Genomic DNA, 52,815 nt, shown 5'->3' on the forward strand with positions numbered 1-52,815 from the left:
CCAGGACAGCTATCGCGCCATCTGCCGTGCCATCGGCGAGGAGCTCGACCGGCTCAATGGCGAGATCACCCGCCTGCGCCGCTTCGAGCGGATGTCGGCCGTGGTCGAGGAGGCGCGCAGCCGCATCGCCGCCGGCCCGGTGCTGACGCCGCGCGCGCCCTCGCCGACGGTATCCCGGCCCTCCGGCTTCATCGGCCCCCGTCTTCCCTCGGCCAGCCGTGCGGCGGCGGGCACGCCGTCCGGCGCCGCCTCCGGCACGACGACGACCGCCGCGACGGCAGCGCGCATCGCCCGGCCGTCGGCGCCTCCCGCGCGCCCGGCCGCGACCGAGGTCCCCGGCCCCGCCGAGTAAATCGCCGCCGACAAGTCCGGGCGCGGGCCGCCATGGGCCTCAGGCGTCGCCGCCCTCCCACTCCGCCGCCGGCAGTTCGTCGAGCAGCGCCTCGCGTTCCCCGGAGGTCAGCAGCCCGTCATAGGCTGCCTGGCTGAGGCTGAGCCCGGCCTCGCCGGGCGTTGCGGGGATGCACAGCGCCGCACGCCCGTCGGGATGGTTGACCAGCGGCCAGAGCGCCTCGGTGAGCGGCCCGTCCGGCTCGCCCGACTGGCGCAGCGGCGCAAAGGCGGCGCGCGAGCGTGCCCGCGCTTCCTCCGTCGTCGGCAGGATCAGATAGCGGCTCATGCGGCGATCCTCGCAAGGGCGCCGTCGAGCGCGGCGATGTCGAGCGGCTGGCGGGACAGGACGAGCGCCTGCAGGCTTCCCTGAAAGCGGTTGCTGCCGCCCGAGGTCGGCGCCCCGATCCGCGCCAGCGACCCCCCGTCCGCATCGGCGGTCGGCAGCGCGGCGTTGAGCGGCCCGGTGGTGATCGCGCCGTCGGTCGCCACGTCGATCTGCCCGGCGGAGAGCCGGGCGCGGCCGATCAGCCGCCGCGCGGTGCCGCGCGAGCGCGAGATGGAGATGGGCGAAGCGCCGGAATCGGCCGGGCGGGCGTAGTAATAGGTGCCGCCGGGCGGCACGAGCTGGAGAGCGATACGCGCCACCGAAACGCTCGTCGTCGGCGCGTAAAACAGTTGCTGGATGCTGCCGGGCCCGATGGTCGCGACGCCCAGCACGGCGGCGGCGGTAAAGGCGCCGGCATTGCGCGCCAGCCCCGTGCTGCCTCCGATCTCCAGATAGTCGTCTCCGCCGTCGAAGGCGAGCGCCGCGCCGCCATTCGCGCCGAGCTCGGGCACGCCGGCCTCGACGAGGCGCGGCTGCGCGGCGGCGCTGGTCTGCACCGCGTGCCGCCCGTTTCCGGTCTGGTCGTACCAGGCGACGACATAGGCCGAGGCGCCGCCGACGAAGGCGAGCAGCGCGGCGGCGTCGAGGCTTTCGCCGGCGAAGCCGATGTCGAGCTGCCCGTTGTCGGAGGCGCGGCGCACCCGCAGGCACGGCCCGGCATAGGTAGAGGCGAGGCGCTTCACGCCGAACGCGGCCTCGATCCGCCCGGCGAAGGCGTCGAGCGGGGCGGGCGGCGCCGCCAGATGCCGGCCGGCAAGGTCCAGCCGTAATGCGAAGGACGCCGCCATCTCAGTCGATCCGGTGGATGACGAGGCCGGCCGTGGTGCCGGTTGCCAGCACCCGCCGCACCAGGAATTCGAGCACGCTCGCCTGGCCGGGCGGCACCGGCAGGGTCAGCGGCGCGTCATCCGCCGCGTCGACGGGCAGGATGCGCACCTCGGCGCTGGCCAGCGTCGCCGGGGCGAAGACCCGCAGGCGCGCGTAGCGCGGCAGGTCGGCGGCATCGTCCGGCACCACCGGCGCGCCCGCGCGGCCGAGCGCGGCGGGCGAGAGGGCGCGGCCGCGCCAGGGGTCCTTGGCGGGATCGTAGGGCATCGTGTGTCTCCGGGGTTGGGATCAGATGTCGAAGGCGAGGTAGGAGAGGACGAGGCGCACGCGTCCGCCGGTGAAGGCGCCGCCCAGCGCGGTAACGCGCAGCGGCGTGTCGGCATAGAAGGCCTGCGGGCCGATGACGCCGATATTGGTGGCGCCCGGCACGACGCTCAGCAGCCCGCCGAATTTCGAGGTCTCGCCGGCGATGCCGACCTCATAGGCGGTGGCGCCCGTCACTGCCGCCAGCGTCCGGCTCGCCACGGCGAGGCCGATGGCGCGGTTCGGGATGACGAGCTCCGTCTCGACGAAGGCGCCGGCGAGGTCGAGTTCCTCCTCCTCGGCAGCCAGCCGCACGCCGCCGCCCGGCGTCGCCGCCAGCAGGTCGCGCCAGTTCGTGCCGTCATGGATCAGCGTGCGCCCCTCGGCCGCGACATGGGCGCGCCAGCCGGCGCCGGGCGCGAGGAAACGCCAGCCGGCGTCGAACAGCGCCACCTCGCCCGCGTGTCCGGCCCAGTCGCCGGTCGCGCCCGCCGCCACGATGTGCCGGTCGCCCGGCACGGGATCGGCCGGCGGCGCCGTGCGGGTGCGGTCATGGACGCCAAGCTGCGCCAGCGCGTCGAGCCGCAGCAGCGCCTCGTTATGGGTCACGTGCTTCTGCGCCTGCGCCGCCGCGATCAGCGGCAGCGCCAGCAGGGGGGTCGTCTCGCTCATGGCATTTCCTGTCTGTGGACGGGGGTCAGACCGCCAGCCGGGTCTCCAGCGCCGCCCCGGCGCCGACCTCGGCCGAGAGCTGGACGACGCGGATATCGAGGAAGGACTGCGGGGCGCCGAAATCGGCGATCTCGTCGGTCGCCGCATAGAGGACGGAGGGGGCGGACGTCGCGAGGCGGCGCACCACCGCCTCCCCGTCGAGGATGGCGACCTCGTAGGCCTCGACGGTCTCGCCGAGCGGCACCTCGAAAAGGTCCCAGGAATCCCCGCCCCCGCGTGTGCGCCGTGTCCAGCCCAGCACTACCCCTTCCGGCGTGCGGCGGGCGCGGGCATGGACGGGGGCGAGCGGGCGCAGCGCCTGCGGGCCGGCCATGGCGGCGATCTCGGTGACGGCGGGGTCGCCATGGTCGCGATCCGCCCGGCCGACGCGCAGCAGCAGCGCGCGGCCGAGCATGTCGAGCCCGCCCGCGACCGGGAGGAGATTGGCGTCGAGACGGATCAGCCGCGTGCCGGCAGGCCAGGGCGCGGCGGCGCGCGCCTCGGTGCCGAGCTGGCCGCGCAGCAGGCCGGAAAGCCGCCAGCGCCGTTCGCCGATCAGCTCGGCCTCGGCGAACTGGATCGCCTCCACCTCGCCGGAAGGCGCGACCAGCGCGAGCGCATTGGCCCCGCCCAGCACCGCCTCCTCGCTGGCGGCGGCGATCAGCCCGCCATCGAGCTCGATCTCGAGCCTCGTCCGGCTCCAGCGCCAGCACGGGCCGGGCGGCAGATCGGCGAGCGTCGCGCCCGTCACCGCCGGAGCGGGGATGGTCGCGACGCGCTCGAAGCTCGCCCCGTCCACCGCCCGCCACACGGCCAGGCTCCCCGGCCACGGCGCGAGGAACGCACCGAGCCAGGCCAGCACCGGCCCCGCCTCCCCGCCCGGCAGCGGCAAGGCGACAAGCTGCACCTGCGGCGGCCCGTCTCCGGCCGGCATGTCGAGCGTGACCGGCCGGGCCGCCTGCACGGCGAGGTCGAACACGGCGGGGTCGATGCTGCGCGCGCTGACGAGCCGCGCCTCGCGGTCCTCGATCGCGGTGATCTCCATGAGCCGCGCGCGTCCGTCGCGCTCGATGCGCAGCAGGTCGCCCGGCTCCAGCGCCAGATGCGAGGGCGGCAGCGTCAGGCTCAGCGTGTCGCGCCCGGCCCAGATGTCCTGTAGGAAGCGGTCGGCAAGTCCCGCCGCAAATCCGGGATCCGTCACCATGGCGACGTCGAGCCCGGTGGCCGCCCGTGCCGCGCCGGCAAGCCGGCGGGAGGAGGCGGTCGCGCGCCGGTAGTCGCCATTGCCGTCGATGAAGCCGAGCGTCGCGCTCGCCGGCAACTCGCCCTCGGCGGCGCGCACGAAGCGCGGCGGCGCGATGTCCTCGCCGGCGGCGATGTCCTCGTCGGTGATGAGTGCGCGCACCCGCCCGCCGCGCCGGCGCAGCGCCAGCCCCTCGCCGCGCTCGACGAGATCGAAGGCGAAGGCCCGCGCCAGAGGTTCCAGCGCCGCCCGCGCCGTCATCGGCCGGTCCACGACATAGCCGTCGACGACGCCGGAAAGCGCCGCCGCGTCGATAGCCTCCACGCCGAAATCGGCGGCCAGCGCGGCCGCCAGCTCCGCGAGCGGAGCGGCGCCGAGCCGGCCGCTCAGCCAGTGGCCGGTCTCCCAGTTCGCCCCGTCCGCCCACACGTCGCGGGCGAGCGGGAACACCGGGAAGGGCCGCGCGTCCCAGCTCCAGGCGAAGATGCCCGCCGGCTCGATCATCCGCCCGCCGGGCAGCGCGGGCGCCGCCGGGTTGAGCGCGGCCGAGGTCGCAAAGCCCGTCAGCGTCGCCTCGATCAGCCGGCGCTGCATCAGGTCGTCGCGCCGTCCGCTGGAGAAGGGCGGCAGGCCGCCATCGGCCGATTTGGCGTCGGGGAAGACGCTTGGCCGGTTGGCTCCCTTGTCGACCGCCGGGCAGCCGATCTCGGTGAGGCGCACCGGCTTGGAACCCGGCAGCCAGGCGGTCGGCGCCGCCTGCCGCACGCCGCCGACGCGCTCGTGATGGGCCTGGCTCCACCAGCCGGCAATGTCCTTCTGGCGGAACACCCAGGGCTCGCCATAGGCGCCGTCAGTGATGGGAAACCGCGCCTGCGCGGCGCGGGCGGCCTCGTCGGCGTAGTACCAGTCGAAGGCCTCGCCCGCGTTGAGGTTGCCCGCGAGATAGGCCGGATCGTGCAGGCTCTCATGGTCCTGCGCGTCGAGATGGGCGTCGCCGTCGCGCCAGTCCGCGAGCGGGGGATACCAGTCGATGCCGACGAAATCGAGCGCGGGCGCGGCCCAGAGCGGGTCGAGCGGGAAGCGCACCTCCGCCCCGCCGTCACGCACATCGGCGCCGTATTCGGCCCAGTCGGCGGCGTAGCCGACCTTGGTTCCCGCCCCGACGATGGTCTTCACCTCGCCCGCCAGCGCGGCGAAGGCGGCGGCGGCGGGATAGGTTCCCGGCGCCGAGCGCACGCGGGTCAGCGCCGTCATTTCGGAGCCGACGAGGATCGCCTCCACCCCGCCGGCCAGCACGGAAAGCCGGGCATAGTGCAGCGCCATGCGGCGCAGGGACCATTCCTCCGGCCCGGAATAGACGACGCGTCCGCCGAGAACGCTGAAATGCGCCGCGCTCGCCGTGCCGAACAACGCCGCGACCTGCGTGCCCGCCGCCGCCGTGCCGTCCGGCGAGCCGGGCCGGCCGGGCGCGGGGTGGCAGGTGATGCGCCCGCGCCAGGGATAGGCCGGCTGGCTCGCCTCCCCGCTCCACGGGTCGGGGCGCGCATTGCCGGCGGGAATGTCCATCATCACGAAGGGATAGAGCGTCACCGCCAGCCCGCGCGCCTTCAGCGCCCGGATCGCCTCGACCACGCTGTCGTCGGAGGGCGTGCCGCCATAGGCCGGGCGTCCCTCATGCTGGCTGACGAGGGTGGCAGTCTCGCGCAGCTGCCCCGCCACCCGCCAGGCGACGTTGAACGGAAAGATCTGCGTCGGCTTCACGCGTCGCTCGACGCCGGGGCGCACCCGGCAGGTGCCGGCCCGCAGGTCGTCGCCGAACCAGCTCACCACCAGCGCCACCCGCTCCAGATTGGGACAAGTCGCGAGAAGCTGGTCGAGCGCGGCGGAAAAGTCGCTGGCATGGGTGGCGACGTGCCGGTTCTCCGGCTGGTAGACGCCGGGCCGGTCGACCCGGACCACCTCGCGCGGATCGTAGCCGAATTCGGTGGCGCCGGGGATCAGCGTCACCGCGCGCAGGTCGCGCTCCAGCGTGCCGACCGCCCGCTCCACCTCGACCGATATCTGCGGCAGCCGGTTGCCGAAGGAGGCGAGCGCCAACCGCTCGAAAACGAGATAGGCGAGGCCGCGATAGGCCGGCGCGCCCGGCACGCGCGCCTCGATCAGCGGGTCGGGAAGCTGGTCCTCGCCGCCCAGATGCCGACGCACCACACGCCAGCGCGTATCGAGCAGCCGCCCGTCGGCCCAGATGCGGCCGATCCGCGTCACCGGCCCCTCGCACAGGCCGACGGCGAAGCTGCCGAAATAGCTGTAGCTGGTGGTGGAGACGCCGCCCGCCCCCGCGCCGATGCTGCCGCCCTTGCCGCCGCCCGATTGCGTCTGGGTGGAGACCACCTCCTCCACCGGCGCCGCCCAGATCACCTGGCCGGAGAGCCGGGCGCGGCCGTAGAGGCGCGGCATCGCCGCCCCTTCGGTGGACGTCATGGTGCCGAATTCGGCGAGGCGCGGCCCCTCGACCCGGCGGCCGGGGTTCAGCACCAGGCTGTCGACCGCCGAACCGCCGAGCGCGCCGAGCGCCCGCCCGGCCAGCGCACCGACCGGCCCGAACAGCGCCCCGCCGACCGCCCCGCCAAGGGCGCCGAGAATGAGTGTGGCCATGAGGGCTCCGATTCAGGGAAGGGTCGTCGTCCGGGATCGCGGCATCGACAAAGAAGCTCGTCATGGCCGGGCTTGACCCGGCCATCCACGTCTTTGGCGCAAAGGAGCCGTGGATCCCCCGTCAAGCCCGGGGGTGACGGTGTGCGGGAGGATACCGGGCAGGAATAACAATAGCCGGGGGCCCCACTGAACGCCTCACGTCCCCGGAAAGGCGAAGGCGAAGGCCAGCCGCCGGCGCCACCAGGGGGCGAGGCACACCTCGGCCGCCGCCGCCCCGTCATGGGCGTGCACCATGCGGTCCGGCGCGACGAGGATGGCCGCATGCTTGGCCGGGAAGCCCGCGCGCCAGCGGAACAGCAGCACGTCGCCCGGCACGATGGCCTCCGGCGCCACCGCGCGCATGTGGCGGCCGGCGGCCTCCGCCATCTGCTCGGCCTTCGTCGCCTCCGCCCAGTCGGGCGCGTAGGGCGGCAGGTCCTGCGGCTCGGCGCCGATCACCGCCCGCCACACGCCGCGTACCAGCCCGAGGCAGTCCGCCCCCTGTCCCTTGCAGGACGCGCGGTGCAGATAGGGCGTGCCGATCCAGCCGCGTGCCTCGGCGACGATCGCCGCGCGCGCCTTGTCCGCGTCCATCACTGGCCCCCCGGCATGGCGACGCGCAGCACCGCGTCATTGCCCGGCATGTCGGGAAAGCCGCGAAAGTTCGACGTGTTGGCGAAGCGGTCGCGGCAGGTCTCGAAGCGCCGGTCGCAGCCGGCGGTCACGGTGAAAGCGTCGCCGGACGCGAGCGGCTCGGGCGGACGCTGCCACAGCTCCAGCCGCGTGCCGGCGTCGCGCCCATGCGCCTTCACCTCGGTGGCGAAGCCAGCACTTGCGCCCCCGGTGAAGACGAGCCGCCCTTGCGCGAACCAGCCCGCCACATAGGCGTCCAGCCCCTCCGCGGCGAACAGGCCGGGCCCGAGCACCGACGCCACCGTGCCCTCAGCGCGATAGGCGGGATCGTCCAGCGCCACCTTGCAGCGCGCGTCACCGAGGTCCGCGTCGCAGCCGGCAGTGAACAGCCGGCCGCGCACCACGTTGAGCGCCGCCGAGAGGCCGCGTAGCTCGGCATGGAAGCTGCCGCCCTCGCGCCGCACCTCGCCGAGATGCGCCCGGCGCAGCACGAGGAAATTCTCCGGCGCCGACCAGTCCACGAGGATCAGCTCGATCGCCGCTCCGTCGTAGCGGCCGGCGTCGAGATCGGCCTCGTCGATCAGTTCGGAGGTCAGCGCCGCCGACATCTCCCCGCCGCCGACGGCGAAGCCCAGCGCGTTCGCGTCCTCGCTGCCGGCCACGCCCGAGGCGGCGCGAAAGAGCGTGCCGTCGACGAACAGCTCCGCGTCATGCTCGGTGAGGCCGATCACCGCGCCGTCGCGTCGGGTCAGCCGCCAGCAGCGCGCCAGCGTCGTCGCTCCTCCCGCCAGTGCGGCGGCGAGCCCGTCCGGAATGTCTCTCACGGCCGTATCTCCAGGATCGGGATGCGCGGGATCGCCCCCGCCTCGAAGGCGGTGAGGTTCACCTCCAGAAAATCGGTGTCGAAGCGCGCCGGCACGTCGAACAGGAAGCCCGCCGTCACGTCCGCGCCCTCGGCGGGCACATGGCCGGCGAGAAAGGTGAGCGCGCCGGTGGTCACGTCGAGCGCGAAATGCACGCCCTCGGTGCGCTCGGCCCCGCCCACCGCCACCCGCACCGAGCCGGCCACCGGCTTGGCGATGGGCCGCGTATAGGGCGCGTGGTCACCGCCATAGGTCTTGGCGAGGGTGAAGACCGCACGCACGCCGTCGCCGGTGCCGAGCGGCTGGTCGAACGGGGTCACCGCTTGGCCCGGCGCGGCGGAGGAATGGTCCAGCCGGTCGCGCCAGCGGAAGCCGTAGAGCCGCCCGCGCCGCTCCTCGAAGAAGGCGACGACGGCCGAGAGCTGGGGGAGCGAGGTCACGCCATAGCCGGCATCCCAGCGCCGGCGCGAATGGGCGAGCCGCGTGTTGCGCTCCTCGCGGCCGGTCAGCGTGGTGACGATCTCGGTCGCCCGCTCCGGCCCGCCCGCCGCGCCGAGCGCGATGTCGAGCGGGAACAGCGTCTCGTGGAAGGCGGGCATCTAGAGGCTCCTTTCCCCGCGCGCCACGGCGCGGGCGACGAGGCCGGCGAGATAAGCGTCGGAGCGGCGGAACGAGGAGGCGTCGGGCGTGGCGACATTCACCGTCACGTTCATCGAACGGCCGCCCGCTCCGCTCCCGGCGGCGACGCCGAGCCGTCCGTCCGGCCCGCGCCGCAGCGGCAGGATCGCCTCGGCGCCGGCCTCGCCCATCAGGCCGAGGGCGCCGCCCGCCATCGGGAAATAGGTCGGCGCGGCCACCACCCCGCCCTGCGCGAAGGGCACGACGCGGCCATGGGCGAGCGCAGCGCCCTTCGCGAAGCCGAACGCGCTCCCGAGCCCGCCCAGCGCGCCCTGCAGCAGCCCGGCGACGCCCTGTTCCAGCGGCCGGAAGGCGACGTCGAGCGCCAGCGAGGAGAGCCGGCCCGCCAGCGCGCGCAGCACGTCGTCGGCCTCGCGGCCCTTCAGCGCCGCCCCGGTCAGCGCGTCGCCGACCACCCGCCCGAAGCCGCGCGCCAGCCGCTCGGCCTCGGCGATCTCGCGGCGGAAGGCGCCGGTGTCGGCGGCGATCTCGACGGTGAGCCCGTCCTCCATCTCGTCGGCCATCTTCTCCTCCCTCGCTCGCATGCCCGTTTCAGATATCGCCCGCCGTGGCGGCGGTTTTCCCCCCGGGTCCCGGATCAACGTTCCGCCTGCGGCGTCACTGGTCCGGGACACGAGGGAACACGTTTCCCGGACAAGGTGCGCCTCGCGCACCGCCGATCCGGGACCCGGCGAAGATTCTTCGGCCACCCGCTCAATCCGGGAACCGCGCCATCAGCGCATCGAGCGCGGCGCGGCCGAGCGGCACGCGGACCGGCCCGGTAGGGCCGAGCGCGGCGGCGAGCTCGCGCGGCGTCATGCGCCAGAAATCGCGCGGGGAAAGCTGCAGCCGCCCGAGGCCGAAGGCCATCGCCTCCGCCCAGGGGAAGGCCCGGGGAAGGGCGGCGCCGCCGGTCACGTCGCCGGCGGCGGTTGGGGCAAAGGGGCGCGGGCGGCCTCCCCGCCCATGCCCGCGTCGGACCCCGCATCGGCAGCCCCGAAGGTGGCGGCGATCAGCTCGCCGACGAGGCGCGCAAAACCCGCCGCCCCGCCGGGCGTGGTCATGCGCGCCACTTCCTCCTCGGCGACGCTCTCCCCCGCCCCGCGCAGCCCCGCCGCCACGATGCGGATGGCGTCACGGGCGGACAGGCGCCCGCCGGCGAAGCGGCCGGTGAGCGCGACGAGATCCTCGGCGCCGAAGGCGTCCTCAAGCTCCGCCAGCGCGCCGAGCGTCAGCACCAGCGTGCGACGCCGCCCGTCGAGCTCGGCGGAGATTTCCCCGCGATGCCGGTTCGTCATGGTCGCTCCCTTTGAAGGATCGGAGGGAAGCCGTGTGCAGCGGTGCTCAAGAAAGCACCGTCATGGCCGGGCTTGATCCGGCCATCCACGTCTTCCCAGTGCGCAAAAAGTCATGGATCCTCGGGTCATGCCCGGGGATGACGGCGCTCGGGGCGGGACCGCCTCACAGCGCCGCGAAGGTGATCTCGCCGGCGCTCTCCAGCGCGATGTCGAACGTCACCTCGCGGTCGTGCTCGGCGGCGATCTCCAGCGCCGTGATCTGGAACGGGCCGGTCAGCGTGCCGAAATCGGGCACCACGATCTGCGTGTTGCGGATCGTCCCGTCGAAGAAGCTCTGGCGGATCAGCGCGTCGGAGGCGGCGTCCTTGAACACGCCCGAGCCCGCCACCGAGGCGCGCTTCACTCCCGCGCCGGCGAGCAGCTCGCGCCAGCGCCCGGCGCTCTCGGCATGGGTCACGTCCACCGGCTCGGTGTTGAACGCGATCTGCCGCGAGCGCAGCCCCGCCACCGTGGCGTAGGCTGCCCCGTCATGGATCTTCAGCAAGAGGTCCTTGCCCTTCTGTGCCGCCATCGGCCGATCCTTTCCTTGCGCTCGCCCGCAACGGGCGGTATTCAGAGATGGTTAACCCTGTCGGTGTAGATTTGGCGAGGAAGGCCGGCAGACGAGGCGTCGAAAACATCCTCCAGGCTTCGCGGATCGATTCCGCAAACCCCGCCAAGTGACTTCATCTTCGGATTCAACTTCACGCGGATTCGCGAGTCGTCGGAATCGCTTGCGCGCGAAAGCTCGCGCGGGCGGAAAATCTCAATCGGTTTCCGTCACCGCCCGGAAACGCATCAGCGCGCGATAGGTCCGCCCGCCGGGTTCACGCCGAATCTCGGCGCCTGTGATGCGCAGATTGACCAGCCGGTGCCCCTCCAGCGCCAGCGGCGCGTCGTGCAGCACCTGCTGCACCAGATGGGCGATCGCATGCGCCTCGCCATGCCCGCCCTGCCGCGACCAGGCGGCGAGCGTGATGCGATGTTCCAGCCCGCTCTCGGTGGCGGTCGACCAGTCGCTCACCTGCGCCTCGCCGAGCGTGACATAGGGAAATTCCGGCGCCGCCGGCGGCACGTCATGCACCCGCGCGCCGCCCAGCGCGGCGAGCAGCGGCCCGTCCGCGAGCAGCGCCGCGTGGATCGCCCGGCGCAGTTCCACCGCCGCGCCCGTCAACGTGACCATCGCCGCCTCCCCGTCACCCGCTCGCCCATCGCGGCGAGGCGCCGCCTAAGCGCCTCCAGCCCCCTCACCCGCACCTCGAACCTCACGGCGTTTCCTCCCGGCAGTCGCAGACGAGGAAGCGCCCGCGATTGTCGGGATCGCGCACCGCCTCGACGAGGAGGCGCCGCGCCCCCGACCTCAGCCGGTCGCCCGGCTGAAGCGTCGCCGGCGCGCGCACCGTCACCGCATGGGTGAGCACGGCGCCGGGCCGGTCGGCGATCTCACCGGGCACGGCGCGCGTCTCGATAGCGGCCCACAATGCGTCGACCGCGATGAAGGCGATGGTCGTCCCGCCCAGCCCGTCCGGCGTCTCCACCGGCGTCTCGTGCACCAGCCGGTGCCGCAGCGAACCGAGCGCGCTCACAGCCGCGTCACCCGGTAGGGCACGACCAGCGCGTCGAGCCGGGCGGGAAAGGCCGCACCCGGGCCCGGCACATCGCGGTGCTCGTAGAAATGCGCCAGCACCACCCGCACCGCCTCGACGAGCGGCGACGGCACGTGGTCGGCGGTGGGACCGTGGCCGGCGATCACATCGAGCGCAATGCCGGCAATGGGCCGGCCGGGCGCCGGCACCGCGCCGCGCTCCACCCGGACCACGCCGGGAAGGCGTGACGTGTCGGCCGTGAAGGCGCCGAGCGGCACCTCGGCCTCGCGGCCGGCCGCGTCGATCACACGGGCGGCGATCACCTCGCGCAGCGGGTTCACCGGCACCGCGATCAGCCCGGAAGCCGGCCAGGCGTCGCGCACGAGGCGCCAGCTCTGGTCGATCAGCACCCGGCGGGTCAGCGCCTCCACGGTCGCCCGCGCGGCGGTGATCAGCGAGGCGATCAGCGCGTCCTCGGCCTCGTGGCCGACGCGCAGATAGGTCTTGGCCTCGGCGAGCGTCAGCGGCTCGGCCGTCGGCCCGGCGAGAAGGATCGCGGGCATGGTGCCTCTCTGTTGAATATGTGCGATGCGCGAGACGCTCCGCGTCCCGGCCACGTAGCGGCAGGCCGCCGGCGCCCGCGTGTCCCGGCCCAGTGACGCCGAAAGGCGGAACGCCGCGCCGGGACCCAGCACAACACCCTTCGGCATTACCGCCTCCGGAGCGCCACCCCTCCGCCCCCTGGGTCCCGGATCGGCGCGACGCTGCGCGCCGCTTGTCCGGGAAACGAAGGGTCTTGCCGGCGCGCGATTGACGTTGCGGGCAGGCGCGGCCACAACGGCGCGCCCTTGTCTGGAACGAGCCGATGCGCCTCCTCATCTCCCCCACCTGCCTCGCCGTCGCCCTCGCCTTGGCCCTCGCCACCCCCGCCCGCGCCATCGTCGGCGGGCAGCCGGCGGATCCGGCGCTGAAGGCGGAGACGGCGATGATCGTCTCGACGCGCGGGGCCTCCTGCACCGGCGTGGTGCTGGCGCCGAACCTCCTGCTCACCGCCGCTCATTGCGTGCAGCCGGCGGCCGATTACGCGGTGGTGGTGTTCGCGCCGGAGGGGCCGCGCCTCATCCCGGTCAGCCGCATCGCGCTGCACCCGGCCTATGATCCCAATTCCTTCGAGAGCCGCCGCCCGACCCCCGATCTCGCGGTGGTGCGCGCCAGCGAGAACCTGCCCGAGGGCTTCCGTCCCGCGCGGCTTTCCGCGCAGGTCGCCCTGCCGGCGAAGCGCACCGCCTTCACCATCGCCGGCTACGGCGTGACCAAGGACGGCGACGGCAAGTCGGCGGGCACGCTGCGCAGCGCCGAGTTGCCGAGCATCGGCACGACGGGCGGCATCATGGTGCGCCTGTCGGACGGGCCGGCGCGTGGCGGCTGCACCGGCGACAGCGGCGGTCCCGTGCTGCTCGACGGCGAGGTCGCGGGAATCATCGGCTGGTCGACGGCGGCGGGCGGCGCGCGCGGCTGCGGCGGCGTCACCGGCGCCACGCTGGTCGGCCCGCAACGCGCCTGGATCGACGCCACGGTGCGGGGAATCGCGCGCTGACGAGGCGCCGCAGGCGCCCGAAAGCGTCGCTATCTTAAGAAAGATGGCAGGCCGGCACCTTTTTACAGGGCCCTGACGGGGGGCGGCCGCAGGCGCGCCCGGCCCAGCGGGACGCTACGTTTCCAGCGCATACGATCTTATCGGAAAGGGTCGTTGGTAGGCACTCAATCTGGCTTTCGCCAGAGTCGAACACGCAGAGTTGTTTGCATTAATGCAAACTTATGTGCGCCGCAACACAATTGGCGCTGCGCCGATGCCGGGATTAGCTTCTCCTCATGAAAACGGCGCGGCCGAAACGGGCCGCCCACCCACCATCAGGAGTGCTTACCATGAACAAGATCATCCTCGCCGCCGTGGCTCTGGCCACCTTCGGTTCGGTCGCCGCGCAGGCTGCCGGCCGCGATGCCACCCTCTATACCCGCATCAGCCCGCCGGCCCAGACGCAGGCGCAGGTCGTCGAGGGCCGCAATGCGGCCGTGTCCGCCCCGGCCGGCTCGGACGCCTACATCGCCCAGAGCGTCGAGGCGAACGCCCGCTCGACCAAGTGAACGGCTCGGCCGGCCCGGGTCTGACCCGGACCGGCCGCCCCGACCTTCCCTCCACGGGCATTCGCCCGATCCCGGCGCCCCGTTCGAGCGCGCGCCGGCCTAAACTCCAGGAGTGCTTACCATGAACAAGATCGTTCTCGCCGCCGTGGCCTTCGCCACGCTCGGTTCCGTCGCCGCGCAGGCCGCCGGCCGCGATGCCACCCTCTATACCCGCATCAGCCCGCCGGCTCAGGCGCAGGTCGTCGAAGGCCGCAACGCGACCGTCAACACCCCCACCGTGTCGGACGCCTACATCAACCAGACCGTCGAGCAGAACGCCCGCTCGACCAAGTGAGCGGACGCCTGACGGACTGAACCGACTGACTGACCGTCGTCGAAAAAGGGGGCGCTCCCGCGAGGGAGCGCCCTTTCTTTCTGTTCAGGCCGCGAACTTCAGCAGCTTGATGGCGTCGAAATCCTGCACGCCGCCGCCCACCCGCTTGGTGGTGTAGAACAGCACATAAGGCTTGGCGGAATAGGGATCGCGCAGCACCCGCACCCCGGCCCTGTCGACCACGAGATAACCGCGGCGGAAGTCGCCGAAGGCGATGGAGAGGCTGCCGGCCTCGATGTCCGGCACGTCCTCCGCCTCGTGCACGGGGAAGCCGAGCAGACTCGGCTGCGCCCCCGGCGCGGTGGGCGGCGCCCACAGATACTGGCCGTTCTCGTCCTTCAGCTTGCGCACCGCGCCCTGCGTGCGCCGGCTCATCACGAAGCTGCCGTTCTGCCGGTAGCCGGCCTTCAGCGCATAGACGAGATCGACCAGCGGGTCGGAGGGGCTGGCGGCGGGAAAGTCGCCGGCCGCGCCGGTGGCGACGAAGCCGAGCTTGCCCCACGTCCAGGCGTTCTCCGCCACGCTGTCATAGGCGAGAAACCCCTTCGGCTTGCCCACCCCGTCGCCGGCGATGAAGGCGGAGCCCTCCTGGCTCGCAAAGGCGGCCTCCACCTCGATGGCCAGCCACTCGTCGATATTGACCGCCGTATCGTCCAGCAGCGTCTGCGTCGCCGCCGGCATGGCGTAGAGCTCCATCGCCGGGAAGGCGAGTTCGTCCAGCACCGGGCTGGCGGTCTGCGCGCGGGCGCCGGTCTCGGCGACCCAGCCGACCGCCGGGCCGGAGGTCATGAACGGCTTCTTGTAGGTGCCCTGCGAAATGGTGCGCACATCGGCGATGGCGCGGATCGGCGACAGCGCGGTGAGCCGGCGGCCGATCTCGCGCTCGGTCTCGTGCGGCACGGTGTAGCCGCCGTCCGCGCCGACCCCGGCGGAAAGCGCCTTGGCCTCCAGCCGCTTCAGCCCGGCCGCCTCGCCGGTACGCACATAGGATTCGAAGGCGTTCTTGTGCTCGCGCGCCGCCAGATCGTTCGCGAGGTCGCCGCCCCCGCCCAGCGCCGGGCGGCGGGCCTTGAGCACCAGCTCGTCGATCAGCGCCTTCTGCGTGTCGAGCGCGGCGCCGATGCGCTCCACCTTGTCGGCGGTCACGGCGTCGCCGCCGCGCCGCTCCAGCTCGCCAAGCCGCTGGTCGTTGGCGTCCTTGAACGCCTCGAAGGCGCCCATGAACTCCTCGAAGGCCGCCGAGACCTCGGGGCCGACGGACTTCATCTCGGGTGAGGGATTGCTCGGCTGCATGTGGTTCATGTCCTGTTTGGGAAAAACGAACGAAAGCGCCCCCGTTCCCCGGACAAGCCACGCGTCGCGTGGCGCCGATCCGGGAGTCCAGGGGAAATCTTCGGCCGAACCCTTTCGCTGGGTCCCGGCGCGGCGCTCCGCCTCGGCGTCGCTGGGCCGGGACACGGGCGCTACGCGCCGATCCCGCAGCCCGTACCCCTCACGCCATCGCCGGCCGCGACCCCGGCAGGGCCCGCAGGCGGCGGGCGCCGCGGCGTATGGTCGAGGCGAGCGTGCCGTCGCCGCGCTTCACCGAGGCGACCCGCGCGTCCGGCTGCATGGGAAAGGTCACGATCGACACTTCCCACAGGTCGATATGCGAGAGGCGGCGCACCCGGGTGCGCGGATCGGTGCGCCCCTCCACCGTGCGGAAGCCGATGGACAGCCCGTCGAGCGCCCCGGCGCGCATCAGCGCCAGCACCTCGCGGGCGCGGGCGACATCGAGCGCCAGCCGGCCCCGCACGCGCAGCCCGACCGCATCCTCGGCAAGTTCCAGCCAGGTGCCGATCGGCTCGGCCGGGTCGTGCTGGAACAGCATGCGCACCCCGCCGGCCCCGCGTTCGGCGAGCGAGCGGGCGAAGGCGCCGGGCAGGATCAGGTCGCGGCCGAGATCGACGCGGCCGAACAGCGCCGCATAGCCCTCGAAGCTGCCGTCCGGAGCGACACTGGCGAGCGCGCCGGCCTGCGCCTTGGTCTGCAGCGGCGGCGCGCCGTGGCAGGCGAGCATCTCCACCCGCCCGCTCATGCGCCGTCTCCCCCGCTCCCGGCGCGGCGGGTGGCGGCGGTGCGCTCCAGCCGGCCGAAGGTCCGGTCGAGCGTGCGGCCGAACTGGCGGAACACCTGCGGTGCCTCGCCGGCGCGGTGCGGTGCCGGCAGCCGGGGCGCGAGCCCGTAGAAGCCGCCGGGCAGGAAGGCCCGGATGCGGGGTTTCGACGTCATTTCTCGTCTCCGAACAGGGCGTTGAAGCGCGCGATCTCGCGCACGAATTCGTCGAAGCGGCGCGCGGCGGCGGAGAGCTCGCGCATCGCCGCCGCCGCCAGCGCCGACGCGCCGAGCGCCCACAGCAGCAAAGCGAGATGGGCGATGTCGGCCTTCTGCGAGAAGGCGGTGAAGAGCGTCTGCATGGTTTGCCTCCCTGCGCGGGCGCCTTCCGACGCGTCTGGTCGTCATCCCGGCCGAAGCGAAGAGCCGGGATCGCGTGCCGAGGCAAGTGCGCCGTTCCCCGGACAAGCCACGCGCTGCGTGGCGCCGATCCGGGGTCCAGCAGAGACTCTTCGGCCGAAACCTTTTCGCTGGCCCCCGGATCGGCGTTCCGCCTCCGGCATCACTTGTCCGGGACACGGGTGAAGGTAAATCGCGCTACCCGCCCGCCCCGTAACCCACCGCCTGGCGCTTTTCGTCGTCGGTGAGGAAACTGGCCTCGCTTACCCGGCGCCACAGCGCCTCGCGCTCGCCGTGCAGCGCCTCCACCGCGTCGAGATCGGGCTCCAGCGACAGCCGCGCGGTGCCGAAGGCGGGCGCCAGCCACTGGCACAGCTCGCCGGCCAGCCGGCGCGCCAGCGGCAGCACGCTCTGGCGCCAGAGCACCCGGCTCGCCTCGGCGTAATTGGCGTAGGTCGCGTCACCGGGAATGCCGAGCAGCATGGGCGGCACGCCGAAGGCGAGCGCGATCTCGCGCGCCGCCGCGTTGCGCGCCTCAAGAAAATCCATCTCCTTCGGCGTCAGCGAGAGCGGGCGCCAGTCGAGCCCGCCTTCCAGCAGCAGCGGCCGGCCGGCATTGGCGGCACCGGCGAAATTCGCCTCCAGCTCCTCTTTCAGCCGGTCGAACTGCTCGTCGGAGAGGTTGCCCGCCCCGCCATAGACCAGCGCGCCGGAGGGGCGCGCGGCATTGTCGAGCAGCGCCTTGTTCCAGGCGCCGGCGGCGTTGTGCAGGTCGAGCGCCACCTGCGCCGCCTCCAGCGGCGGGGCGCCGTAATGGTCGTCGAGCGGGTTGAACAGCGCGACATGCAGGATGGGTGCGACAAGCTGCCCGGCCCCCTCCTGCGCGAAGCGCACGGTGCGCCCGCCGGCCGTGTAGTCATAGGCCTGCGGCCAGCCATCGGTGCCCGGCACCACCCGCATGCGGTCGGGGCGCAGCACATGCAGCTCGCGCGGCGCGCCGCCCAGCGCCACCGCCTCCACATAGGCGTTGCCGGCGATCATCAGATGGCTCGCCAGCGCCTCCATGAAGCCCGACCCGGACAACCGCGCATTGGGCCGCGCCATCAGGTCGAGAAGGGGATGGGCGAGGATCTCGCGCCCCTCCTCCATCAGCACGAGGCGCACCTCGCCGACGCTCTGGGCGATCAGCCGCACGCAGCGATGGGCGATGGCATTGCGCTGGTAGCCCTCGCGGGCCAGCGCGCCATAGTCGCGCGGCGTCCATTGCGGCCGCTGGCCGGAGAGCAGCGCCACCAGCGCCTGCGCCCGCGACGCCTTGGTGTCCGGCGCGGCACGGCGGAAGGAGAAGAGCTTCATCGAAGGGCTCCGGTTTGAAACAAGGCCGTCCGGGATGACGGCAATGACATGCCGACATGGGCATCGAGGCGCCCGAGTCCCTCACACCCGCCGCACGCGCGGCGCGGCGTCCTTGCCGGCGAGCGCCAGCGCGGTGACGGCCCAGACCAGCGCGTCCAGCCGGTCGGGCGAGCGGCCGCTCGACAGGCCGCCGGGGCCGAAATCGCAGAGTTCGTCCTCCAGTTCGGCAAACGCGCCGGCATGGCGCACGCGGCCCTGCTCGTAGAGCGCGGCGACCGGCTCGGCACGCAGCCACTTTCCGCGCGTGGCACGCACTTCCGTCACCGGCACGGCCGGGTCGAGGCCGGCGAGGATGGTGCGCACCATCTCCCCGCCCTGGTTGACCTCCACCACCACGCGGTCGGCCTCCAGCTCGTGGAACAGGGCGAGCGCCCGCGCGCCCCAGGCGTTCGGCGTCAGCCCCTGCGCGCTGGCATCGGCCAGCACATGCACGAGGCCCTCCGCGTCGATGCCCGCCGCGACCAGCCCGCAGGCATCGGCCCGCTTGCTTGAGGAGGCCGGCGGGTCGACCGCCACCACGATGCGTTCCATGCGGCGCATCAGTTCGGGCGTCGCCCTCACCCGTCCCGCCTCCAGCGCGGCGCGGTTCCACAGCGCGTCGGGGCGGTCCTCGATCAGTTCGCCGTCGAGCTCCTGCCGGCCGAGCCGGGTGCCGGCATAGCGGCCGGCCACGGTCTGCAGAAAGCCGGGCGCCAGATGCGCGGCGTTCTCCGCCGTACCCATGCGCGTGACGGCCGTGCGCGGGTCGGCGAGCAGCGCACGCACCAGCGCGGTCGGGCGCGGCGTCGTCGTCGCCATCTGGCGCGGCCGGGGGCCGAGCCGAAGGCCGAACTGCAGCATGTCGAAGGCGGCCTGCGCGTAGCGCCACTTGGCGATCTCGTCGCACCAGGCGGCGTCGAATTGCGGCCCGCGCAGGCTTTCCGGGTCGTCGGCGGAAAAGCCCTGCGCGATGGCGCCGTTCGGCCATTCGAGGCGCCGGCGCGTCGGCTCCCAGCTCGGGCGCTCGGCGCGCGGATGCACGGCGAGGAGGCCCGAGACGCCCTCCACCATCACCTCGCGCAGGTCGGCAAGGCTTTCCGCCACCAGCGCGATGCGCCGGGCCGGCGGGCCGAACAGCGCGGGCTCACGGCCGAGCGCCAGCGCGCGCACCCATTCGGCGCCCGCCCGCGTCTTGCCGGCGCCGCGCCCGCCCAGCACCAGCCAGGTCAGCCAGTCCCCGCCGCCCTGCGCCGCGCGCGGCGGAAGCTGCGCCGGCCGGCCGAGCAGCGGCCAGTGATGCAGCAGCCATTGCGTGGTGTCCGGCGGCAGCGCGGCGACGAGATCAGGAAGCTTCCCGGCCCGCCAGCACGCGCTCAAGCGTGTCGCCAAGCTCGCGTCGGAAGGCGTCGGCATCGCGGCTGGCGTCATCCTCGTCCCCGTCCGGCCCGGCCTTGTCCAACGCCGCCAGCTCGCGCAGCGTGCGCACCAGCACGGCGAGCGTTCGCGCCGCGCGCTCGGCATCGGCCGGGCTCGCCTCCGGCGTCACGGCCGCGCCGCCGCCGAGCCCGATCAACCGCTCGATGGCGGCGATCTCGGCCTCGATGCGGTGGATCAGCCGCCCGATCAGCGCGCGGCGCGGGGCGGTCTCCCCGCCCGCTTCGGCCGCCGTCGGATAGTGGACGGCGGCCGAAGCGGGCGGCGGCGCCGGCCTGCCGGCCAGGGCGAGCGGCCGCGACGGCGAGTCGAGCCGGCGCGAGCGCCATCCCTCGCGGCGGGCATGGCGGAAAATGGTGGTCTTGTGGACACCGAGGAGCACCGCGATGCTCTCCACCGGAACGGCCGTTTCCTCATAGAGCCGCCGCGCCTCGACGAGGGCGGCCGGCGAGATGTTCCGCCCGCTCGGGGCGCTGCGCCCTGCCGACATGCCACCTCCGCCGATGAGCCCGGATAGGAAAGCCGGCCCGAAGGCCGGAGGCGCGCCGTGCGGCAGCGCCGGAAATCCCTGTCGCCCCGGCACCGAAGGCCCGCCCTCGACACAACTGTGGAGCATGAAGGAAAGCTACCCCGCCAGCGTCGCGCTGTCAAGGACTATTTTCCTACAATCTTCGATGTGCGCCGTGCGCTAGCGCGAAATACCGCTCGGCCGATAGTCGCGGCCGCGAGGGGTTGGCGGCGGCGGCGAGTAGCCCCCTCCACCGCCGCCGCCTCCCCCGCCCCCGTTCAGCGTATTGAAGATGTCGATGCCGAGCCCCACCCCGGTGATGATGTTGCCGAGGTCGTTGACGACGGAGCCGCCACCACCGCCTCCGCTGGTCTGGGGATAGGCGTCCTCCCCGGCGTCGTTCAGCCGCGTCTCCAGCGTGTTGCCGCAGGTGGTGCAGCAGTTCTCGCAGCCCGACCTGCCGTCGCGCCCCACGCCCCATTGCCGGGTCTGGCCGTCGCGCCAGGCGCCGAGGCAGATCTTCTCGCCGGGCTGGCAGGAAAGGCGGTACGTCTCCTCGACGGCGAGCCTGTATTGCCGGTCCGCCGCCGGCCAGAAGTGCCGGCGGCTCTTTGAGAAGAATTGCAGCCCGACCGTGTAGCGGTCGTCATTGTGGAGAATGAAGGTCGCGGTGCGGGCACGTTCGGCGGCGCGGCGGCTCTCCTCACGCTCGCGTTCCTCCTGCGCCATCACCTCGGCGAAGCCGCCGAGATGCTCCTCGCTCATTTCGAACGGATCGCGCGGCGCCTGCGCCTCCCGGGTATTCGGTGTGTCGACGCAATGCCAGCCGCCATCCACCTCGCGATAGGAGGCGTGCTTGCGCATCTCCTCGGTCAGCTTGTCCTGCTCGAAGGCTTCGATCAGCGCCTTGACCAGTTCCTTGCCGCGCCCCATCGCCACGTCGCGCGCGCCCTGCGAAGTGTCGCCGCGCGCGCAGGCGGTTCCCGCGAATTTCAGATAGGTGCCGGCGTTGTTCCAGTATTTGTCGAGCCCCACCAGCTTGAGTTCGTCCTCCTGTTGCGAGGTCAGCCAGCCGTCGATAGAGCCGACCTCGATATATTTGCAGGAGGCCTGCACGGCGCCGGCGTCCTCATAGGTGCATTCGCGCACGTCCAGGCGGGTCGTCGGCACATGCTTGTAGAGGCTCATGTCGCCCGCGACGGCGGCGCCCGCGCCAAGGAAGAGCACGGCCGGCGCCAGAGCTCTGGCCGTGACCCGAAGCGACCCCCACCTCATCATCCGCCCCCGCTTTTCGCTCGCATCCCCGGCGGCGCCGCTTCGACCGGCAACCGGCCAGCGTAGCAATGGTGGATCAGTTTCCTTTGCCCACAACCCACATCTGTGGGGCGCCAGGCGGATTCCCGGCAGCCTCGATCGGTATCGGATATTATTCCTATATGGTGGCGGAATAGCTGCGACTTGGCCCTGGAGCCGTCATCTCCGGCTTGAGCCGGGACTCCACGACTTCGGTCGAGCGCCCGGCGGCAAGACGTGGATGGCCGGGTCAAGCCCGGCCATGACGGCGCAAGGAGGGATGAGACAGCGCGACGAGGCTCCGCCCGGCCCCCTTCACTCCCGCGCCAGCACTCCCAGCCCGAAGCCGTCGAAATCCTCCAGCGTCAGCGAAGCCGCCCGGCCATCGGCGCCCAGCGTGAAGGTGACTGCGGAGGGCATCTCCGGCAGTTCGGGCGTGGGGTAGTAGAGGAACACGTCCCGGCTGAAATGGGTGAGCGGGAAGCGCGCCTGCCCGTCCGGGCCGAGCCGCAGTTCCAGCCCGCCGCCCGCAGCAAGCACCTGCGCGCCGCCGACATAGGCATTGGCGTAGCGCCCCTCATAGGCGGCGGAGGGCGCGCCCGGCAGCGCCTGCGCGGGCGGAGCGAAGCGCGCCCTGGCGGCGGCGAGCGCGGGCGCGAACATCCCCTCATAGGCGGCGTTCCACGGGCCCATCCAGTCCCTGCCCGGCGTGCCGAACACGCGGTCGAAGAAATCGTCCGCCAGCCCCTCGGGCACGCCGGTGGGGAAGGCATTGGCCAGCACCACGATGCCGATATCGGCATCCGGGTAGATCGTCACCAGCGTACGCGCCCCGACGCTGAAGGCCCCGGCATGGCCCCAGCTCACCCCGTGCCGGCCATATTCGACGACCCAGCCGAGCCCGTAGAAGGAGGCCGCGCCCGTCACCGGATTGTTGCCGCGCGTCATCAGCGGCTGGTGCGTCGCCGCCAGCGCGGCTTGCGGGATCAGCCGCCGGCCCTCGAACAGGCCGCCGGCCAGTTCCAGCCGCAGCCATTGCGCGAGATCGCGCGCAGTGGAGGAGACGCCGCCCGCCGGCGCCTGCGCGTCCGGCTGGCGCGTCACCTTCGCCGCCCAGCGGCCGGCGCCGCCGATGTGCAGCTCGGCGCGGTTCTCATAGGCGATGAAATCGGCATGCCGCGCCGATGTGGAGGCCATGCCGAGCGGGGCGAACAGCTTCTCGCGCGCCACCTCCTCCCACGGTTTGCCGGTCGGCGCGGCGGCGGCCACCGCCCCCGCGGTGAAGCCGAAATTCGAATAGGAATAGCCCGCCCGGAAACTCGACGAAGGCGGAACGAAGCGCAGCCGATGGAGAATGGTGGCGCGGTCGAAGCCGAGCGCCTCCAGCTCGTTGCCGGCATCGCCCGGCAGGCCGGAGCGGTGAGAAAGCAGGTCGCGCACGCTCACCTGCTGGGTCGGGTAGGCGTCCTTGAGCTGGAAGGTCGGGTCGAGCGCCGCCACCGGCGTGTCCCAGTCCAGCACCTTGTCGCCGACCAGCGCGGCCACCACCGTCGCGGTGATCGGCTTGGAGAAGGAGGCGAGCTGGAACACCGTGTCGGCGTCGACCGCGCCGGGCTTGCCGGCCTCGCGCAGGCCATAGCCCTTGGCGAACAGCAGCGCGTCGCCCTGCACGACGGCGATGGCGAGCCCCGGCACGAGGCCGTCCGCCACCGCCTTGGCCGCCTGCGCGTCGAGCGCGGGCAGCGCGGCCTCCACCTTGGCGCGGGCCACCGGCTCGGCAGCGGCGGCACCGGCGGCGAGCAGCGCCCCCGCCAGCAGCGGCACAAGGCAGCGAAGGCGGCGGGAAAGCGGGAGAGTGGACATCATGGCGCGCTCCGGGTGCGGGGCGCCCATAGTGACCGGGCGGGCGGCAGGCTCAAGCCCCCACCCGCCGGTCTCTCACTCGGCGGCGAGCTTGAGGAGGCGGATCTCGCGCAGCAGCGCGTCGACGCCGCCGAGCACGAAGCCCTTGGTCTTCTCGTCGGTGAAGGCGCCGTCCTTCACCTTGTCGCCGACATTGGGAATGGCGAGGTGAGGATAGGTGACGACGCGCGCGCCCGCCGCCGACAGCGATTCACGCACCTGCGCCTGCGCGCGGATGCCGCCGGTGGAGCCGGGCGAGGAGGTGACGACCAGCGCCGCCTTGCCGAGCAGCGCGCCCTTGGCATAGGGGCGCGAGCCCCAGTCGATGGCGTTCTTCAGCGCGCCCGAGGTGCCGTAATTATATTCCGGCGAGATGAAGATCACGCCGTCCGCCGCCGCCATCGCCGCGCGCAGCGCCGCCGCGGCCGCCGGCTGCGTCTCGCCGTCCTCGTCCTGATTGTAGAAGGGCACGTCGTTGAGGAGGTGCACGGTGACGTCGGCCTTGGGCGCGGCGGCGTCCTTCAGGGCGTGCGCCACCGCGGTGGAGAAGGCGGCGGCGCGCAGGCTGCCGGAGATGGCGAGAAGCTTGGGACGGTCGGTCATGTCGGGGCAACTCCACTTGCGGCGCCGGCGGGCGGGCGCCATGTCGGCGCCTAAACTCGTGCGGCAGCGCAAAATGCTCAAGCCCAAATGATTGCAGGATTGCACAGATTTTGTTGCACCCCCCTCCGTGAAGTTGCGCGCGAAAGCCGTTCAACCGGCCCTGCGACACCCGCGCGCCGTTCCCCCTGCCGGGGAACCATGTTACCGATCCGGGGGTTGTGCCGATCCTGCGAGAGAGCTTGCCTTGATCCTGACCGACCGCGACATTCTCGACGCCATGGCCGAGGGCTCCGTCGCCATCGAGCCGCCGCCGCCGGCCGAGTTCTATGCGCCCAACGGCGTCGACCTGCGCCTCGATTCCCGCCTCACCCTCTACCGCGACCCCGCCGAGGGCGAAGACCCGGTGATCGACCCGGCCGGGCCGGGCTATTCCTTCAAGGAAGCCATCGCCCGCATGGCCGACGATATCGAGATCGGCGAGGCCGGCTTCGTGCTCGATCCCGGCCGTCTGGTGCTCGGCTGGACGCTGGAGCGGGTGGACCTGCGGGCCGGGGCGCGGCTCGCCGCCCGCGTCGAGGGCAAGAGTTCGCTCGCCCGCATCGGCCTCATCGTCCACCTCACCGCGCCGACCATCCATGCCGGCTCGACCGGGCGCATCCAGCTCGAAATCATCAATCTCGGCCCCCGCCCGATCCGCCTGCGCGCCGGCATGAAGGTGTGCCAGCTCATACTGGAGCAGACGCTCGGCGTGCCCCAGCGCGGCTATGGCGGCCAGTTCGCCGGCCAGCGCGCGGCGGGCTGAGCCGCTTCCCGAAATTCGGCAGGCTTCACCGCGCCAGCCGCGACAGCAGCGCCACCAGCTCGCCCTGCCGGTGGGTGCCGGTCTTCTGGAAGATCACGCGCAGGCGCACCCGTGCGGTCTCGTAGCTGACGGCGAGTTCGTCGGCCGCCGCGCGCAGCTCGGTGCCGGCGACGAGGCGCACCGCCAGCCGGGCCTCGGCGAGCGTCAGCCCGAAGGCGACGCGCAGCCGCTCCTCGCGCGGCACGGGAAGCCGGGCGAGGTCGGTCAGCAGCAGCAGGATCTGCGCATGGTTGAACAGGTCGCAGAAAATACCGGACAGCGGCAGCACCTCGGCGAGGATCGGCCGTCCGCCGCGCCGGGCGATCAGCGAGGAGGGCTGCATGCTGGCGACCGCCGTGCGGTCGACCCGCAACGCGTTGCGGATCATCGCCTGCAGGGCGGCATTGCTTCTGCGGTCGGCCGGCGCCAACACGCCGCGCACCAGGTGCAGGTCCGGCCCCAGCAGCGCCTCGGCGCCGGCGTTCAGCGAATGCACTTGGCCGCGCCAGTCGATCAGCGCGGCCGGCGCGTTCACCGCGTCGAGCCCGGTGGTGGCGGCGCGTGCCTTCTCCAACTCCAGCTTGTCGGAAAGGCTGATCAGGCGGCGGAACTGCGGCACGAAGCGGCTGATATAGGCCGCCTCCTCCGGGTTGAAGTGCTCCTGCCGGTTCGCGCGCAGCATGGGGATGCACCAGCTCTGGTCGACCATCGGCACGTTGATCATCGCATAGCCGGGAAAGCCGAAGCGCAGATACAGGTCGTTATAGTGCCGCGAGCGCCGGCGTTCCTCGTCGGTGGCAAGTTGGTGCTCGATCACGACGGAGCGTCCCGCCACCATCAGCGGCAGCCCCCGCTCGGCGCGGTAGTGGTTGAGATACCAGCGGCTGCGCTCGTATTCCTCCACCACCTCCATATATTCGTGCGAGATCGGCACCTTGGAGAGGCTGCGCCGCGGGTCGCGCGGGTCGGAGGCGGAGAGGTCCCGCTCATAGGGATAGAACATCATCGCCGCGCCGCCGAAGGCCTGCGCCAGCTCGTGCAGCGCGTCCGCCCACAGGCCGGGCGCGAGGACGGCCTCGTAGCAGCGGTCCAGCGCCTGCCTTATGCGATCCTCGCGCATCCCGCCCATCCCCGGCGCAACGGGCGATTGTAGGCACGGATGCGTGACGTTTTCACGCGAAATACCTCCACGAAGGCTGCCAGTTCCTCGCTTTCGGACGAATTACGACCCGCATCTGCGAGCCGGGCGCGCCGGCGCGATGCGAAAGCGATCGGCGCGGCCCGCCGACGCCCGGTCGAAGCCGCCCCGGCACGGGATCGCGCGGGCGCCCGCGCCCTCTCCCACGGAACGCATTGACACCGGCGCGCGGCGATCTACGGTCCGCGCGCGATCCGGCCGCGTGAGCCGCCTCGCTCCACGGTGCCCGCGCATGACCCCCAGAGACATTGCCTCCTACGTCTTCCTGGCGGTGACATGGGGTGCCTCCTTCGTGGTGATGACCCACATCATCCATGCCTTCGGCTGGGCCGGCTCGGTGGCACTGCGTTCGTTCCTGGCGGCCGGCACGCTGTTCCTCGCCGCCCGGCTCGTCGGCCGGAAGCTCGATTTCAGCTTCGGCATCCGGCCGCTGCTGGTGGTGGGCGCCTTCACCGTGGCGGCGCAGCTCACGCTGATCTCCTACGGCCTGCCGCGCATCGGCACCGCCATGTCGGCGATCCTCGTCGCCACCATCCCGCTTTTCTCGATGCTGATCGCCCGGCTCTGGCGGGTCGAGCCGATCCGGCCGGGCGGGGTCGTCGGCATCGCGCTCGGCATCATCGGCGTGGTGCTGCTGGTCGGCTTTCCCGCGCGGCCGGTGACGCCGGATTTCCTCGTCGGCTGCGCGGCGACCATCGCCTCCACCCTGTCGGCGGCGTTCGGCAGCGTCTATGCCGGGCGGCGCCTGTCCAGCGCCGGCTCGTGGGAGGTCACGATCGGCGCCTTCCTCGTCGGCGGGCTGCTCACCCTGCCCCTTCTTGCCGTGGTGCCGATCCCCACCGTGCCGGTGGCGCACGACTATCTGATGCTGCTCATCGCCGGCACGCTGATGAGCGCGATGACCTATGTCGCCTATTTCGGCCTCATCGCCTCCATCGGCCCGACGCGCGCCATCAGCGTCGAGTTCGCGGTGACGGCGGTCGCCGTGACCATCGGCACGCTGCTGCTCGACGAGCCGCTGTCGCTGCCGCAAATGGCCGGCGCGGCGGTCATCGGCATCGGCTGCGCGCTGGTGCTCGGCGTCATCCGGCTCGGCCGGGCCGACGCCGTGGCCGAGCATCCCGGCGCCTGAGGGCGCGGATCAGCTCCCCAGCAGCGTCGAGCGGGTGAGCCGGCGCACGGCGAGATCGGCCCGCGCCGCGTCCTGCCGGGTGCGCTCCACCGTGTCGTTCACGAAGGTCAGGTGGTCGTGCGTCGCCTTCTCGGCCCGCGCCGCGTCGCCCGCCACCACCGCCTCGCCGATGGCCCGGTGCTGCTCCAGCAGCGCGTTACGGAAGGCGGCGACCTCGAACAGGCTGGTGCGGTTGAAGAAGATGTCCCGCCGCAGCATCTCCGAGAAGGCCCGCATCACATGCAGGATGACGAGGTTGTGCGAGGCGCCGTAGACCAGCCGGTGCAGCTCGATGTCGGCCTCCGCCTCACGGTCGGCGTTCTGCGCCTGATGCGCCGCCTCCATCTCGGCGAGGCACTCGCGGATCGCCTCGCGCTCCGGCGTGGTGGCACGCACCGCCGCCAGCCCGGCCGCCGTGCGCTCCACCGCCGCGCGGTACTCGAAATAATCCGCCGTCACCCGCTCGTTGGACTGCAGCAATCCCGCCAGCGGCTCGGTCAGGCCGGACAGGAACTGGGTGACGCGGGTGCCCTCGCGGCTGGTGGCCAGCAGGCCGCGCTGCTCCAGCATCTCCAGCGCGTCGCGCAGCGACGGGCGGGAAACCTCCAGCCGCTCGGCGAGGTCGCGCTCGCTGGCGAGCTTCTCGCCCGGCCGCAGCACGCCTTCGAGGATCAGCCGCTCAATATGCTCGGCGATGGATTCCGCCAGCTTCGGTGTACGCAATCGTTCCAAGGAACGAACCTCCCCTTTGTTTTTACTACGGAATTTTATGAGTTTCCGTTAGGTCATTAAAACCAAAGTTGCATCGGCGGACCAATTGACTTGAATGGTAAGACAAACTTACCAAGCGGCACTCCATTGTAACCTCCTTACCAGAAGGAGGGCTGGCACGGCAGAGCCCGGGCCCAATCCGGCACAAGCTGGGAACAACCCTGCACCGAATTCCTCCCCGGAGAAACGCCCGTGACCTGGAACCAAGTATACGATCCGTTCGGCAGCATGGCGCTGTCGACGCTGCTGGCGGCCGTGCCGATCGTCGTCATGCTCGTCGGCCTCGGCTTCCTGCACATGAAGGCGCATGTCGCGGCCTTCGCTGGCCTCGTCGCCGCCTTCGTCATCGCCGTGTTCATCTTCGGCATGCCGGCCGACAAGGCGGGCCTCGCCGCCGGCTACGGCGCGGCCTACGGCCTGATGCCGATCGGCTGGATCGTCCTCAACATCATCTTCCTGCATCAGCTCACGGAAACCAACGGCTCGTTCACGACGCTGCAGCACTCCATCGCCGGCATCACCGGCGACCGCCGCCTGCAGCTCCTGCTGATCGCCTTCTCCTTCGGCGCGTTCTTCGAAGGCGCGGCCGGCTTCGGCACGCCCGTCGCCGTGACGGCCGCGCTGCTGATCGGGCTGGGCTTCTCGCCGCTCGCCGCCTCGGGCCTGTCGCTGATCGCCAACACCGCCCCGGTCGCGTATGGCGCTCTAGGTACTCCGGTAGTGGCGCTCGCCGCCGTCACCGGGCTCGACCTGCTCGACCTCTCGGCGATGATCGGCCGCCAGCTTCCCTTCTTCTCGCTGATCGTGCCGTTCTGGCTGATCTGGGCCTTTGCGGGCTGGCGCGGCATGCTGGAGATATGGCCGGCGATCCTCGTCTGCGGCGTCTCCTTCGCCATTCCCCAGTTCCTGGTCTCCAACTTCCACGGCCCGTGGCTGGTCGACGTGGTCGCGGCCATCGTGTCGATGGTCTGCCTCGTGCTCTTCCTGCGCGTGTGGAAGCCGAAGAAGGAATGGACCTCGACGGCGCTGCGCAACTACAAGGGCGACGACGGCTCCGCCGACGTGGCGGCCAAGCCCGTCGACCTCGCGCTGCGCCCCTCGACCGGCGATCTCGTCAAGGCGTGGCTGCCCTGGGGCATCCTGACCGTCTTCGTCTTCGCCTGGGGCATCCCGCAGGTGAAAACCGCGCTCGACGCGCTGTTCATCCAGAAGATCCCCTTCGAGGGCCTGCACAACCTCGTCTTCAAGGTGCCGCCGGTCGTCGCCCAGCCGCATGCGGAAGCGGCGGTGTTCAACTTCAACATCCTGTCGATGACCGGCTCGGGCATCTTCGCCTCCGCCGTCCTCGCGGGCCTGCTGATGGGCTACTCGCCGGTCGCGCTGGTGAAGATCTACGTCAAGACGATCTGGAAGGTGCGCTTCTCGCTCGCCACCATCGCCATCATGCTGGCGCTGGGCTTCCTCACCCGCTACTCCGGCCTCGACGCCACGCTCGGCCTCGCCTTCGCGATGTCCGGCCCGTTCTACCCGCTGTTCGGCACGCTGCTGGGCTGGCTCGGCGTCGCGCTCACCGGCTCGGACACGGCCTCGAACGTGCTGTTCGGCGGTCTCCAGCGCATCACTTCCGAGCAGCTCGGCCTCTCGCCCATCCTCATGGGAGCGGCCAACTCCTCGGGCGGCGTGATGGGCAAGATGATCGACGCGCAGTCCATCGTCGTCGCCTCCACCGCCACCGGCTGGCTGAACAAGGAAGGCGTGATCCTGCGCTACGTGTTCTTCCACTCGCTGGCGCTGGCGGTGCTGGTCGGCCTGCTGGTGACGATGCAGGCCTATGTCTGGCCGTTCACGGCCCTTGTCATTCATCATTGACCTGTGCCGGGGGAGGCGTATCAGCCTCCCCCGCATTCCTTTTCGGGCTTGGAGACCGCCAATGGCTCCCGTGACCAGCATCCAGGACCTGCGCGCCATCGCGAAGCGCAAGGTGCCGCGCGCCATCTTCCACTATGCCGACCGCGGCTCCTATGACGAGGCGACGCTGCGCGCCAACAAGGCGGACCTCGCCGCCATCGGCCTGCGCCAGCGCGTGATGATCGACGTCTCCGAGCGCTCCACCGCCACCACCCTGATCGGCGAGAAGGTCGCCCTCCCCCTCGCCATCGCGCCGACCGGCCTCACCGGCCTGTTCCACGGCGACGGCGAGATCCATGGCTGCCGCGCCGCGCAGGCCGCCGGCATTCCCTTCACCCTCTCGACCATGTCGATCTGCTCGATCGAGGACGTGGCGGGCGCGGTGGACAAGCCCTTCTGGTTCCAGCTCTACGTGATGCGCGACCGCAAATTCTCGGAATCGCTGATCGAGCGCGCCAAGGCCGCCAAATGCTCGGCCCTCGTGCTGACGCTCGACCTGCAGATCCAGGGCCAGCGCCACATGGACATCAAGAACGGCCTCTCCGTTCCCCCCAGGCTCACCCTCGCCAACGCGCTCGACATCGCCACCAAACCGCACTGGATCGCCAGCGTGCTGATGGGCAAGCGCCATTCCTTCGGCAACCTCGCCGTGCGCAAGGAAAGCGACAGCCTCTCAACCCTATCGCAGTGGATCGCCGGCCAGTTCGACCCCTCCCTGTCGTGGAAGGACGTGGAATGGGTGCGCTCGCTCTGGCCGGGCAAGCTCATCCTCAAGGGCGTGCTCGACGTCGAGGACGCGAAGATCGCCGCCGCCACCGGCGTGGACGCCATCGTGGTGTCCAACCATGGCGGGCGCCAGCTCGACGGTGCCATCTCCTCGATCAAGGCGCTGCCGCGCATCGTCGACGCCATCGGCGGCGGCACGAGCGAGGTCTGGTTCGACGGCGGCGTGCAGTCGGGTCAGGATATCCTCAAGGCGCGGGCGCTCGGCGCGCGGGGCTGCATGATGGGCAAGGCCTTCCTGTGGTCGCTGGCCGCCGGCGGTCAGGCGGGCGTCGCCAAGGCCATCGAGATCATGCGCCGCGAGCTCGACGTCTCCATGGCGCTGACCGGCACCAAGGACATCGAGCAGGTCGACAGGAGCGTGCTGGAGCTCTGAGCCCGTCGACGGTATCGCGGGCGGCATTGTCGCGGAACGGCGACGGCGCCATGCTCGGGATGCCGGGATGTACGGGAGCCTCACATGACCGACGAAACGATGACCCGCCGCGACCTTGCCACGCTGGCGGCGGGCGGTGCCCTCGCCGTGGCCTTCGCCACCCTGCCGGCGCTGCCGGCCTCCGCCTATCAGGGCAATATGGAGCGGGCGGTGTCCGACCTCTACGCCGCGCTCGCCTCGCTGCGGGAATCGACGCCCAACAAGGGCGGCCACCGCGAACGGGCCATCGAGCTGGTGCGTCAGGCCATCGCCGAGACGCAGGCCGGCATCGACTTTGCCGACGAGCATGGCGGCGCCGGCCCCGGCGGCCCGCCCTGAGCACGGCGGCGGCCTAATCCTCGGAGCGCCGGCTCTCGTCGTCGCGGTCGCGCGCGTAGCGGTGCGCCAGCGGAAAGGCCGGGAGCCAGCTCTCCCGGCGCACCGTCCACAGCTCATAGGTCGGCACGAACCCATCGGGTGCATCGAGCGCGCCGAGGTTGACCTCGATCTCGTCCCCGGAGCGGCCGAACACCGAGGAGCCGCAGCGCGGGCAGAAGTGACGGCCCTCATAGTCGCGCGTGGCGCCCTCGATGCTTACCGCCTCCTGCGGGAAGATTGCCGAGGCGTGAAACAGCGCCCCGTGATGCTTGCGGCAGTCAAGGCAATGGCAGAGCCCGACGCGATACGGGCGCCCCTTCGCAACGAGCCTCATATCGCCGCACAGGCAGCCGCCGGTCACGCTCTCCATGAAAATTTCTCCCCGAGGCTCCTCTCCGAGAACCTTCTCCGAGACCCTTCTCCCCCCGGCGACGGCCCGGCCGCTCTAGCGTCGCGTCCCCTTGCTGGCCACCGCCCCGGAGCCGACGGCGGCGGATTTGCGCAGCGCGCCGCGCGGCAGGCGCAGCGGCCAGCGCACCATGTGGTCGAGATAATCCTCCAGCGGCACCTCATCCTCCAGTGCGCCGACGCGCCCGCGCACCGAAACACCGGCGGCGTGCACGCTGTCGGGATCGCCGGAGACCAGCGGATGCCACCAGTAGAGGTCGCGCCCCTCGGCGACGAGCCGGTAGCCGCAGGACGGCGGCAGCCAGCCGAGCGAGCGCACCGCCTCCGGCGTCAGGCGCACGCAGTCCGGCACCTGCGCCTGCCGGTTGGGATAGTCGCGGCAGCGGCAGCCGAATTCGTCGAGAAGCTGGCAGCCTATGTCGGTATAGGCGATGGCGTCGCTGTCCTCGTCCTGCAGCTTGACGAGGCAGCAGCGCCCGCAGCCGTCGCACAGGCTTTCCCACTCGGCGGGGTTCATCTCCTCCAGAGACTTGGCGCGCCAGAACGGCGTCTCGCCGCCCGCGCCGGTTTCGTCGGCCATCGCGATGGGTTTCCATGAAGATCAGCGCCGGTCCGCGCTTCACGAACCGGCAATCAAACCTTAGATAGCCTCGCATCTTCGCTCTGGCGAGCCTTCTTCCCGCCCTCGTGCGCGGGCATGGGCTCGGCTATAAGGGCGAAGCGCCGCTGGAGCACGTGCTTGACCGACACGCCGAACGATAAGCCGGAAGACGCGCCGCAGGACGACGCGCCCCCGCAGAACGTGCCGCAGGCCGCCCCCGAGGGTGGGCCCGCGCCGTCGCGATTCCGCCGGCGCCTGCGCAATGTGCTGCTCGCCGTCGATTCCTGGATCGACAGTTCGATCTACAATGGCGGCGTCGGCCTGCGCTCGGGCTGGGACAGCTTCGTCGCCTTCACCGAGCGCTTCAACGTGCAGGGCCCCGGCCGCTGGGCGATCTCGCTCGCTTCCGAGGGCATGACCTGGGGCGCGGTTGGCGCGGTTCTGATGCTGGCGCTCGCCGTGCCCGCCTTCCGCGAGACCTCCGACGACTGGCTCAAGCGCGCCGAACTGTCCGTCACCTTCCTCGACCGCTATGGCAACACCATCGGCGAGCGCGGCATCCGCCACAACGACACGGTGCCGCTGGAGGAATTCCCCGACCATCTCATAAAGGCGGTGCTCGCCACCGAGGACCGGCGCTTCTACGAGCATTTCGGCATCGACATTCCCGGCACCTTCCGCGCCGTGCTGTCGAACGCGCGGGCGGGCGGCGTGGTGCAGGGCGGCTCCTCGCTCACCCAGCAGCTTGCCAAGAACCTGTTCCTGTCGAACGAGCGCACGCTCGAGCGCAAGATCAAGGAAGCGTTCCTGGCACTGTGGCTGGAGTTCCACCTCACCAAGAACCAGATACTCAAGCTCTATCTCGACCGCGCCTATATGGGCGGCGGCGCCTTCGGCGTGGACGCGGCCTCGCAGTATTATTTCGGCAAGTCCGCGCGCGACGTGAACCTCGCCGAGGCGGCCATGCTGGCCGGCCTGTTCAAGGCGCCCTCGCGCTTCGCCCCGCATGTGAACCTGCCGGCCGCGCGCGGGCGCGCCTCCGTCGTGCTCGACAACCTCGTCGACGCCGGCTTCATGACCGAGGGCCAGGTGTTCGGCGCCCGCCGCAACCCGGCGACGCCCGTCGACCGCAAGCAGGACGACCTGCCCGAATATTATCTCGACTTCGCCTTCGACCAGGTGAAGCGCATCGTCGACAAGCTGCCCAAGGATTTCGCCGAGCGCTCCTTCATCGTGCGCACCGCGCTCGACCCCAATATCCAGAAGGCCGCCGACACCGCCATACGCGACAGCCTGAAGCAGTTCGGCAAGGATTACGGCGCCAGCCAGTCCGCCATGGTGGTGATGGAGCCGAACGGCGCCGTGCGCGCCATGGTCGGCGGGCGCGACTATGGCGAGAGCCAGTTCAACCGCGCCACCGACGCGCTGCGCCAGCCCGGCTCGTCCTTCAAGCCCTATGTCTACACGGCGGCGCTGATGACGGGGAAGTTCAAGCCGCAGACCATCGTGGTGGACGGGCCGATCTGCATCGGCAACTGGTGCCCGCAGAATTACGGCCGCTCCTATGCCGGCTCGATCACGCTGATCAACGCGCTCACCCGCTCGCTCAACACGGTGGCGGTGAAGCTCGCCGAGGCCATCGGGCGCGGGCGCATCGTCGACCTCGCCCACGCCATGGGGGTGAAGAGCGAGCTCAAGATCACCCGTGCGCTGCCGCTCGGCGCGGCTGAGGTCACCGTGCTCGATCAGGCGACCGGCTACGCCGTCTTCGCCTCCGGCGGCCTGTCGGTCGATCCCCATGCGGTGGTGGAGATGCGCACCCCCGCCGGCGAGCCGGTGTGGAGCTTCGCGCAGAACGGGCCGAAGCCCCATCAGGTGATCCCGCCGGAGATCATCGCCATGATCAACCCGATGCTGAACAGCGTGGTGGAGAACGGCACCGGCCGCCGCGCCATGATCCCTGGCACCAAGGTCTCCGGCAAGACCGGGACCACCAACGCCTACCGCGACGCCTGGTTTGTTGGATTTACTGGTAATTACGTAGGGGCGATCTGGTTCGGCAATGACGACTACGCCTCCACCCGCAAGATGACCGGCGGCTCGCTGCCGGCGATGACGTGGCAGAAGGTGATGGCCTTCGCCCACCAGGGCATCGAGATCAAGCCGACGCCGGGGCTGGGCAACCAGCCAGCCCCCGTGCTCGACGGCGCGGTGGCGCAGGCCTCGCCCCTGCAGATCGACGGCGTGCAGCGCCCGGTGACGCTGAGCCCGGCCGCCGCCGAGCGGCTGATGGCGCTCTCCGCCCGCCTGCGCGAGGCGGCCGCCCAGCCCGTGCGCCGTCCCACCGCCGCCGCCGATCCGTCACCTGTCACCGGCGTCGCCCTCACCGGAGCCAACTGACCCCGCCGCGATCGACCTCGCCCAATTGACCTCGCCCAATTGACCTCGCCTCCGCTTGCGCCCATCCATGTGGCGCCCATTCCCATGGCGCCCGGCGGGCGCCGTTCCACCGGATAGCTGCCGCCCGTGCGTTCCCTGCTGTTCATCCTGACCCTCGCCATCGGCACCGCCGTCGGGCTCGGCCTCACCTGGATCACCACGGTGGACGGCTACGGGCCCGGCCTCGTGCGCTCGGGGCCATGGGCGGCCTGGCCGAAGGCGGGCACGGAGACCGCCGACCCCTATGCCCGCGCCGCCCTCGCCCGCGCCGGCGAACTGCCGCTGGAGCTGGCGGACGGCATCGCCTTCGTCGCCTCCACCGATTCGGCAGGGCGGGCGCTCGACGGGCGCTGCGACATCCGCCTGACCGGCGAACTGCCGCAGGCCCGCTTCTGGACGCTGACCGTCACCGATGGACAGGGCCGGCTGATCGAGAACGCCGCCGACCGCACCGATTTCACCAGCGCCGAAGTCGTGTGGAACCGCGACGGCACGCTCGACGTCGCGCTCGGCCCGCGCGCCCGGCCGGGCAACTGGCTGCCGACCGGCGCGCGCGACCGCATCGTGCTCACCGTCCGGCTCTACGACACCTCGGTGGGCCTGGCGAGCCGCACCAGCGACGCCCCCGTCATGCCCGCGCTGGTGACGGAGAGCTGCCCATGAAGCGGCTGATCCTGCCTATTCTCGCCGGCCTCGTGCTGGGCGGCATCGTGCATCTGGTGGCGGTGCTGATCCTGCCCTACCTCTCCGAGCAGGACGCCTATGCGCGCCTCTCGGCGGTGGGAGAGCCCAACCGCGTCGCGGCAATCGACGACCCTTCCGCACTCGGCGCGGTGCTGCCGGCGACCGACCCCGCCTTCGTCTCGGCGGTGTGCCTCTATGATCTCAGCGACGGGCCGCTGAAGGTGCGGGTGCCGACCACCGAGGACTACACCTCAGTCTCGTTCTACACGCGCTACGGGCTGCCCTTCTACGCGATCAACGACCGCTCGGCCGGGCGCAGCATCATCGAGCTCGACCTGATGAACGGCAAGCAGCGCGCCGCGCTGCCGGAGGATGAAGAAGTCACCGCCGCCGACCGGCTGATCGTCGAATCGCCGAGCAATGAGGGCATCGTGCTCATCCGCGCCATGGTGCGCGAGCGCGGCGCCCGCGACGAGGTGCGCGCGCGCATGGAACTGGCCAGTTGCGGGCCCGCCTCATAGCGGCTCTCGGCGCTCTCCTGCGGCAAGCGCCGCCGGCGCATCGGGATGGCGGATGAGCTGGACCACCGGCAGGATGACGACCTGCGCTGGCCCGCGCACCGGCTCGGCACTCGCATCGACGCCGCGCGGCTTCGCGGGCATTCGGCACATCGGAAACGGCACCACCGCGCCCATCGCGCCCTCCACCGTTCGACCTGATATCGGACAGTACGTGCGATTATGGTTAACGGCTTTCTAACGTTCGCCGCCTAGCTTGGTTCCGCGCCCCCGCTCGGGAGCGCGAGTGCCATATCGCGAGCAGCCCGCCGCCCATGACTTCCACGCCCGGCTCCGGCCCTTCCGATTCGACCGAGGCGACGCGCCGCCTGCCGCCGGACACGCGGCCGGAGATGCTGCGGCTGCTGGTGCATGAGTTCCTCAAGCATCCGGTCCGCAACGAGGCGGCGGAGGCGCGTTTCGTGACGCTGGCTACGCGCCTGATCGCGGCGGTGGACGTGCCGGTGGCCGCCAAACATGTGAGGGAGTTGGCCCCGCACCCCGCCGTGCCGCGCGCGCTGGCGCTCTACATGGCGACCGCCCCGCTTTCGCTGGCCGGCCCTTTCCTGCGCCTCTCGCCGGTGCTGGGCGAGGACGACCTCGCCATGCTCGCCGAGACCGCCGCGCCCTCGCATCTCGCCGCGATCGCGGCGCGGCGCGACGTCTCCCCTTCCCTCGCCAAGCGCCTCGCCGCGCTCGTCCATCGCCGCCGCGAGGCGGGCTGGGTCGAAGAGGCGCCGACCGTCGGGACGGAGGCAGAGAGGGTGACGGGCGAGCCGGAGGACGACGCCGGGGACGCACCGACCCTTGCCGGCTTTCCCGAGGCGCTCGAAAGCGCCCTCTCCCTGTCCATGGCCGAGCAAGACCGCGCCGGGCAGAACGTTTCCGAGAACGTCGAAGCTGACGACAACGATCTGCCCGCCATCGCCACCGAACGGGAAATGACCGCGCCGGCGAGCGAGCCCGAGCCCGAGCTTCTCGCCCCTGCTTCGGTGGAAGTTGCCCCGGCGCCGGTCGTCGCGGAGGTTGCCCTCCCCGAATCTGACCTCCCCGAATCGCCTCTCCCCGACGCCGCCGAGCCTGTCATGGCCGAACCCGCGCCGGAGGAAGCGCCGGCCGCGCCGGCCCTGGCCGCTTCCGCCGAATTCTTCGCGGCCGGTCCGGAGGAGCGCGCCGCGCTCATCGCCCGCCTCGTCACCCTGCCGCCACTGCCGCTGGCCGAGCGGCCGGCCGTCCCGCCGCCGGGCTTCATCGACGCGCTGCTCGACGCCGCCCGAAACACCGGCACCGGCGCCCTCGCCGCCCTGCTGGCGCGGGCGCTCGGCGTCAGCGAGGACAATGCCGGGCGCATCGTGGCGGACGAGACCGGCCAGTCCATGGCCGTCGCGGCGCGTGCGCTCGGCCTGTCCTTCGCCATCCTCTCGCGCGTGCTGTTCCGCCTCCACCCGGTCGCCGGGCGCTCGACCGAGGACATGGCGCGGCTGGCTGAGATGTTCGATTCGCTCCCGCTCGCCAGTGCACAGCATCTGGTCGCCGCGTGGCGGGGCATGCGTAAGGCCGCCCGCGAGCGCGCCGAGGAGGCACCCTCCATGCGCAGCTTCGCCCAGCCCCATGCCGTGCCGCAGGCGGGCGCGAAGGCCGGCGAAGCCTCGTCCCGTAAAAGCTAGTCGGCGGAAATTTCCAGGAAGCTGCGGCCAGCGCGGTCCTCGATCTCGACGAACCAGAGGTCGGGGTCGAAGCCGATCTCGCGCGCCATCCGTGCCTCGACATCGGCCTCCGCGCTGCCGGCGGGAAGGATCGGCGCGAAGAAGCGCACGCCGGGCGCCGGCTCGGCCTCTAGCGACGGCAGGGCCGCGCCGTACAGCGCCGCGCACCCGTCCAGCGTCGCCACCTTCACGAAGATCGCCCCCGCCTCCTCGGCGCCGCGCCGGCGCACGGCGGCGAAGGCGCCCGCCCCGTTGGCCCGGCGCAGCAGCGCCGAGACCCAGATCGCGCTCTTCAACCGCATGGGCGCCTACTGGATGGTAAGGCCGGCGACGGCGTTGATCTCGCGCACCACGCGGTCGGAGATCTGGCCCGTCACCGGCAGCCGGCGGTCGCTCTCGAACTTGCGCACCGCCTCTTCCGTCGCCGCACCGAGCTTGCCGTCGACCTTTACGGGGCCGTAGCCGAGCTGGGAGAGCGCCTTCTGCACGGCCATCACGCGCGGCGACACCGGCACCTCGCCGGGCGGCAGCAGCGCGGCGGGCGCATTGGTCAGCGGAACCGGTGCGGCAGCGACGGGGGCCGGGCTCGCCGCCGGTTTCGGCGGAGCGGCGGGGCGCGAGGGCGGCCGCGGCGTCGCGACAGGCGCGGCTGCGAGACCGGCGAGCGGATCGGCCGGCGCCGTCTGCATCGGCGCGGCGGGCGCGGCAGCGGCGGGCGCAGGCGCCGGGGCGGCGGCCTGCGGGGCGGGAATGGCGCGGATATCGGCGGGCGCGGCGGCGGGCGTCGTGCTTCGACTGCCCGGCCGCCCCTGCTGGAGCGCGAGGGCGTTGAACAGCACGGCGGCGCTGGCGGTCGCCGCGACGAAAACCATGAAAAGGTCGGAACGCCGCCGGCCGGAACGATAGGGACGCCCCGCGACGCGCTCGCCGTCGAGGTCGATATCGTCTACCAGCAGGTCGCTCGCGTAGGATCGAGGCATGGAGACCGTGAATTGGGACAGCCGGCGGTAAGGCAGGAAGGCGCGCGGCGCGCGACGACGCGGCCCGGCCTCACAGTGCCATGGAGGGGTTTAAGCGAACCCTAAAACGGCGACGTGCTTAACGCCCGCTTTCTCCAAAAGGCCGGTTTTGCGTGATTGCGACATCGGTTGGTCAACCCCTGCCCGCTACTATGGCAGGTGAAGAAATGTGGGGACGACCGCGAGAAGGATCATGTTCTTCCTGCTACGCATCGGTTTCTGGCTGACCCTCGTGTTCCTCCTGCTGCCGGCGGTGACGGGCGGGCCGTCGTCGCACGCGCCGCAGGGCGAACAGAAGGTCAGCGCGGTGGACGCGCTCTCGGCTGCCAGTTCCGCCGTGGCGGATGCCGGCGGCTTCTGCGCGCGCCAGCCGCAGGCCTGCGTGATCGGCGCCGGGCTGATCGAGCTGATCGGCGAGCGTGCCGAGGCCGGCGCGCGCTTCGCCCTCAGCTACATCTCCGAACAGATCGTCGAGGAAAAACGCAAGGCGGCGGCGCGCGCGGCCGGCGCCGCGCCGGGCGACACGCTCACCACCCACGACCTCAGCCCCGCCTGGAAGGGGCCGGGAGCGCCGGCCGCGGCGATTCCGGCGAACGCGTCGAACGAAGTCACCGGCTCGACCGGGCGCGCGCCGGCCAATGCACCCGCCGCCGCGCCCGTCCCGCCCGCCGGCATGGCCGTGCCGCTGCCGCCCAAGCGGCCGGCCTGAACGTGCTGCCTGAGCGAGCGCGCCATTGCGCTCGCCCTGCCCCCGCCCCTATATGCGGGCGCGAGAGGCGCCGATGACATCAAAGATCGACAGCATCATCGAGGATTTCGAACTCCTCGACGATTGGGACGACCGCTACCGCTATCTGATCGAGCTCGGCCGCGCGCTGCCGCCCTTTCCGGAGGCGGAACGCACCGACGCCACCAAGGTGCAGGGCTGCGCCAGCCAGGTCTGGCTGGTGAGCGAGACGGCGGCAGGGACGGACGGCCCGCGCCTGGGATTCCTCGGCGATTCCGACGCCCATATCGTGCGCGGCCTCATCGCCATCCTGCTGGCGCTCTATTCCGACCGGCCGGCGCGCGAGATCGTCGCCACCGATCCCGCCGCCGTGTTCGCCCGCATCGGCCTCAAGGACCATCTGAGCCCGCAGCGCTCCAACGGCCTGCGCTCCATGGTGGAGCGCATCCGCGCCGACGCGAGCCGCGCCCTCGCCAGCGCGGCATCATAGGACGTTTTCCCGCGCCCTGGCCGGCGCGGCTTCCTGAGTGCCCTTTGCCGCGCCCTCGCCGGCGCGGCATCATAGGACGTTTTTCTGCGCCCTCGCCCGCGCGGCTTCCTAGCCGCTCTCCCCCGCCTCGCCGGCCTTCCAGGCCCGCATGCGGGTCCGCTCCGGGCCGTGGGCGGCCTCGGCGAGGCCGTAATGGCGGGCCAGCCGGTCGAGCGCCAGCGCCAGCACCACCTTGGCGGTGCGCGCCGGCCAGCCGCGCTCGCGCTCGACCTGTTCGAGCCCCTTCAGGAAGCAGCACACATCCATCAGCAGGCCGGCGAATTCCGGCCCCGCCGCGTCGAGCGCGCGCGACAGGCGCTGGCGCGCCGCCAGCGCCGCCTCGGGAATGGAAAGGCCCGCCGCGTTGCGGTTGGCGCTGCGGGCGACCGCGCTCCAGTCGCTGGTGAGGCGCGGCGTCATCCCGGCGCGGGTGAAATCCGCCCGCAGCCGCTCGCCGGCCACGAGCTGCGCCCCGCTCACCAGCGCGGCGCCGTCCCGGCCCTTGCGGCGGGCGAGCCAGCCGAGCGGGCTCTCCTCCAGATCCACCGCGACGAGGCTGCGCACGCCCTCGATCTCGACCTCGACGCGCTCGGTCCGCCGCTCAGCCATGCGCGCCTCCCGTCGGCTCTCCGGTGGGAGCACCCGCCTGCACCCGCGCGCTCTCCTCCAGCGCAGCGACGCGCCGGTCCCAGCCGGCGACCTCGCGCCGCTCCTCGATCTGCCGGCAGGCATAGGCGACGGTCGAGCGGTGCCGGCCAAAGCCGCTGGCGACCTGCGTCATCGGCAGGCCGAGCCCGACATGGGCGAGATACATGGCGAGCGCCCGCGCCGAGGCGCAGCGGCGGTCGCGGCCCGGCGGATGCAGCAGGCTGTCCATCGGCAGGCCCGTCGCCTCGGCGGCGAGACGGGTGGCGACGAGGCAGGCGAGCGCGCCGGAGGGCGGCGCGGAGCGAGAGGCGGCAACGGGCATGGTGTGTCTCCGATAAGGAATTTAAGCCTATTTCGGAGTCAGCGTCGATTCAAGAACAAAAGATGAACATATGTCAACGTATCGCCTGACCTCGCCATCTTCCACCACACGGTGTCGGTCATTATAGGATTTTTATCCGCACCCATGCGCGCCGCCCGGATACTGGTCTCACCGACCACGGAGGCGCTGCCATGCGCGATCATCATCGAAACAGGCGTATCCGGGCGATGCGCAGCGAGGAACCCGCCGAGGCCATCGCCGCTCGCGCCGAAGCGCTGCGCCCGTTTCTCGGGCGGTCCGGCGAGGAACGGATGCGGGCGCTTCGCCGCCTGCTGCGCGCGGAGCGGCGGGCCGCCGGCACCGGCCTCGGCTACGACGCGATACGCCACGCGGCGCTGCGCCGCCTGCTCGCCGAGCCTGGCCAGCCGCCAGCCGTCTCCCCGACCGGCGACCCGAGCGCCAGTGCACGCGGCGCGGCGGGCGGGCGCGCATGAAAAAGGCCGCCACGGGATGTGGCGGCCTTTTCCGAAGTATCATCCCGCGAGTCCCGGCCCGCAAAGGCTGGGCCCGCAATGGCTGCGCCACCGTCAGGCGCGGGCGGTTCGCCGGCGCTGCTGGCCGAGGCCCATCTCCTTGGCGAGGTTGGAGCGCGCCGTCGCGTAATTGGGAGCGACCATGGGATAGTCGGCCGGCAAGCCCCACTTCTCCCGGTATTCCTCGGGGGTAAGGTTGTACTGTGTGCGCAGGTGCCGCTTCAGCGACTTGAACTTCTTGCCGTCTTCCAGGCAGATGATGAAATCGGGCGTCACCGACTTCTTCAGCGGCACTGCCGGCTTGAGCGGCTCGGCGGCCGGCTCGGTCTCGCCATTGCCCACCCGGTGCAGCGCACCGTGAACATCGGCGATCAGCGCGGTCAGATCATTCGCGGAGATCGCATTGTTGCTCACATAGGCGGAGACGATATCGGCGGCCAGTTCGATATAGATGTCGGCGTCCTTGGTGTCGCTCATGGCCCATTCTTCGAAATGTGTCGATAAACCCTGACGCCCCGCTACGGCGCCCGTTTGCATTCACCGATCTACGCGAAACTACGTCCCCACGACGTCTCGTCATTCCGCAACCGGGTACACTTCCGTAAATAAACTTCGAAATCGGGAATAACAAGGTTTTTCGAAGCGAAACCAACGCAAATCGCCGTGCAGTGTCGCAAGGGGGAGTGTGTCGAACCGTTTGCGTAAGCTCAAACGCCGGAAGTCGCTGTTCTTTTCGGCGCTGGCTGAGGGTGCCGCAGGAACCAAGACTTTGTGAACGGCATCAACACTTGCCGCCGCCGGGATAGGTGATTATCTCGGCAGAAAACCTCAAGGAATCCGATATGATCCAGACAACCCGCCGGCCCAAGGTCGTGAAGACGGATGCGGAGTGGCGCGCCCAGCTCACCCCCGAGCAGTACCATGTGACGCGCGGCCACGGCACCGAATGCGCCTTCAGCGGCCCGCATCTCGCGCAGAAGGAAGCGGGCGTCTACAGCTGCGTGTGCTGCGGCGAGCCGCTGTTCCGCTCCAACGCCAAGTTCGAATCCGGCACCGGCTGGCCGAGCTTCTTCCAGCCGGTCGATGCCGAGGCGGTGAGCGAGTATCACGACCATTCCTACGGCATGCACCGGGTGGAGGTGCGCTGCGCGAGCTGCGACGCCCATCTCGGCCACGTGTTCCCCGACGGTCCGCGCCCGACCGGGCTGCGCTTCTGCATCAATGGCGTCGCCATGACCTTCAAGGCGGATGCCGCCACGTGACCGACGCGCCCGCCGTGACGGCCCCCGCCCATCCGCCGCTGGTCCGCAGCTTCCACGGCCAGACGCTGGTCGATCCCCATGCCTGGCTTCGCGCCGACAACTGGCGCGAGGTCATGCGCGACCCGTCCGTGCTCGCGCCCGACATACGCGCCTTCCTGGAGGCGGAGAACGCAGCGGCCGAGGCGTGGTTCGCCCCGCAGGCAGAATTGCGCCGCACGCTGGTGAAGGAGATGCGCGGGCGCATCAAGGAGGACGATTCCTCCGTGCCCGCCACCGACGGCCCCTTCGCCTATTTCACCCGCTACCGCGACGGCGGCCAGCATCCGCTGATCTGCCGCCGTCCGGCGGGCGCCATCGCCGGCGAGACCGTGCTGCTGGACGGCGACGCGCTGGCGCAGGGCAAGGCCTATTTCCAGTTCGGCGACGCCCAGCAGTCGCCCGACCACCGGCTCTATGCCTGGACGGCGGACGAGGCGGGCTCGGAATATTACACGCTGCGCATCCGCGACATCGCCGCCGGCACCGACCTGCCCGACCTCGTGCACGAGACCACCGGCGATGTGCTGTGGAGCGCGGACGGCGCCCACCTCTTCTACATCCGCCGCGATGGCGAGCACCGGCCGAGCTTCGTCTACCGCCACGCACTCGGCACCGATCCGGCCGGGGACGTGCTGGTCTATGAGGAGCCGGACAAGGGCTTCTTCGTCTCGCTCGGACGCACCCAGTCCGGCCGCTTCGGCCTCATCTCCTGCGGCGACCACGACACAAGCGAGGTGTGGCTGCTGGACCTGCACGCCCCGCACACAGCGCCGGTGCGGGTCGAGCCGCGCGAGGCGGGCCTGCGCTACGGCGTCGAGCACCATCCCGCGCTCGACGGGGTGGAAAGCCTCGTCATCGAGACCAATGCGGACGGCGCGGAGGACTTCAAGATCGTCACCGCGCCGTTGGCGAGCCCCGGCCGCGCGCACTGGCGCGAAATGGTACCGCACAGGGCGGGCCGGCTGATCTTGTCGGTCAGCGTGCTGCGCGGCCATCTCATTCGGCTGGAGCGTGAGGACGGGCTGCCGCGCATCGTGGTGCGTACGCTCGCCGAGGGCGCCGAACACGCGATCGACTTTGCCGAGGAGGCCTATTCGCTCGGCTTCGACGCCGGCTACGGCTTCGACAAGACCGAGATCCGCTTCACCTATTCCTCGATGACCACTCCGTCGGAAGTGTGGGACTACGACGTCGCCAGCCGCGCCCGCGTGCTGCGCAAGCGCCAGGAAGTGCCCTCCGGCCACGATCCCAGGCGCTACGTCACCCGCCGCGTCCTGGCGCCGGCGCCCGATGGTGAGCTGATCCCGGTCTCGCTGCTCTTCGCGCGGGACACCCCGCTCGACGGCAGCGCGCCATGCCTGCTCTACGGCTACGGCGCCTATGGCATCTCGATCCCGGCGAGTTTCTCGACGTCGCGCCTGTCGCTGGTCGACCGCGGCTTCGTCTACGCCATTGCCCATATCCGCGGCGGCACCGAGAAGGGCTGGCGCTGGTACCGCGAGGGCAAGCTGGCGAAGAAGACCAACAGCTTCACCGACTTCGTCGCCGCCGGCGACTATCTCGTGGCGCAGAAGATCGTTGCGCCCGACCGCATCGTCGCCCATGGCGGCTCGGCCGGCGGCATGCTGATGGGGGCGGTCGCCAATCTGCGCCCCGAACTGTTCGCCGGCATCGTGGCGGAGGTGCCCTTCGTCGACGTGCTCAACACCATGCTCGACGACACGCTCCCCCTCACCCCGCCGGAATGGCCTGAATGGGGCAACCCCATCGCCGATCCCGAGGCCTTCGCGGGCATCAAGGCCTATTCACCCTACGACAATGTGGAAGCGAAGGACTATCCGGCCATCTTCGCCCTCGCCGGCCTCACCGATCCGCGCGTGACCTATTGGGAACCGGCGAAATGGGTGGCGAAGCTGCGCGAGACGAAGACGGACGGCCGCCCGCTTCTCCTGCGCACCAACATGGATGCCGGCCATGGCGGCGCCGCCGGACGCTTCGACCGGCTGGAGGAAACGGCGCTGGTCTATGCCTTCGCGCTCGCCGTCGCCGGTGGCTGACGGCGGGCGACACGCCGCGAAAACGAAGGGCGCCCACCGGGCGCCCTTTTTCATGTGAGGGAGACGAAAGGCTCAGCCGCGATTGCCGCCGCCCGACACGTGGTCGCGCAGGTCCTGCAGCGAGGCGAAGCGCAGCGTGCCGTCCGGTAGGTCGGCCTCGATCGAGCCGTCCGAATAGAGCTTGTAGGCCATGCCGCCGATGGTGCCCGACTTGAGCACCGTCACTTCCGGCTCGGGCGGGGGCGTCACGAGGACAGGCTCGGTCGCCGGCTCCGGCTCGTCGGCCAGCAGGTCGGTGTCCTGCAGGAAGGGCGGCGGGGCGACGGGCTGAGGCGGAAGGTCCTCGCGAGGCGTCTCCTGCCGTGGGAAGTCCTCGCGCGGGCGCGGCGCACGCGCGAGGACTTCCGCAGGCTGGCGCGGCTCGAAGGGCGGCTCGTCGTAGGCGTCCACCGGAGGCGGCGGCTCGCGGCGCGCCGGGGAGGTCGAGCGGAAGGGCGGCAGCGGCTCGTAATCGGCCGGCTCGGCCAGCGCGGGCTCGGGCTCGAAGCCGGGCTCCTCCGCCGGCGTATCGGGACGCTTGCGGCGGAACCACGAGGGCAGGCCACGGTCGCCGGCGGGCGCGGGCAGTTCGTCCGGCTCGGGGAAGGCCGGGGCGACGGAGGCTTCCTTGGCGGCGGTGTAATCAGGCTCGGGATAGCCGGGCGCGACGGTCGCGAAGCTCGCCGCCTCGACCGCGACAGCGGTGGCCGTCGCCCGCGCGGGAGCGGCTTCTTCCTCGTAGGGCTCGAAATGCACCGCGCCGTCGAGCTTCTCCGCGATGTCGCGCAAGACCCGCAGAATGAAGCCGAGGGCGAACATCAGAAGTCCGCCGACAAAAGCCGTGCTGCCCACCGTCATCAGGCCGGAGCCGGAAGTCGTCTCCGCCGAGCCGAAGCCAATAGCGCCGAGGACGACACCGAGCGCGGCGACCGCAACGCCGATTCCGATGACAATTGCACCCATCAAGAAACTCCATCGGACCGATTCGCTGCCGATCCTTACTTTTATGAGACCTTAGGTTTAGTACAACGTTAACGAAACTGATGCAGCGCAAATGCGGCGCGCATGAGAGTCGGCGCCGCGCCATGCGATCGGCGGGGAAGAATTCGGCCGCGCGCGATGCTTTTGGTTGTCCGCCGCCCCATACCGACCTATCTAATCAGCGCCGAGCTTGCGCGGGCTTCCCAGCACCGGCGGAGGCACCCGTGCCGGGGTTCGGCCGGATTTCATTTCGCGGAGACGCTCCATGTCCTTCTCGCTTCCCGAACTTCCCTATTCCTACGACGCCCTCGCCCCCTACATGTCGCGCGAGACGCTCGAATATCACCACGACAAGCACCACCTCGCCTATGTGAACAACGGCAACAACCTGCTGAAGGGCACCGAGTGGGAAGGCAAGTCGCTGGAAGAGATCGTGAAGGGCTCCTACGGCAAGAATGCCGGGCTCTTCAACAATGCCGGCCAGCACTACAACCACCTGCACTTCTGGAACTGGATGAAGCCGAATGGCGGCGGCGCCATTCCCGGCGAGCTTGAGAAGAAGATCGTCGAGGACCTCGGCTCCGTCGAGAAGTTCAAGGAAGACTTCATCCAGGCCGGCGTGACGCAGTTCGGTTCCGGCTGGGCCTGGCTGGCGGTCAAGGACGGCAAGCTCGTCATCGCCAAGACCCCGAACGGCGAGAGCCCGCTGGTCTCCGGCGCCACCCCGATCCTCGGCGTCGACGTGTGGGAGCACTCCTACTACATCGACTACCGCAACCGTCGCCCGGACTATCTCAAGGCGTTCGTCGAGAACCTGGTGAACTGGGACTACGTCGCCGAGCTCTATTCCAAGGCCTGATCGCGCGCCGCGCGCCACAGGACGATACGAGACGGCCGGGGGCGCACCCCGGCCGTTTTGCTTTCGGGAGCGGCAGGGAGCGTACGCTCAGCCACGCGGGCGCCAGCCGCGCGCCGGCGGCGGATAACCCTTCACGCAGTAGTCATTCCAGAAATCGAGCTGCCAGGCCGAGCGCCACTGGTAGAGCCAGTTCTCGCACGCGTCCTTGGAGCGGAAGCAGCCCTCCACCGTCCGCCCCTCGATGAAGTTGAGGTTCCACGGAGCCTCGCGCCGCCCGGTGAAATGGCCGTACCAGAGCTGGGCCGGGTTGCCGGATGCCGCCATGGCGCGGCAGTCGCCGCCGGGAAAGGTGCCGGTGAACTGATAGGCCCCCGCCGGCGTGGCGGCGAGAGCGAGGAAGCCGCCGAGCGCCAGGGCGGAGCCGGCCAGAACAGCGCGTTTCATGACGCATCACCTCCGGCGGACGGGCGACCGCCGCCGGCCCGCTCATAGCCTGATGTAGTCCGGCGTTTCGCGGGTAAAAGGGGGCCGCGCACGGAAGTCGGCCGGGAGCTTACAACCAGCGTATCTTGCGCAGCAGCGCCACCAGCCCGACGCCAAGCAGCGCCGCGACGATGGTCACTGCCCAGAAGCCGTTGGGGTCCTGCGCGCCGGGAATGCCCTCGACATTCATGCCCATCAGGCCGGTGATCAGCGTCAGCGGCGCGAAGATGACAGTGACGGCGGCGAGGATGAGCATGGAGCGGTTCATCTGCTCGGCGCGCCGCTCCACCATCTGGTCGTAGATCACCGCGGCGCGGTCGCGCACAGAATCGAGTTCCTCGGCGAAGCGCGTCACCCGGTCGGCGGCCTCTCGCAGCCGGTTGCGGTCGCGCGGGGAGAGCCATTCGGCGTCCTCCAGCGAGAAATGGTTCAGCGCCTCCCGCTGGGGGGCGATGTAGCGGCGCAGGATGATGGCGACGCGCCGCACCTCGGAGACCTTCGGGCTGAGATTGGAGAGCGTGGCACTCAGCACCATCTCCTCCAGCTCGTCCGCCTGCTCGGCCAGCGCGGTGATCACCGTGTCCATGCGGTCGACGAGGCGCATGGAGAGATCGGCGACGAACTCGCCCGGCGTGCGCGGGGCGCGCCCGCGCTGGATGGCGTCCTCGAAATCGCCGACCGCCGACAGGGCGCGCTTGCGCACCGAGACGATGCGGTGCGGCTCCACCCAGAAGCGCACCGAATGCATCTCGTCCGGCAGCGAATAGGGCATCAGGTTGATGCCGCGCAGGTTCAGGAAGGCGCCGTTGTCGAACAGAGCGCAGCGCGGCCGGGTCTCGGCGGCGGTGAGCGACTCGACGATGGATGGGTCGATCCGGCTGTCGTCGGTCAGCCAGGTACGCCCGTGCCGGTGGTCCATCTGCTGCAGGTTGATCCAGTCGAAGCCGCCGGACTGCGGGGACCCGCGCAGGATTTCTTCCCAGCCGATGCGCCGCGCGCCGCCGGCCCCGTCAAAGGACCAGGCGGATACCAGACCTTCCCTATCGTAATCCGGCAAGACGGCGCTCCCTCATTTCCGCAATGAACGCTGGATGAACGGAAGAACTGGAATGCGTTCAGTTTGATGAACCTTTTGCAACAGCCGGTTCAGTTTGGGCTCAGCCGGCCGGGACTAGGGTGATCTCCATCAACGGCCAATCCCGGCCGCGAGCGACTAGCAGAGTTTATCGAGGTCGTCATGATCCGCTTCCCGAAGTCTACCAAGCTCGCCGCGCTCGCCATTGCGGGCGTCACCGTCCTCGCTTCCGCCATTCCCGCCGACGCCGGCTGGCGCGGCCGTGGCGGTCCGGGCTGGGGCGGACCCGGCTGGGGTGGTCCGGGCTATTATTATGGCCCGCGCCGCAACAATAACGGCGCCGCCGTCGCCGCCGGCATCATCGGCGGCCTCGCCGTCGGCGCGCTGGCCGCTTCCGCCGCCAACAATTACTACGGCCCGCGCTGCTGGACCGAGACGCGCACCCTCTACAACAGCTGGGGCCAGCCCTATTACCGCGACGTCGAGGTCTGCCGCTGACGGCATTCCCTCTCATCCCGGGCGACGGGACGAGCACGGCGCAAGGGGGTGGCGGAGCGATCCGCCGCCCCTTTGCGTGTCAGCGACCCTTCGCGTGTCAGTAAGTCAGCGGCTGCGGGTCGACCTTGACGATGCCGCTGCGGTCCAACCCCTCCAGCGCCGCGCGGACCGGCACCCCGCCGACCGCGAGGTCGGGCGCCAGCTCGGCGAGCGGGATCAGCGCGAAGGCGCGCTCCATCATGCGCGGATGTGGGATTTCGAGGTCCGGCTCGGCGAGCACGTCGTCGCCGTAGAGCAGGATGTCGATGTCGATGGTGCGTGGCCCGAAGCGCACCTCGCGCGTGCGGTCGCGCCCGAAGGCGTGCTCGACGCCCAGCAGCATGTTGAGCAGTTCGCGGGCGGAAAGTTCGGTCTCCACCGCCACCACGATGTTCAGATACGGTCCCTGCGGCACCGGGCCCCAGGGCGGCGTCTCGTAGAGCGAAGAGCGGGCGACGATCTTCAGCCCCGTGCGCGCGATCAGCCCCACCGCCTTCGCCATGGTGCCGGCACGGTCGCCGAGATTCGAGCCGAGGCACAGATAGGCGATGCGCTTCTCGACCTTGCGCGGCCGGCGGATAAAGAATTCGGGCGCGGACTCAGACGGCATGGAGGATCGCCTCTGCCACCCGCGCCGCCTGCACATGGGCGGCGACGTCGTGCACGCGGATCATCGCGCAGCCCGCCATGATGCCGATCACGTTGGAGGCGATGGTACCCGGCAGGCGCTCGGCCGGCGTCGTCTCGATCACCTTGCCGATCAGCGATTTGCGCGAGGTGCCCAGCAGCACCGGGAAGCCGAGCGCCACCAGATCGGGCAGCGCCGCCAGCGCCTTCAGGTTCTGTTCGAAGGTCTTGCCGAAACCGATGCCGGGGTCGAGGCTGATGCGCTCGGGGCGGATGCCCGCGCGCGCTGCCCGCTCCAGCGACTGCTCGAAGAAGGCGGTGATGTCGGCCACGATGTCGACATTCGGGTCGACGCTGGCGCGGTTGTGCATCGCCACCACGCCGGCGTCGTAGGTCGCCGCCACGCGGGCCATCTCCGGATCGCCCATCAGGCCCCATATGTCGTTGACGATGGCCGCACCCTTGCGCAGCGCCGCCTCGGCGACGACCGCCTTCTGGGTGTCGACGGAGATCGGCACCGGCAGGTCGGCCAGCGCCTCCACCGCCGGCAGCACGCGGCGAAGCTCCTCCTCCGGTGCCACCGGGGTGTGGCCGGGGCGGGTCGATTCGCCGCCTATGTCGAGAATGTCGGCCCCTTCCGCCACCAGCCGGTGGGCGTTCGCCAGCGCGTCGTCGAGCGCGGCGCTGCGCCCGCCGTCGGAGAAGGAATCCGGCGTCACGTTGAGGATGCCCATCACCAGCGTGCGGCCCTCATAGGAGAGCCGGCGGCCGCGGGCGTCGAACCGGCGTTGGGTGGGGGGCGTCAACGAGGCCATGGCTTTTCCGGCGTTGGACATGCCGGCCTCCAATCGCGCGCCTGCGGGCGGATGGCAAGCGCCACGATGGTCGCCCGACCATTTGACGTTGCAGCACCGCTTGCCGAACCCGCCCCGCCTGCGCTCTAAAGGTGCCGGGGAGTTCGCCCGCCAAGTTCGCCCGCAGACTTCGCCCGCAGGAGACCACCATGTCCGGGGACATTGACGGCAAGATCTTCGTCGGCAAAAGCACCTCGCGCGACGCAGGCAAGCCCGAATACCTCACCCTCAAGCTCGCCAACCGGCACGGCCTCGCCACCGGCGCCACCGGCACCGGCAAGACGGTGACGCTGCAGACGCTGGCCGAAGGCTTCTCGCGCGCCGGCGTCCCGGTCTTCGCCGCCGACATCAAGGGCGACCTCTCCGGCATCGCCATGCCCGGCGAGGGGCAGGAATGGATCGTCAAGCGCTGCGAGGAGATCGGCATCGACTATGTGCCGGACGAGTTCCCGGTGATCTTCTGGGACCTGTTCGGCGAGCAGGGCCACCCCGTCCGCGCCACCGTCTCGGAGATGGGCCCGCTGCTGCTGGCGCGGCTCCTGAACCTCAACGACGTGCAGGAAGGCGTGCTCAACGTCGTCTTCCGCATCGCCGACGAGCAGGGCCTGCTGCTGCTGGACCTGAAGGACCTGCGCGCCCTCCTCGCCTTCGTGGCGGAGAACGCCTCCAAGCTCACCACCACCTATGGCAACGTGTCCCCCGCGACGGTGGGCGCCATACAGCGCTCGCTGCTGGTGCTGGAGAACCAGGGCGCCGACAAATTCTTCGGCGAGCCCGCGCTCAAGATCACCGACCTGATGCGTGTCGATCCGCGCTCGGGCTACGGCACCATCTCGCTGCTGGCCGCCGACAGGCTGATGGGCTCGCCCCAGCTCTACGCCTCCTTCCTGCTCTGGCTACTGTCCGAGCTGTTCGAGGAGCTGCCCGAGGTGGGCGATCCCGACAAGCCCAAGGTCGTGTTCTTCTTCGACGAGGCGCATCTGCTGTTCGACGAGGCGCCCAAGGCGCTGCTGCAGAAGGTCGAGCAGGTGGTGCGGCTCATCCGCTCCAAGGGGGTGGGCGTGTATTTCGTCACCCAGAACCCGCTCGACGTGCCCGAGAGCGTGCTGGCCCAGCTCGGCAACCGCGTGCAGCACGCGCTGCGCGCCTTCACCCCGCGCGACCAGAAGGCGGTGAAGGCGGCGGCCGACACCTTCCGCCCCAACCCGGCGCTGAACACCGCGCAGGTCATCACCGAGCTCGGCAAGGGCGAGGCGCTGGTCTCCATGCTGGAGGGCAACGGCACACCCTCAATGGTCGAGCGCACGCTCATCGCCCCGCCGGCCGGGCGCGTCGGCCCGATCACGCCGGAACTGCGCAAGGTCGCCATCGCCCAGAGCCCGGTGCGCAACGTCTACGACCAGACGCTGGACCGCGAGTCGGCCTATGAGATCCTGACCAAGCGCGCCGAGGAGGCTGCCCCGCCCGAGGCGCCGCCCACGCCGGCCAACACCCCGGCCCCGACGCAGGCCGGCGCGGCCTCCGGCGGCGGCTGGCTCGACGGCATCCTCGGCGGCATTCTCGGCACACCCTCGCGCGGCCGGATGAGCGTCGGCGAGCAGGTGACGCGGCAGGTGGCGCGCGAGGTGACCAATCAGATCACCAAGGCGATCCTGCGCAACGTGCTCGGCGGCGCCCGGCGGCGATAACCACGTCATCCCGGCCGGAGGCGCAGCCGCAGAGCCGGGATCGTTCTCCATCCTGCACCCGATCCCGGATCGGCCTCTGGCCGTCCGGGATGACGAACAAGAAACGGGACTAAACATCATGTCCGATCTCGACCGCGTTCTGGCTCAGGTGGATGCCGATCTCGACGCCAGCCTCGAACGCCTGTTCGCCTTCCTGCGCATCCCGTCCATCTCGACGGACCGCGCCTATGCGGACGAGTGCCGCCGCGCCGGCCAGTGGCTGGCGGACGACCTCGCCACGCTCGGCCTTGAGGCCAAGCTCAACGCGACGCCCGGCCACCCCATCGTCACCGGCACCTCGCATGCCGGCGCGGCGCGGCGGGTGCTGTTCTACGGCCATTACGACGTGCAGCCGGTCGACCCGCTGGAGCTCTGGGAGAACCCGCCTTTCGAGCCGCGCATCGTCGCGAACGCGGAGGGCGTGAAGCGGATCGTGGCGCGCGGTTCCTCCGACGACAAGGGTCAGGTGATGACCTTCGTCGAGGCGTGCCGCGCCTATCAGAAGGTGCTCGGCAGACTGCCCGTCGACGTCGCCATCGTCGTCGAGGGCGAGGAGGAGAGCGGCTCGGCCAATATCGTCCCCTTCCTCGCCGCGCATAAGGACGAGCTGAAGGCCGATGTCGCCCTCGTCTGCGACACCGGCATGTGGGACGCGCAGACCCCCGCCATCGTGCTGTCGCTGCGCGGGCTGATGCATGACGAGTTCGTCGTGCGCGCCGCCGACCGCGACCTGCATTCGGGCTATTACGGCGGCGCGGCGGCCAATCCGCTGCACGTCATCTCCAAGGTGATCGCAGCGGTGCACGATGCCGACGGGCGCGTCACCATTCCCGGCTT

Annotated in this window: 62 protein-coding genes (2 of these 62 only partly in view); 22 read left to right on the forward strand and 40 right to left on the reverse strand. The window is 71.1% G+C overall.

The genetic code is table 11. The annotated features are described in order from the left end of the window. Positions 1–352, forward strand: the 3' portion of a protein-coding gene (locus MWN33_RS13300; protein ID WP_247201493.1) for a hypothetical protein. The gene continues 158 nt to the left of window position 1, outside the view; 352 of the gene's 510 nt are visible here — the last part of the coding sequence; its start codon lies beyond the left edge, outside the window; the stop codon is at positions 350–352. A 39-nt stretch (positions 353–391) separates the two neighbouring features. Here the strand turns inward: MWN33_RS13300 and MWN33_RS13305 are convergent, their stop codons facing one another. The 15 genes from MWN33_RS13305 to MWN33_RS13375 form a co-directional block, all read right to left on the reverse strand. Then, positions 392–679, reverse strand: a complete 288-nt coding sequence (locus MWN33_RS13305; protein WP_247201495.1) for a hypothetical protein — start codon at positions 677–679, stop codon at positions 392–394. Then, positions 676–1,566, reverse strand: coding sequence for an arabinofuranosidase catalytic domain-containing protein (locus MWN33_RS13310; protein WP_247201496.1), 891 nt, complete (start codon positions 1,564–1,566; stop codon positions 676–678). The genes MWN33_RS13305 and MWN33_RS13310 overlap by 4 nt, the downstream gene beginning before the upstream one ends. A gap of 1 nt (position 1,567) precedes the next feature. Beyond that, complete coding sequence (locus MWN33_RS13315; RefSeq protein ID WP_247201497.1) at positions 1,568–1,873, reverse strand: spike base protein, RCAP_Rcc01079 family; 306 nt, start codon at positions 1,871–1,873, stop codon at positions 1,568–1,570. A gap of 21 nt (positions 1,874–1,894) precedes the next feature. Then, a complete protein-coding gene (locus MWN33_RS13320) occupies positions 1,895–2,581 on the reverse strand; it encodes a DUF2793 domain-containing protein (RefSeq protein ID WP_247201499.1) in 687 nt (228 codons plus the stop codon). A 25-nt stretch (positions 2,582–2,606) separates the two neighbouring features. Continuing rightward, positions 2,607–6,518, reverse strand: a complete 3,912-nt coding sequence (locus MWN33_RS13325) for a baseplate multidomain protein megatron (RefSeq protein ID WP_247201501.1) — start codon at positions 6,516–6,518, stop codon at positions 2,607–2,609. A 195-nt stretch (positions 6,519–6,713) separates the two neighbouring features. Further along, positions 6,714–7,151, reverse strand: coding sequence for an NlpC/P60 family protein (locus MWN33_RS13330; protein ID WP_247201503.1), 438 nt, complete (start codon positions 7,149–7,151; stop codon positions 6,714–6,716). After that, positions 7,151–8,014, reverse strand: a complete 864-nt coding sequence (locus tag MWN33_RS13335) for a DUF2163 domain-containing protein (RefSeq protein ID WP_247201505.1) — start codon at positions 8,012–8,014, stop codon at positions 7,151–7,153. Before MWN33_RS13335 ends, MWN33_RS13330 begins: the two co-directional genes overlap by 1 nt. After that, positions 8,011–8,652: a DUF2460 domain-containing protein gene (locus tag MWN33_RS13340; RefSeq protein WP_247201506.1), complete on the reverse strand. Its 642-nt coding sequence runs from the start codon at positions 8,650–8,652 to the stop codon at positions 8,011–8,013. The genes MWN33_RS13335 and MWN33_RS13340 overlap by 4 nt, the downstream gene beginning before the upstream one ends. Further along, on the reverse strand, positions 8,653–9,255 hold the full coding sequence (locus MWN33_RS13345) for a phage tail tape measure protein (protein WP_247201508.1): 603 nt from the start codon (positions 9,253–9,255) through the stop codon (positions 8,653–8,655). Positions 9,256–9,445: 190 nt separating this feature from the next. Further along, positions 9,446–9,649 carry a rcc01693 family protein gene (locus tag MWN33_RS13350; protein WP_343313179.1) on the reverse strand — a complete coding sequence of 68 codons (204 nt, stop codon included), beginning with the start codon at positions 9,647–9,649 and terminating at the stop codon, positions 9,446–9,448. Then, positions 9,646–10,029, reverse strand: a complete 384-nt coding sequence (locus tag MWN33_RS13355) for a gene transfer agent family protein (protein WP_247201512.1) — start codon at positions 10,027–10,029, stop codon at positions 9,646–9,648. The genes MWN33_RS13350 and MWN33_RS13355 overlap by 4 nt, the downstream gene beginning before the upstream one ends. A 163-nt stretch (positions 10,030–10,192) precedes the next feature. Then, positions 10,193–10,600, reverse strand: a complete 408-nt coding sequence (locus MWN33_RS13360; protein WP_247201514.1) for a phage major tail protein, TP901-1 family — start codon at positions 10,598–10,600, stop codon at positions 10,193–10,195. 234 nt (positions 10,601–10,834) lie between these two features. After that, the gene (locus MWN33_RS13365) at positions 10,835–11,251 is read right to left on the reverse strand and encodes a DUF3168 domain-containing protein (protein ID WP_247201515.1); all 417 of its coding nucleotides are present in this window, start codon (positions 11,249–11,251) and stop codon (positions 10,835–10,837) included. A gap of 82 nt (positions 11,252–11,333) precedes the next feature. Continuing rightward, positions 11,334–11,654: a head-tail adaptor protein gene (locus tag MWN33_RS13370; RefSeq protein ID WP_247201517.1), complete on the reverse strand. Its 321-nt coding sequence runs from the start codon at positions 11,652–11,654 to the stop codon at positions 11,334–11,336. Beyond that, positions 11,651–12,217, reverse strand: coding sequence for a head-tail connector protein (locus tag MWN33_RS13375; protein WP_247201518.1), 567 nt, complete (start codon positions 12,215–12,217; stop codon positions 11,651–11,653). The genes MWN33_RS13370 and MWN33_RS13375 overlap by 4 nt, the downstream gene beginning before the upstream one ends. A gap of 302 nt (positions 12,218–12,519) precedes the next feature. Here MWN33_RS13375 and MWN33_RS13380 point away from each other — a divergent pair, with 302 nt between their 5' ends. The 3 genes from MWN33_RS13380 (at position 12,520) to MWN33_RS13390 (ending at position 14,133) form a co-directional block, all read left to right on the forward strand. After that, positions 12,520–13,251 (forward strand): S1 family peptidase, encoded by a 732-nt coding sequence (locus MWN33_RS13380; protein ID WP_247201520.1) that lies wholly within the window; start codon positions 12,520–12,522, stop codon positions 13,249–13,251. Positions 13,252–13,580: 329 nt separating this feature from the next. Continuing rightward, positions 13,581–13,799: a hypothetical protein gene (locus tag MWN33_RS13385; RefSeq protein WP_247201522.1), complete on the forward strand. Its 219-nt coding sequence runs from the start codon at positions 13,581–13,583 to the stop codon at positions 13,797–13,799. A gap of 121 nt (positions 13,800–13,920) precedes the next feature. After that, a complete protein-coding gene (locus tag MWN33_RS13390) occupies positions 13,921–14,133 on the forward strand; it encodes a hypothetical protein (RefSeq protein WP_247201524.1) in 213 nt (70 codons plus the stop codon). A gap of 84 nt (positions 14,134–14,217) precedes the next feature. Here the strand turns inward: MWN33_RS13390 and MWN33_RS13395 are convergent, their stop codons facing one another. From MWN33_RS13395 to MWN33_RS13440, 10 genes are all read right to left on the reverse strand, one after another. Beyond that, entirely contained in the window at positions 14,218–15,465 is a 1,248-nt protein-coding gene (locus MWN33_RS13395; protein WP_247201526.1) for a phage major capsid protein, read from the reverse strand. Between the two features lie 199 nt (positions 15,466–15,664). Beyond that, positions 15,665–16,249 carry an HK97 family phage prohead protease gene (locus MWN33_RS13400; protein ID WP_425532005.1) on the reverse strand — a complete coding sequence of 195 codons (585 nt, stop codon included), beginning with the start codon at positions 16,247–16,249 and terminating at the stop codon, positions 15,665–15,667. Beyond that, on the reverse strand, positions 16,246–16,443 hold the full coding sequence (locus tag MWN33_RS13405) for a hypothetical protein (protein WP_247201528.1): 198 nt from the start codon (positions 16,441–16,443) through the stop codon (positions 16,246–16,248). The genes MWN33_RS13400 and MWN33_RS13405 overlap by 4 nt, the downstream gene beginning before the upstream one ends. Next, on the reverse strand, positions 16,440–16,628 hold the full coding sequence (locus MWN33_RS13410) for a hypothetical protein (protein WP_247201530.1): 189 nt from the start codon (positions 16,626–16,628) through the stop codon (positions 16,440–16,442). The genes MWN33_RS13405 and MWN33_RS13410 overlap by 4 nt, the downstream gene beginning before the upstream one ends. A 235-nt stretch (positions 16,629–16,863) precedes the next feature. Then, entirely contained in the window at positions 16,864–18,021 is a 1,158-nt protein-coding gene (locus tag MWN33_RS13415) for a phage portal protein (RefSeq protein ID WP_247201532.1), read from the reverse strand. An 81-nt stretch (positions 18,022–18,102) separates the two neighbouring features. Next, positions 18,103–19,437 (reverse strand): DNA-packaging protein, encoded by a 1,335-nt coding sequence (locus MWN33_RS13420; RefSeq protein WP_247201534.1) that lies wholly within the window; start codon positions 19,435–19,437, stop codon positions 18,103–18,105. After that, positions 19,403–19,984, reverse strand: a complete 582-nt coding sequence (locus MWN33_RS13425) for a hypothetical protein (protein WP_247201536.1) — start codon at positions 19,982–19,984, stop codon at positions 19,403–19,405. The genes MWN33_RS13420 and MWN33_RS13425 overlap by 35 nt, the downstream gene beginning before the upstream one ends. A 198-nt stretch (positions 19,985–20,182) precedes the next feature. Further along, the gene (locus MWN33_RS13430) at positions 20,183–21,229 is read right to left on the reverse strand and encodes a hypothetical protein (protein ID WP_247201538.1); all 1,047 of its coding nucleotides are present in this window, start codon (positions 21,227–21,229) and stop codon (positions 20,183–20,185) included. Between the two features lie 381 nt (positions 21,230–21,610). After that, complete coding sequence (locus tag MWN33_RS13435) at positions 21,611–23,158, reverse strand: serine hydrolase (RefSeq protein ID WP_425532008.1); 1,548 nt, start codon at positions 23,156–23,158, stop codon at positions 21,611–21,613. A 75-nt stretch (positions 23,159–23,233) separates the two neighbouring features. Beyond that, positions 23,234–23,800, reverse strand: coding sequence for an NADPH-dependent FMN reductase (locus MWN33_RS13440; protein ID WP_247201542.1), 567 nt, complete (start codon positions 23,798–23,800; stop codon positions 23,234–23,236). Between the two features lie 244 nt (positions 23,801–24,044). Between MWN33_RS13440 and dcd the strand changes: the two genes are divergently transcribed. Next, complete coding sequence (gene dcd, locus MWN33_RS13445; protein WP_247201544.1) at positions 24,045–24,602, forward strand: dCTP deaminase; 558 nt, start codon at positions 24,045–24,047, stop codon at positions 24,600–24,602. A gap of 25 nt (positions 24,603–24,627) precedes the next feature. Here dcd and MWN33_RS13450 read toward each other — a convergent pair whose 3' ends face one another. After that, the gene (locus tag MWN33_RS13450; protein WP_247201546.1) at positions 24,628–25,761 is read right to left on the reverse strand and encodes a helix-turn-helix transcriptional regulator; all 1,134 of its coding nucleotides are present in this window, start codon (positions 25,759–25,761) and stop codon (positions 24,628–24,630) included. Between the two features lie 310 nt (positions 25,762–26,071). On the opposite strand from MWN33_RS13450, the gene MWN33_RS13455 reads away from it, so the two are divergent. Continuing rightward, a complete protein-coding gene (locus tag MWN33_RS13455; protein ID WP_247201548.1) occupies positions 26,072–26,971 on the forward strand; it encodes a DMT family transporter in 900 nt (299 codons plus the stop codon). Between the two features lie 9 nt (positions 26,972–26,980). Here the strand turns inward: MWN33_RS13455 and MWN33_RS13460 are convergent, their stop codons facing one another. Beyond that, positions 26,981–27,742 carry an FCD domain-containing protein gene (locus MWN33_RS13460; RefSeq protein ID WP_247201550.1) on the reverse strand — a complete coding sequence of 254 codons (762 nt, stop codon included), beginning with the start codon at positions 27,740–27,742 and terminating at the stop codon, positions 26,981–26,983. 231 nt (positions 27,743–27,973) lie between these two features. Between MWN33_RS13460 and MWN33_RS13465 the strand changes: the two genes are divergently transcribed. From MWN33_RS13465 to MWN33_RS13475, 3 genes are all read left to right on the forward strand, one after another. Continuing rightward, the gene (locus tag MWN33_RS13465) at positions 27,974–29,650 is read left to right on the forward strand and encodes an L-lactate permease (protein WP_247201552.1); all 1,677 of its coding nucleotides are present in this window, start codon (positions 27,974–27,976) and stop codon (positions 29,648–29,650) included. Between the two features lie 61 nt (positions 29,651–29,711). Next, positions 29,712–30,848 carry an alpha-hydroxy acid oxidase gene (locus MWN33_RS13470; RefSeq protein ID WP_247201553.1) on the forward strand — a complete coding sequence of 379 codons (1,137 nt, stop codon included), beginning with the start codon at positions 29,712–29,714 and terminating at the stop codon, positions 30,846–30,848. An 84-nt stretch (positions 30,849–30,932) separates the two neighbouring features. Beyond that, a complete protein-coding gene (locus tag MWN33_RS13475) occupies positions 30,933–31,226 on the forward strand; it encodes a hypothetical protein (protein WP_247201554.1) in 294 nt (97 codons plus the stop codon). Between the two features lie 13 nt (positions 31,227–31,239). Here the strand turns inward: MWN33_RS13475 and MWN33_RS13480 are convergent, their stop codons facing one another. Next, positions 31,240–31,635, reverse strand: coding sequence for a GFA family protein (locus MWN33_RS13480; protein WP_247201555.1), 396 nt, complete (start codon positions 31,633–31,635; stop codon positions 31,240–31,242). A gap of 75 nt (positions 31,636–31,710) precedes the next feature. Further along, the gene (locus tag MWN33_RS13485; protein ID WP_247201556.1) at positions 31,711–32,253 is read right to left on the reverse strand and encodes a YcgN family cysteine cluster protein; all 543 of its coding nucleotides are present in this window, start codon (positions 32,251–32,253) and stop codon (positions 31,711–31,713) included. 159 nt (positions 32,254–32,412) lie between these two features. Here MWN33_RS13485 and MWN33_RS13490 point away from each other — a divergent pair, with 159 nt between their 5' ends. The 3 genes from MWN33_RS13490 to MWN33_RS13500 all read left to right on the forward strand — a co-directional run bounded on the left by MWN33_RS13490 (position 32,413) and on the right by MWN33_RS13500 (position 35,918). Continuing rightward, positions 32,413–34,674 carry a transglycosylase domain-containing protein gene (locus MWN33_RS13490; RefSeq protein WP_281493767.1) on the forward strand — a complete coding sequence of 754 codons (2,262 nt, stop codon included), beginning with the start codon at positions 32,413–32,415 and terminating at the stop codon, positions 34,672–34,674. A 126-nt stretch (positions 34,675–34,800) separates the two neighbouring features. Next, positions 34,801–35,376 carry a DUF1214 domain-containing protein gene (locus tag MWN33_RS13495; RefSeq protein WP_247201557.1) on the forward strand — a complete coding sequence of 192 codons (576 nt, stop codon included), beginning with the start codon at positions 34,801–34,803 and terminating at the stop codon, positions 35,374–35,376. After that, positions 35,373–35,918: a DUF1254 domain-containing protein gene (locus MWN33_RS13500; RefSeq protein WP_247201558.1), complete on the forward strand. Its 546-nt coding sequence runs from the start codon at positions 35,373–35,375 to the stop codon at positions 35,916–35,918. The genes MWN33_RS13495 and MWN33_RS13500 overlap by 4 nt, the downstream gene beginning before the upstream one ends. Here the strand turns inward: MWN33_RS13500 and MWN33_RS13505 are convergent. After that, positions 35,913–36,059 carry a hypothetical protein gene (locus MWN33_RS13505; RefSeq protein ID WP_247201559.1) on the reverse strand — a complete coding sequence of 49 codons (147 nt, stop codon included), beginning with the start codon at positions 36,057–36,059 and terminating at the stop codon, positions 35,913–35,915. The genes MWN33_RS13500 and MWN33_RS13505 overlap by 6 nt on opposite strands. Before the next feature lie 170 nt (positions 36,060–36,229). On the opposite strand from MWN33_RS13505, the gene MWN33_RS13510 reads away from it, so the two are divergent. Then, positions 36,230–37,621 (forward strand): DUF2336 domain-containing protein, encoded by a 1,392-nt coding sequence (locus MWN33_RS13510; RefSeq protein WP_247201560.1) that lies wholly within the window; start codon positions 36,230–36,232, stop codon positions 37,619–37,621. Here the strand turns inward: MWN33_RS13510 and MWN33_RS13515 are convergent. After that, positions 37,618–37,962, reverse strand: a complete 345-nt coding sequence (locus MWN33_RS13515) for a DUF1491 family protein (protein ID WP_247201561.1) — start codon at positions 37,960–37,962, stop codon at positions 37,618–37,620. The genes MWN33_RS13510 and MWN33_RS13515 overlap by 4 nt on opposite strands. 6 nt (positions 37,963–37,968) lie before the next feature. Continuing rightward, positions 37,969–38,640: a peptidoglycan-binding domain-containing protein gene (locus MWN33_RS13520; protein WP_247201562.1), complete on the reverse strand. Its 672-nt coding sequence runs from the start codon at positions 38,638–38,640 to the stop codon at positions 37,969–37,971. Positions 38,641–38,872: 232 nt separating this feature from the next. Between MWN33_RS13520 and MWN33_RS19075 the strand changes: the two genes are divergently transcribed. Together MWN33_RS19075 and MWN33_RS13530 are read left to right on the forward strand one after the other, a co-directional pair. Next, the gene (locus MWN33_RS19075; RefSeq protein WP_281493768.1) at positions 38,873–39,388 is read left to right on the forward strand and encodes a DUF5330 domain-containing protein; all 516 of its coding nucleotides are present in this window, start codon (positions 38,873–38,875) and stop codon (positions 39,386–39,388) included. Between the two features lie 73 nt (positions 39,389–39,461). Further along, positions 39,462–39,896 carry a SufE family protein gene (locus MWN33_RS13530; protein WP_247201563.1) on the forward strand — a complete coding sequence of 145 codons (435 nt, stop codon included), beginning with the start codon at positions 39,462–39,464 and terminating at the stop codon, positions 39,894–39,896. A 108-nt stretch (positions 39,897–40,004) separates the two neighbouring features. Here MWN33_RS13530 and MWN33_RS13535 read toward each other — a convergent pair whose 3' ends face one another. Further along, complete coding sequence (locus MWN33_RS13535; RefSeq protein ID WP_247201564.1) at positions 40,005–40,544, reverse strand: DUF6456 domain-containing protein; 540 nt, start codon at positions 40,542–40,544, stop codon at positions 40,005–40,007. Continuing rightward, the gene (locus MWN33_RS13540; protein ID WP_247201565.1) at positions 40,537–40,905 is read right to left on the reverse strand and encodes a helix-turn-helix domain-containing protein; all 369 of its coding nucleotides are present in this window, start codon (positions 40,903–40,905) and stop codon (positions 40,537–40,539) included. The genes MWN33_RS13535 and MWN33_RS13540 overlap by 8 nt, the downstream gene beginning before the upstream one ends. Before the next feature lie 191 nt (positions 40,906–41,096). On the opposite strand from MWN33_RS13540, the gene MWN33_RS13545 reads away from it, so the two are divergent. Further along, complete coding sequence (locus MWN33_RS13545; RefSeq protein WP_247201566.1) at positions 41,097–41,399, forward strand: hypothetical protein; 303 nt, start codon at positions 41,097–41,099, stop codon at positions 41,397–41,399. Positions 41,400–41,492: 93 nt separating this feature from the next. Here the strand turns inward: MWN33_RS13545 and MWN33_RS13550 are convergent, their stop codons facing one another. Further along, complete coding sequence (locus MWN33_RS13550; RefSeq protein WP_247201567.1) at positions 41,493–41,915, reverse strand: Ros/MucR family transcriptional regulator; 423 nt, start codon at positions 41,913–41,915, stop codon at positions 41,493–41,495. 365 nt (positions 41,916–42,280) lie between these two features. Between MWN33_RS13550 and msrB the strand changes: the two genes are divergently transcribed. Next, the gene (gene msrB / locus MWN33_RS13555; RefSeq protein ID WP_281493769.1) at positions 42,281–42,700 is read left to right on the forward strand and encodes a peptide-methionine (R)-S-oxide reductase MsrB; all 420 of its coding nucleotides are present in this window, start codon (positions 42,281–42,283) and stop codon (positions 42,698–42,700) included. Beyond that, the gene (locus MWN33_RS13560; protein WP_247201568.1) at positions 42,697–44,796 is read left to right on the forward strand and encodes a S9 family peptidase; all 2,100 of its coding nucleotides are present in this window, start codon (positions 42,697–42,699) and stop codon (positions 44,794–44,796) included. Before msrB ends, MWN33_RS13560 begins: the two co-directional genes overlap by 4 nt. A 72-nt stretch (positions 44,797–44,868) precedes the next feature. On the opposite strand, the gene MWN33_RS13565 is transcribed toward MWN33_RS13560, so the two are convergent. Further along, positions 44,869–45,798: an interferon alpha-inducible IFI6/IFI27 family protein gene (locus MWN33_RS13565; RefSeq protein WP_247201569.1), complete on the reverse strand. Its 930-nt coding sequence runs from the start codon at positions 45,796–45,798 to the stop codon at positions 44,869–44,871. Positions 45,799–46,081: 283 nt separating this feature from the next. On the opposite strand from MWN33_RS13565, the gene MWN33_RS13570 reads away from it, so the two are divergent. Then, the gene (locus MWN33_RS13570) at positions 46,082–46,675 is read left to right on the forward strand and encodes a superoxide dismutase (RefSeq protein ID WP_247201570.1); all 594 of its coding nucleotides are present in this window, start codon (positions 46,082–46,084) and stop codon (positions 46,673–46,675) included. Positions 46,676–46,762: 87 nt separating this feature from the next. On the opposite strand, the gene MWN33_RS13575 is transcribed toward MWN33_RS13570, so the two are convergent. Next, a complete protein-coding gene (locus MWN33_RS13575; protein ID WP_247201571.1) occupies positions 46,763–47,119 on the reverse strand; it encodes a hypothetical protein in 357 nt (118 codons plus the stop codon). Between the two features lie 109 nt (positions 47,120–47,228). Continuing rightward, a complete protein-coding gene (locus tag MWN33_RS13580; protein ID WP_247201572.1) occupies positions 47,229–48,215 on the reverse strand; it encodes a zinc transporter ZntB in 987 nt (328 codons plus the stop codon). 180 nt (positions 48,216–48,395) lie between these two features. Here MWN33_RS13580 and MWN33_RS13585 point away from each other — a divergent pair, with 180 nt between their 5' ends. Next, the gene (locus MWN33_RS13585) at positions 48,396–48,731 is read left to right on the forward strand and encodes a hypothetical protein (protein ID WP_247201573.1); all 336 of its coding nucleotides are present in this window, start codon (positions 48,396–48,398) and stop codon (positions 48,729–48,731) included. 97 nt (positions 48,732–48,828) lie between these two features. Here the strand turns inward: MWN33_RS13585 and folK are convergent, their stop codons facing one another. Together folK and folP are read right to left on the reverse strand one after the other, a co-directional pair. Further along, positions 48,829–49,380, reverse strand: coding sequence for a 2-amino-4-hydroxy-6-hydroxymethyldihydropteridine diphosphokinase (gene folK / locus MWN33_RS13590; protein WP_247201574.1), 552 nt, complete (start codon positions 49,378–49,380; stop codon positions 48,829–48,831). Beyond that, positions 49,370–50,212 carry a dihydropteroate synthase gene (gene folP, locus MWN33_RS13595; protein ID WP_247201575.1) on the reverse strand — a complete coding sequence of 281 codons (843 nt, stop codon included), beginning with the start codon at positions 50,210–50,212 and terminating at the stop codon, positions 49,370–49,372. Before folP ends, folK begins: the two co-directional genes overlap by 11 nt. A gap of 188 nt (positions 50,213–50,400) precedes the next feature. Between folP and MWN33_RS13600 the strand changes: the two genes are divergently transcribed. Both MWN33_RS13600 and MWN33_RS13605 read left to right on the forward strand, forming a co-directional pair. Further along, positions 50,401–51,939 (forward strand): helicase HerA-like domain-containing protein, encoded by a 1,539-nt coding sequence (locus tag MWN33_RS13600; RefSeq protein ID WP_247201576.1) that lies wholly within the window; start codon positions 50,401–50,403, stop codon positions 51,937–51,939. A 118-nt stretch (positions 51,940–52,057) separates the two neighbouring features. Continuing rightward, positions 52,058–52,815, forward strand: partial view of a dipeptidase gene (locus MWN33_RS13605; RefSeq protein WP_247201577.1) — the 5' portion only. 625 nt of this gene lie beyond the right edge of the window; only the first 758 of its 1,383 coding nucleotides appear in the window; the start codon lies at positions 52,058–52,060; its stop codon lies beyond the right edge, outside the window.

Source organism: Ancylobacter koreensis (assembly GCF_023016525.1).
Classification (GTDB): domain Bacteria; phylum Pseudomonadota; class Alphaproteobacteria; order Rhizobiales; family Xanthobacteraceae; genus Ancylobacter; species Ancylobacter koreensis.

What these genes read in the sequence shown, in the direction of transcription:
- MWN33_RS13305 (WP_247201495.1), bottom strand. Translation starts at nt 679, where the DNA reads ATGAGCCGCTATCTGATCCTGCCGACGACGGAGGAAGCGCGGGCACGC.
- MWN33_RS13310 (WP_247201496.1), bottom strand. Translation starts at nt 1,566, where the DNA reads ATGGCGGCGTCCTTCGCATTACGGCTGGACCTTGCCGGCCGGCATCTG.
- MWN33_RS13315 (WP_247201497.1), bottom strand. Translation starts at nt 1,873, where the DNA reads ATGCCCTACGATCCCGCCAAGGACCCCTGGCGCGGCCGCGCCCTCTCG.
- MWN33_RS13320 (WP_247201499.1), bottom strand. Translation starts at nt 2,581, where the DNA reads ATGAGCGAGACGACCCCCCTGCTGGCGCTGCCGCTGATCGCGGCGGCG.
- MWN33_RS13325 (WP_247201501.1), bottom strand. Translation starts at nt 6,518, where the DNA reads ATGGCCACACTCATTCTCGGCGCCCTTGGCGGGGCGGTCGGCGGGGCG.
- MWN33_RS13330 (WP_247201503.1), bottom strand. Translation starts at nt 7,151, where the DNA reads ATGGACGCGGACAAGGCGCGCGCGGCGATCGTCGCCGAGGCACGCGGC.
- MWN33_RS13340 (WP_247201506.1), bottom strand. Translation starts at nt 8,652, where the DNA reads ATGCCCGCCTTCCACGAGACGCTGTTCCCGCTCGACATCGCGCTCGGC.
- MWN33_RS13345 (WP_247201508.1), bottom strand. Translation starts at nt 9,255, where the DNA reads ATGGCCGACGAGATGGAGGACGGGCTCACCGTCGAGATCGCCGCCGAC.
- MWN33_RS13355 (WP_247201512.1), bottom strand. Translation starts at nt 10,029, where the DNA reads ATGACGAACCGGCATCGCGGGGAAATCTCCGCCGAGCTCGACGGGCGG.
- MWN33_RS13360 (WP_247201514.1), bottom strand. Translation starts at nt 10,600, where the DNA reads ATGGCGGCACAGAAGGGCAAGGACCTCTTGCTGAAGATCCATGACGGG.
- MWN33_RS13365 (WP_247201515.1), bottom strand. Translation starts at nt 11,251, where the DNA reads ATGGTCACGTTGACGGGCGCGGCGGTGGAACTGCGCCGGGCGATCCAC.
- MWN33_RS13375 (WP_247201518.1), bottom strand. Translation starts at nt 12,217, where the DNA reads ATGCCCGCGATCCTTCTCGCCGGGCCGACGGCCGAGCCGCTGACGCTC.
- MWN33_RS13380 (WP_247201520.1), top strand. Translation starts at nt 12,520, where the DNA reads ATGCGCCTCCTCATCTCCCCCACCTGCCTCGCCGTCGCCCTCGCCTTG.
- MWN33_RS13385 (WP_247201522.1), top strand. Translation starts at nt 13,581, where the DNA reads ATGAACAAGATCATCCTCGCCGCCGTGGCTCTGGCCACCTTCGGTTCG.
- MWN33_RS13390 (WP_247201524.1), top strand. Translation starts at nt 13,921, where the DNA reads ATGAACAAGATCGTTCTCGCCGCCGTGGCCTTCGCCACGCTCGGTTCC.
- MWN33_RS13395 (WP_247201526.1), bottom strand. Translation starts at nt 15,465, where the DNA reads ATGCAGCCGAGCAATCCCTCACCCGAGATGAAGTCCGTCGGCCCCGAG.
- MWN33_RS13400 (WP_425532005.1), bottom strand. Translation starts at nt 16,249, where the DNA reads ATGAGCGGGCGGGTGGAGATGCTCGCCTGCCACGGCGCGCCGCCGCTG.
- MWN33_RS13405 (WP_247201528.1), bottom strand. Translation starts at nt 16,443, where the DNA reads ATGACGTCGAAACCCCGCATCCGGGCCTTCCTGCCCGGCGGCTTCTAC.
- MWN33_RS13410 (WP_247201530.1), bottom strand. Translation starts at nt 16,628, where the DNA reads ATGCAGACGCTCTTCACCGCCTTCTCGCAGAAGGCCGACATCGCCCAT.
- MWN33_RS13415 (WP_247201532.1), bottom strand. Translation starts at nt 18,021, where the DNA reads ATGAAGCTCTTCTCCTTCCGCCGTGCCGCGCCGGACACCAAGGCGTCG.
- MWN33_RS13425 (WP_247201536.1), bottom strand. Translation starts at nt 19,984, where the DNA reads ATGTCGGCAGGGCGCAGCGCCCCGAGCGGGCGGAACATCTCGCCGGCC.
- MWN33_RS13435 (WP_425532008.1), bottom strand. Translation starts at nt 23,158, where the DNA reads ATGTCCACTCTCCCGCTTTCCCGCCGCCTTCGCTGCCTTGTGCCGCTG.
- MWN33_RS13440 (WP_247201542.1), bottom strand. Translation starts at nt 23,800, where the DNA reads ATGACCGACCGTCCCAAGCTTCTCGCCATCTCCGGCAGCCTGCGCGCC.
- MWN33_RS13450 (WP_247201546.1), bottom strand. Translation starts at nt 25,761, where the DNA reads ATGCGCGAGGATCGCATAAGGCAGGCGCTGGACCGCTGCTACGAGGCC.
- MWN33_RS13455 (WP_247201548.1), top strand. Translation starts at nt 26,072, where the DNA reads ATGACCCCCAGAGACATTGCCTCCTACGTCTTCCTGGCGGTGACATGG.
- MWN33_RS13470 (WP_247201553.1), top strand. Translation starts at nt 29,712, where the DNA reads ATGGCTCCCGTGACCAGCATCCAGGACCTGCGCGCCATCGCGAAGCGC.
- MWN33_RS13475 (WP_247201554.1), top strand. Translation starts at nt 30,933, where the DNA reads ATGACCGACGAAACGATGACCCGCCGCGACCTTGCCACGCTGGCGGCG.
- MWN33_RS13480 (WP_247201555.1), bottom strand. Translation starts at nt 31,635, where the DNA reads ATGGAGAGCGTGACCGGCGGCTGCCTGTGCGGCGATATGAGGCTCGTT.
- MWN33_RS13485 (WP_247201556.1), bottom strand. Translation starts at nt 32,253, where the DNA reads ATGGCCGACGAAACCGGCGCGGGCGGCGAGACGCCGTTCTGGCGCGCC.
- MWN33_RS13500 (WP_247201558.1), top strand. Translation starts at nt 35,373, where the DNA reads ATGAAGCGGCTGATCCTGCCTATTCTCGCCGGCCTCGTGCTGGGCGGC.
- MWN33_RS13505 (WP_247201559.1), bottom strand. Translation starts at nt 36,059, where the DNA reads ATGCCCGCGAAGCCGCGCGGCGTCGATGCGAGTGCCGAGCCGGTGCGC.
- MWN33_RS13510 (WP_247201560.1), top strand. Translation starts at nt 36,230, where the DNA reads ATGACTTCCACGCCCGGCTCCGGCCCTTCCGATTCGACCGAGGCGACG.
- MWN33_RS13515 (WP_247201561.1), bottom strand. Translation starts at nt 37,962, where the DNA reads ATGCGGTTGAAGAGCGCGATCTGGGTCTCGGCGCTGCTGCGCCGGGCC.
- MWN33_RS13520 (WP_247201562.1), bottom strand. Translation starts at nt 38,640, where the DNA reads ATGCCTCGATCCTACGCGAGCGACCTGCTGGTAGACGATATCGACCTC.
- MWN33_RS19075 (WP_281493768.1), top strand. Translation starts at nt 38,873, where the DNA reads ATGTTCTTCCTGCTACGCATCGGTTTCTGGCTGACCCTCGTGTTCCTC.
- MWN33_RS13530 (WP_247201563.1), top strand. Translation starts at nt 39,462, where the DNA reads ATGACATCAAAGATCGACAGCATCATCGAGGATTTCGAACTCCTCGAC.
- MWN33_RS13535 (WP_247201564.1), bottom strand. Translation starts at nt 40,544, where the DNA reads ATGGCTGAGCGGCGGACCGAGCGCGTCGAGGTCGAGATCGAGGGCGTG.
- MWN33_RS13540 (WP_247201565.1), bottom strand. Translation starts at nt 40,905, where the DNA reads ATGCCCGTTGCCGCCTCTCGCTCCGCGCCGCCCTCCGGCGCGCTCGCC.
- MWN33_RS13545 (WP_247201566.1), top strand. Translation starts at nt 41,097, where the DNA reads ATGCGCGATCATCATCGAAACAGGCGTATCCGGGCGATGCGCAGCGAG.
- MWN33_RS13550 (WP_247201567.1), bottom strand. Translation starts at nt 41,915, where the DNA reads ATGAGCGACACCAAGGACGCCGACATCTATATCGAACTGGCCGCCGAT.
- msrB (WP_281493769.1), top strand. Translation starts at nt 42,281, where the DNA reads ATGATCCAGACAACCCGCCGGCCCAAGGTCGTGAAGACGGATGCGGAG.
- MWN33_RS13565 (WP_247201569.1), bottom strand. Translation starts at nt 45,798, where the DNA reads ATGGGTGCAATTGTCATCGGAATCGGCGTTGCGGTCGCCGCGCTCGGT.
- MWN33_RS13570 (WP_247201570.1), top strand. Translation starts at nt 46,082, where the DNA reads ATGTCCTTCTCGCTTCCCGAACTTCCCTATTCCTACGACGCCCTCGCC.
- MWN33_RS13575 (WP_247201571.1), bottom strand. Translation starts at nt 47,119, where the DNA reads ATGAAACGCGCTGTTCTGGCCGGCTCCGCCCTGGCGCTCGGCGGCTTC.
- MWN33_RS13585 (WP_247201573.1), top strand. Translation starts at nt 48,396, where the DNA reads ATGATCCGCTTCCCGAAGTCTACCAAGCTCGCCGCGCTCGCCATTGCG.
- folK (WP_247201574.1), bottom strand. Translation starts at nt 49,380, where the DNA reads ATGCCGTCTGAGTCCGCGCCCGAATTCTTTATCCGCCGGCCGCGCAAG.
- folP (WP_247201575.1), bottom strand. Translation starts at nt 50,212, where the DNA reads ATGGCCTCGTTGACGCCCCCCACCCAACGCCGGTTCGACGCCCGCGGC.
- MWN33_RS13600 (WP_247201576.1), top strand. Translation starts at nt 50,401, where the DNA reads ATGTCCGGGGACATTGACGGCAAGATCTTCGTCGGCAAAAGCACCTCG.